59 protein-coding genes and 1 other RNA gene (2 of these 60 cut by a window edge) are annotated in these 55,056 nt (G+C 63.0%); 30 read left to right on the top strand and 30 right to left on the bottom strand.

Going from position 1 to position 55,056, the window contains the following annotated elements; all coding sequences use genetic code 11:
- Positions 1 to 1,060 carry the 5' portion of a sensor histidine kinase gene (locus tag EPJ54_RS15355; protein ID WP_135212606.1) on the bottom strand. Its footprint begins 389 nt before the window's first position, so the window shows 1,060 of its 1,449 coding nt (coding positions 1–1,060); its start codon is at positions 1,058 to 1,060; its stop codon lies off the left edge, out of view.
- Between the two features lie 391 nt (positions 1,061 to 1,451).
- On the opposite strand from EPJ54_RS15355, the gene rpmH reads away from it, so the two are divergent.
- Genes rpmH through EPJ54_RS15315 form a run of 8 tightly spaced genes read left to right on the top strand, consistent with a single transcriptional unit; the run spans position 1,452 to position 8,320 of the window.
- Positions 1,452 to 1,592 (top strand): 50S ribosomal protein L34, encoded by a 141-nt coding sequence (rpmH, locus tag EPJ54_RS15350; RefSeq protein WP_135212605.1) that lies wholly within the window; start codon positions 1,452 to 1,454, stop codon positions 1,590 to 1,592.
- A gap of 57 nt (positions 1,593 to 1,649) precedes the next feature.
- Positions 1,650 to 2,066: a ribonuclease P protein component gene (gene rnpA, locus EPJ54_RS15345; protein WP_167755777.1), complete on the top strand. Its 417-nt coding sequence runs from the start codon at positions 1,650 to 1,652 to the stop codon at positions 2,064 to 2,066.
- Positions 2,067 to 2,072: 6 nt separating this feature from the next.
- Positions 2,073 to 3,941 carry a membrane protein insertase YidC gene (gene yidC, locus EPJ54_RS15340; protein ID WP_135212604.1) on the top strand — a complete coding sequence of 623 codons (1,869 nt, stop codon included), beginning with the start codon at positions 2,073 to 2,075 and terminating at the stop codon, positions 3,939 to 3,941.
- Positions 3,938 to 4,570, top strand: a complete 633-nt coding sequence (gene yihA / locus EPJ54_RS15335) for a ribosome biogenesis GTP-binding protein YihA/YsxC (protein WP_135212603.1) — start codon at positions 3,938 to 3,940, stop codon at positions 4,568 to 4,570. The genes yidC and yihA overlap by 4 nt, the downstream gene beginning before the upstream one ends.
- Positions 4,571 to 4,607: 37 nt before the next feature.
- Positions 4,608 to 5,534, top strand: coding sequence for an acetylglutamate kinase (argB, locus tag EPJ54_RS15330; protein ID WP_135212715.1), 927 nt, complete (start codon positions 4,608 to 4,610; stop codon positions 5,532 to 5,534).
- Positions 5,503 to 6,678: a DUF1036 domain-containing protein gene (locus tag EPJ54_RS15325; RefSeq protein ID WP_135212602.1), complete on the top strand. Its 1,176-nt coding sequence runs from the start codon at positions 5,503 to 5,505 to the stop codon at positions 6,676 to 6,678. The genes argB and EPJ54_RS15325 overlap by 32 nt, the downstream gene beginning before the upstream one ends.
- Positions 6,678 to 7,322 carry a pyrimidine 5'-nucleotidase gene (locus tag EPJ54_RS15320; protein ID WP_135212601.1) on the top strand — a complete coding sequence of 215 codons (645 nt, stop codon included), beginning with the start codon at positions 6,678 to 6,680 and terminating at the stop codon, positions 7,320 to 7,322. The genes EPJ54_RS15325 and EPJ54_RS15320 overlap by 1 nt, the downstream gene beginning before the upstream one ends.
- Positions 7,323 to 7,378: 56 nt before the next feature.
- On the top strand, positions 7,379 to 8,320 hold the full coding sequence (locus EPJ54_RS15315) for a CPBP family intramembrane glutamic endopeptidase (protein WP_135212600.1): 942 nt from the start codon (positions 7,379 to 7,381) through the stop codon (positions 8,318 to 8,320).
- Here EPJ54_RS15315 and EPJ54_RS15310 read toward each other — a convergent pair.
- Positions 8,317 to 9,102: an SDR family oxidoreductase gene (locus tag EPJ54_RS15310; RefSeq protein ID WP_135212599.1), complete on the bottom strand. Its 786-nt coding sequence runs from the start codon at positions 9,100 to 9,102 to the stop codon at positions 8,317 to 8,319. The genes EPJ54_RS15315 and EPJ54_RS15310 overlap by 4 nt on opposite strands.
- An 88-nt stretch (positions 9,103 to 9,190) precedes the next feature.
- Between EPJ54_RS15310 and dapD the strand changes: the two genes are divergently transcribed.
- On the top strand, positions 9,191 to 10,036 hold the full coding sequence (gene dapD / locus EPJ54_RS15305; protein WP_135212598.1) for a 2,3,4,5-tetrahydropyridine-2,6-dicarboxylate N-succinyltransferase: 846 nt from the start codon (positions 9,191 to 9,193) through the stop codon (positions 10,034 to 10,036).
- A 78-nt stretch (positions 10,037 to 10,114) separates the two neighbouring features.
- Here dapD and EPJ54_RS15300 read toward each other — a convergent pair whose 3' ends face one another.
- Together EPJ54_RS15300 and EPJ54_RS15295 are read right to left on the bottom strand one after the other, a co-directional pair.
- Positions 10,115 to 10,477 (bottom strand): hypothetical protein, encoded by a 363-nt coding sequence (locus EPJ54_RS15300; protein WP_135212597.1) that lies wholly within the window; start codon positions 10,475 to 10,477, stop codon positions 10,115 to 10,117.
- A 19-nt stretch (positions 10,478 to 10,496) separates the two neighbouring features.
- The gene (locus EPJ54_RS15295; RefSeq protein ID WP_135212596.1) at positions 10,497 to 11,711 is read right to left on the bottom strand and encodes a DUF418 domain-containing protein; all 1,215 of its coding nucleotides are present in this window, start codon (positions 11,709 to 11,711) and stop codon (positions 10,497 to 10,499) included.
- A 55-nt stretch (positions 11,712 to 11,766) separates the two neighbouring features.
- Between EPJ54_RS15295 and dapE the strand changes: the two genes are divergently transcribed.
- Positions 11,767 to 12,912: a succinyl-diaminopimelate desuccinylase gene (gene dapE / locus EPJ54_RS15290; protein WP_135212595.1), complete on the top strand. Its 1,146-nt coding sequence runs from the start codon at positions 11,767 to 11,769 to the stop codon at positions 12,910 to 12,912.
- Positions 12,909 to 13,298 (top strand): VOC family protein, encoded by a 390-nt coding sequence (locus EPJ54_RS15285; protein WP_135212594.1) that lies wholly within the window; start codon positions 12,909 to 12,911, stop codon positions 13,296 to 13,298. Before dapE ends, EPJ54_RS15285 begins: the two co-directional genes overlap by 4 nt.
- On the opposite strand, the gene truA is transcribed toward EPJ54_RS15285, so the two are convergent.
- The 4 genes from truA to def are packed head-to-tail and all read right to left on the bottom strand — an operon-like array spanning position 13,292 to position 16,181.
- Positions 13,292 to 14,026, bottom strand: coding sequence for a tRNA pseudouridine(38-40) synthase TruA (truA, locus tag EPJ54_RS15280; protein WP_135212593.1), 735 nt, complete (start codon positions 14,024 to 14,026; stop codon positions 13,292 to 13,294). The two genes, EPJ54_RS15285 and truA, sit on opposite strands and share 7 nt — an antisense overlap.
- A 60-nt stretch (positions 14,027 to 14,086) precedes the next feature.
- Positions 14,087 to 14,659 (bottom strand): hypothetical protein, encoded by a 573-nt coding sequence (locus tag EPJ54_RS15275; RefSeq protein ID WP_135212592.1) that lies wholly within the window; start codon positions 14,657 to 14,659, stop codon positions 14,087 to 14,089.
- A 58-nt stretch (positions 14,660 to 14,717) separates the two neighbouring features.
- Complete coding sequence (gene fmt / locus EPJ54_RS15270; protein ID WP_135212591.1) at positions 14,718 to 15,638, bottom strand: methionyl-tRNA formyltransferase; 921 nt, start codon at positions 15,636 to 15,638, stop codon at positions 14,718 to 14,720.
- Between the two features lie 30 nt (positions 15,639 to 15,668).
- Positions 15,669 to 16,181 (bottom strand): peptide deformylase, encoded by a 513-nt coding sequence (def, locus tag EPJ54_RS15265; protein WP_135212714.1) that lies wholly within the window; start codon positions 16,179 to 16,181, stop codon positions 15,669 to 15,671.
- A 179-nt stretch (positions 16,182 to 16,360) separates the two neighbouring features.
- Between def and EPJ54_RS15260 the strand changes: the two genes are divergently transcribed.
- The gene (locus tag EPJ54_RS15260) at positions 16,361 to 16,864 is read left to right on the top strand and encodes a hypothetical protein (protein WP_135212590.1); all 504 of its coding nucleotides are present in this window, start codon (positions 16,361 to 16,363) and stop codon (positions 16,862 to 16,864) included.
- On the opposite strand, the gene EPJ54_RS15255 is transcribed toward EPJ54_RS15260, so the two are convergent.
- Positions 16,861 to 17,184, bottom strand: coding sequence for a hypothetical protein (locus EPJ54_RS15255; protein ID WP_135212589.1), 324 nt, complete (start codon positions 17,182 to 17,184; stop codon positions 16,861 to 16,863). The genes EPJ54_RS15260 and EPJ54_RS15255 overlap by 4 nt on opposite strands.
- A 116-nt stretch (positions 17,185 to 17,300) precedes the next feature.
- Here EPJ54_RS15255 and ffs point away from each other — a divergent pair.
- An RNA gene (gene ffs / locus EPJ54_RS15250) (signal recognition particle sRNA small type) lies at positions 17,301 to 17,398 on the top strand.
- A gap of 136 nt (positions 17,399 to 17,534) precedes the next feature.
- Entirely contained in the window at positions 17,535 to 18,623 is a 1,089-nt protein-coding gene (locus tag EPJ54_RS15245; protein ID WP_135212588.1) for an acyltransferase family protein, read from the top strand.
- Here EPJ54_RS15245 and EPJ54_RS15240 read toward each other — a convergent pair.
- Positions 18,620 to 19,453 carry an alpha/beta fold hydrolase gene (locus tag EPJ54_RS15240; RefSeq protein WP_135212587.1) on the bottom strand — a complete coding sequence of 278 codons (834 nt, stop codon included), beginning with the start codon at positions 19,451 to 19,453 and terminating at the stop codon, positions 18,620 to 18,622. The genes EPJ54_RS15245 and EPJ54_RS15240 overlap by 4 nt on opposite strands.
- A 79-nt stretch (positions 19,454 to 19,532) precedes the next feature.
- Entirely contained in the window at positions 19,533 to 20,870 is a 1,338-nt protein-coding gene (locus tag EPJ54_RS15235; protein ID WP_135212586.1) for a tetratricopeptide repeat protein, read from the bottom strand.
- 408 nt (positions 20,871 to 21,278) lie between these two features.
- Here EPJ54_RS15235 and EPJ54_RS15230 point away from each other — a divergent pair, with 408 nt between their 5' ends.
- Positions 21,279 to 21,899 (top strand): TetR/AcrR family transcriptional regulator, encoded by a 621-nt coding sequence (locus EPJ54_RS15230; RefSeq protein ID WP_135212713.1) that lies wholly within the window; start codon positions 21,279 to 21,281, stop codon positions 21,897 to 21,899.
- A 19-nt stretch (positions 21,900 to 21,918) separates the two neighbouring features.
- On the top strand, positions 21,919 to 22,527 hold the full coding sequence (locus tag EPJ54_RS15225; RefSeq protein WP_135212712.1) for a TetR/AcrR family transcriptional regulator: 609 nt from the start codon (positions 21,919 to 21,921) through the stop codon (positions 22,525 to 22,527).
- Here EPJ54_RS15225 and EPJ54_RS15220 read toward each other — a convergent pair.
- A complete protein-coding gene (locus EPJ54_RS15220) occupies positions 22,524 to 23,933 on the bottom strand; it encodes a sensor histidine kinase (protein ID WP_135212585.1) in 1,410 nt (469 codons plus the stop codon). The genes EPJ54_RS15225 and EPJ54_RS15220 overlap by 4 nt on opposite strands.
- A 139-nt stretch (positions 23,934 to 24,072) precedes the next feature.
- On the opposite strand from EPJ54_RS15220, the gene EPJ54_RS15215 reads away from it, so the two are divergent.
- A complete protein-coding gene (locus EPJ54_RS15215; RefSeq protein ID WP_135212584.1) occupies positions 24,073 to 25,818 on the top strand; it encodes a DNA polymerase III subunit gamma/tau in 1,746 nt (581 codons plus the stop codon).
- Positions 25,815 to 26,138 (top strand): YbaB/EbfC family nucleoid-associated protein, encoded by a 324-nt coding sequence (locus EPJ54_RS15210; protein WP_135212583.1) that lies wholly within the window; start codon positions 25,815 to 25,817, stop codon positions 26,136 to 26,138. Before EPJ54_RS15215 ends, EPJ54_RS15210 begins: the two co-directional genes overlap by 4 nt.
- Positions 26,139 to 26,177: 39 nt before the next feature.
- Here the strand turns inward: EPJ54_RS15210 and EPJ54_RS15205 are convergent, their stop codons facing one another.
- Positions 26,178 to 27,083, bottom strand: a complete 906-nt coding sequence (locus tag EPJ54_RS15205) for a ferritin family protein (protein WP_135212582.1) — start codon at positions 27,081 to 27,083, stop codon at positions 26,178 to 26,180.
- Positions 27,084 to 27,197: 114 nt separating this feature from the next.
- On the opposite strand from EPJ54_RS15205, the gene EPJ54_RS15200 reads away from it, so the two are divergent.
- The 3 genes from EPJ54_RS15200 to EPJ54_RS15190 are packed head-to-tail and all read left to right on the top strand — an operon-like array spanning position 27,198 to position 29,352.
- Positions 27,198 to 28,220 carry a GlxA family transcriptional regulator gene (locus EPJ54_RS15200; protein WP_135212581.1) on the top strand — a complete coding sequence of 341 codons (1,023 nt, stop codon included), beginning with the start codon at positions 27,198 to 27,200 and terminating at the stop codon, positions 28,218 to 28,220.
- 59 nt (positions 28,221 to 28,279) lie between these two features.
- Complete coding sequence (recR, locus tag EPJ54_RS15195) at positions 28,280 to 28,894, top strand: recombination mediator RecR (protein WP_135212580.1); 615 nt, start codon at positions 28,280 to 28,282, stop codon at positions 28,892 to 28,894.
- Positions 28,895 to 28,953: 59 nt separating this feature from the next.
- Positions 28,954 to 29,352, top strand: coding sequence for a DoxX family protein (locus tag EPJ54_RS15190; protein WP_135212579.1), 399 nt, complete (start codon positions 28,954 to 28,956; stop codon positions 29,350 to 29,352).
- 1 nt (position 29,353) lies between these two features.
- Here EPJ54_RS15190 and EPJ54_RS15185 read toward each other — a convergent pair whose 3' ends face one another.
- From EPJ54_RS15185 to EPJ54_RS15170, 4 genes are all read right to left on the bottom strand, one after another.
- A complete protein-coding gene (locus EPJ54_RS15185) occupies positions 29,354 to 29,626 on the bottom strand; it encodes a hypothetical protein (RefSeq protein ID WP_135212578.1) in 273 nt (90 codons plus the stop codon).
- Between the two features lie 94 nt (positions 29,627 to 29,720).
- On the bottom strand, positions 29,721 to 30,155 hold the full coding sequence (locus tag EPJ54_RS15180; RefSeq protein WP_135212577.1) for an META domain-containing protein: 435 nt from the start codon (positions 30,153 to 30,155) through the stop codon (positions 29,721 to 29,723).
- Positions 30,152 to 30,475, bottom strand: coding sequence for a hypothetical protein (locus EPJ54_RS15175; RefSeq protein ID WP_135212576.1), 324 nt, complete (start codon positions 30,473 to 30,475; stop codon positions 30,152 to 30,154). The genes EPJ54_RS15180 and EPJ54_RS15175 overlap by 4 nt, the downstream gene beginning before the upstream one ends.
- 25 nt (positions 30,476 to 30,500) lie before the next feature.
- Complete coding sequence (locus EPJ54_RS15170) at positions 30,501 to 32,120, bottom strand: acyl-CoA dehydrogenase family protein (protein WP_135212575.1); 1,620 nt, start codon at positions 32,118 to 32,120, stop codon at positions 30,501 to 30,503.
- Positions 32,121 to 32,220: 100 nt separating this feature from the next.
- On the opposite strand from EPJ54_RS15170, the gene EPJ54_RS15165 reads away from it, so the two are divergent.
- Complete coding sequence (locus EPJ54_RS15165; RefSeq protein ID WP_135212574.1) at positions 32,221 to 33,957, top strand: cation:proton antiporter domain-containing protein; 1,737 nt, start codon at positions 32,221 to 32,223, stop codon at positions 33,955 to 33,957.
- A gap of 12 nt (positions 33,958 to 33,969) precedes the next feature.
- On the opposite strand, the gene EPJ54_RS15160 is transcribed toward EPJ54_RS15165, so the two are convergent.
- A complete protein-coding gene (locus tag EPJ54_RS15160) occupies positions 33,970 to 35,199 on the bottom strand; it encodes a hypothetical protein (protein ID WP_167755762.1) in 1,230 nt (409 codons plus the stop codon).
- A gap of 211 nt (positions 35,200 to 35,410) precedes the next feature.
- Between EPJ54_RS15160 and EPJ54_RS15155 the strand changes: the two genes are divergently transcribed.
- Positions 35,411 to 37,237, top strand: coding sequence for a methyl-accepting chemotaxis protein (locus EPJ54_RS15155; protein ID WP_167755761.1), 1,827 nt, complete (start codon positions 35,411 to 35,413; stop codon positions 37,235 to 37,237).
- A gap of 55 nt (positions 37,238 to 37,292) precedes the next feature.
- On the opposite strand, the gene EPJ54_RS15150 is transcribed toward EPJ54_RS15155, so the two are convergent.
- Entirely contained in the window at positions 37,293 to 37,991 is a 699-nt protein-coding gene (locus tag EPJ54_RS15150) for a VIT1/CCC1 transporter family protein (protein ID WP_135212571.1), read from the bottom strand.
- Between the two features lie 70 nt (positions 37,992 to 38,061).
- On the opposite strand from EPJ54_RS15150, the gene EPJ54_RS15145 reads away from it, so the two are divergent.
- Positions 38,062 to 38,490, top strand: coding sequence for a Gmad2 immunoglobulin-like domain-containing protein (locus tag EPJ54_RS15145; RefSeq protein WP_167755760.1), 429 nt, complete (start codon positions 38,062 to 38,064; stop codon positions 38,488 to 38,490).
- Here the strand turns inward: EPJ54_RS15145 and EPJ54_RS15140 are convergent, their stop codons facing one another.
- From EPJ54_RS15140 to ccrA, 8 genes are all read right to left on the bottom strand, one after another.
- Complete coding sequence (locus tag EPJ54_RS15140) at positions 38,491 to 39,549, bottom strand: Rieske 2Fe-2S domain-containing protein (protein WP_135212569.1); 1,059 nt, start codon at positions 39,547 to 39,549, stop codon at positions 38,491 to 38,493. It abuts the gene before it with no gap.
- Positions 39,546 to 39,770: a hypothetical protein gene (locus tag EPJ54_RS15135; protein WP_135212568.1), complete on the bottom strand. Its 225-nt coding sequence runs from the start codon at positions 39,768 to 39,770 to the stop codon at positions 39,546 to 39,548. The genes EPJ54_RS15140 and EPJ54_RS15135 overlap by 4 nt, the downstream gene beginning before the upstream one ends.
- Positions 39,771 to 39,785: 15 nt before the next feature.
- Positions 39,786 to 40,235, bottom strand: coding sequence for a protease inhibitor I42 family protein (locus tag EPJ54_RS15130; RefSeq protein ID WP_135212567.1), 450 nt, complete (start codon positions 40,233 to 40,235; stop codon positions 39,786 to 39,788).
- The gene (locus EPJ54_RS15125) at positions 40,232 to 41,710 is read right to left on the bottom strand and encodes a M20 family peptidase (RefSeq protein ID WP_135212566.1); all 1,479 of its coding nucleotides are present in this window, start codon (positions 41,708 to 41,710) and stop codon (positions 40,232 to 40,234) included. Before EPJ54_RS15125 ends, EPJ54_RS15130 begins: the two co-directional genes overlap by 4 nt.
- A 72-nt stretch (positions 41,711 to 41,782) precedes the next feature.
- Positions 41,783 to 42,403 carry a glutathione S-transferase family protein gene (locus EPJ54_RS15120; RefSeq protein WP_135212565.1) on the bottom strand — a complete coding sequence of 207 codons (621 nt, stop codon included), beginning with the start codon at positions 42,401 to 42,403 and terminating at the stop codon, positions 41,783 to 41,785.
- A gap of 82 nt (positions 42,404 to 42,485) precedes the next feature.
- The gene (locus tag EPJ54_RS15115) at positions 42,486 to 43,415 is read right to left on the bottom strand and encodes a hypothetical protein (RefSeq protein ID WP_135212564.1); all 930 of its coding nucleotides are present in this window, start codon (positions 43,413 to 43,415) and stop codon (positions 42,486 to 42,488) included.
- 163 nt (positions 43,416 to 43,578) lie between these two features.
- Positions 43,579 to 44,034, bottom strand: coding sequence for a pyridoxamine 5'-phosphate oxidase family protein (locus EPJ54_RS15110; protein ID WP_135212563.1), 456 nt, complete (start codon positions 44,032 to 44,034; stop codon positions 43,579 to 43,581).
- Positions 44,035 to 44,094: 60 nt separating this feature from the next.
- Positions 44,095 to 45,366 (bottom strand): crotonyl-CoA carboxylase/reductase, encoded by a 1,272-nt coding sequence (ccrA, locus tag EPJ54_RS15105; protein ID WP_135212562.1) that lies wholly within the window; start codon positions 45,364 to 45,366, stop codon positions 44,095 to 44,097.
- Between the two features lie 184 nt (positions 45,367 to 45,550).
- On the opposite strand from ccrA, the gene EPJ54_RS15100 reads away from it, so the two are divergent.
- From EPJ54_RS15100 to EPJ54_RS15085, 4 genes are read left to right on the top strand one after another with little or no spacing between them, the layout of a single operon-like run.
- A complete protein-coding gene (locus tag EPJ54_RS15100; protein WP_135212561.1) occupies positions 45,551 to 46,924 on the top strand; it encodes an L-serine ammonia-lyase in 1,374 nt (457 codons plus the stop codon).
- The gene (locus EPJ54_RS15095; RefSeq protein WP_135212560.1) at positions 46,924 to 47,595 is read left to right on the top strand and encodes an STM3941 family protein; all 672 of its coding nucleotides are present in this window, start codon (positions 46,924 to 46,926) and stop codon (positions 47,593 to 47,595) included. The genes EPJ54_RS15100 and EPJ54_RS15095 overlap by 1 nt, the downstream gene beginning before the upstream one ends.
- Before the next feature lie 41 nt (positions 47,596 to 47,636).
- Entirely contained in the window at positions 47,637 to 49,610 is a 1,974-nt protein-coding gene (locus EPJ54_RS15090) for a protein meaA (protein ID WP_135212559.1), read from the top strand.
- Positions 49,603 to 50,145 carry a class I SAM-dependent methyltransferase gene (locus EPJ54_RS15085; protein WP_135212558.1) on the top strand — a complete coding sequence of 181 codons (543 nt, stop codon included), beginning with the start codon at positions 49,603 to 49,605 and terminating at the stop codon, positions 50,143 to 50,145. Before EPJ54_RS15090 ends, EPJ54_RS15085 begins: the two co-directional genes overlap by 8 nt.
- On the opposite strand, the gene EPJ54_RS15080 is transcribed toward EPJ54_RS15085, so the two are convergent.
- Positions 50,142 to 50,789 (bottom strand): EI24 domain-containing protein, encoded by a 648-nt coding sequence (locus EPJ54_RS15080; RefSeq protein WP_167755759.1) that lies wholly within the window; start codon positions 50,787 to 50,789, stop codon positions 50,142 to 50,144. The genes EPJ54_RS15085 and EPJ54_RS15080 overlap by 4 nt on opposite strands.
- Positions 50,790 to 50,865: 76 nt before the next feature.
- On the opposite strand from EPJ54_RS15080, the gene lepB reads away from it, so the two are divergent.
- Positions 50,866 to 51,594, top strand: coding sequence for a signal peptidase I (lepB, locus tag EPJ54_RS15075; RefSeq protein ID WP_167755758.1), 729 nt, complete (start codon positions 50,866 to 50,868; stop codon positions 51,592 to 51,594).
- On the opposite strand, the gene EPJ54_RS15070 is transcribed toward lepB, so the two are convergent.
- Positions 51,588 to 52,472 carry a DMT family transporter gene (locus EPJ54_RS15070; RefSeq protein WP_275574760.1) on the bottom strand — a complete coding sequence of 295 codons (885 nt, stop codon included), beginning with the start codon at positions 52,470 to 52,472 and terminating at the stop codon, positions 51,588 to 51,590. The genes lepB and EPJ54_RS15070 overlap by 7 nt on opposite strands.
- A 320-nt stretch (positions 52,473 to 52,792) precedes the next feature.
- Here EPJ54_RS15070 and EPJ54_RS15065 point away from each other — a divergent pair, with 320 nt between their 5' ends.
- Entirely contained in the window at positions 52,793 to 54,631 is a 1,839-nt protein-coding gene (locus EPJ54_RS15065; protein WP_135212554.1) for a ribonucleoside-diphosphate reductase subunit alpha, read from the top strand.
- 248 nt (positions 54,632 to 54,879) lie between these two features.
- Here the strand turns inward: EPJ54_RS15065 and EPJ54_RS15060 are convergent, their stop codons facing one another.
- Positions 54,880 to 55,056, bottom strand: the 3' end of a protein-coding gene (locus EPJ54_RS15060) for a helix-turn-helix domain-containing protein (RefSeq protein WP_135212553.1). The gene runs 609 nt beyond the window's last position; the window shows 177 of its 786 coding nt (coding positions 610–786); its start codon lies off the right edge, out of view — the gene reads right to left on this strand; the stop codon is at positions 54,880 to 54,882.

The following is a 55,056-nucleotide window of genomic DNA, read 5'->3' as shown; positions in this document are numbered from 1 at the left end:
CGCCAAAACCGATCAGCGCGTCCGCCGCCGCTTCTTCGGCCGCATCGGCAACGATAACCCGCGTCAGCACCGGCGGATCCTCATCGGCGCGACCATATTTGAGCGTGCTCGCCGCCAAGCCAGCCGCGCGATCGATCGTGCGCTCCAAGCGCGGCGCCAGTTGGCGCACTGCAGGATCTTCCGATTGCGCTAGGCGATCGGCGACCAATTGCGCGGTGGAGAGCATGTTGCGCAGATCATGGCCAATGCGCGCGACGGCTGCGCCCAGTGCTGCAAGCCGCTCATTCTGCCGCAACGCATTGCGCACCTGTTCAGCCATGTCCGCCGCGGCGCGCTGCGCGCGACCGATTTCATCCGTGCGCTGACTGCGCGGAAACGCGATCGAGACGTCTTCCGGCTTATCGCGGAAACGCTCAATGGCGAGCGTGAGATCAAGCATCGGCCGCACGAATGCGGCGGTGAGCGCCACATAGATCAGCGCCCCCGCCGCCATGAGAATGAGCGTGGAGATGCGGGCAAAGCTTTGTGCGAAACGCTCCATCGCGCGCTTCAACGGCGCTTCATCAAGTACGATCTCAATGAATTCACCGCTCTCGAAGCGCGGCCGCGACAGCACGCGAAGCGCCCGGCCCGGCGGCGCAAAGAATGTTTCCACCGACCAACGAAAGCGCTGAAACCCCGTCGCCTGCGTGTAGTCGTACACAACCACATGCGTCGCTGGCCGCAGCGGCTCGCGCTCCAGCAATAGCACACGCTCGCCATCGCGTTGCATCGCCACGCGCTGCACGCCGGCATTGGTCAGCAATTCGTATTCGAGCGAATCCGCGATCTCGTATTCAGGCGTCACCTCGAGCGCGAGCGCTGCGATCTGCGCCAAGCTCACACGCTCGCGCAGCCAGCTTTCATGAAAGCCCGCCAAAGCCGGCGCGAACACGAAAATCTCGCCGGCGATCACCGCCATGACCGTCAGCGCCAGCAATCGCCCGGCCAGGCTGTCGATGAACGCGCGCACACGCTGGAACGGTCCGGCAGGCCGGGCGGGGGGCGAGGGCAGCGTCATGCGTTACGGACTAAGGCCTTAGCTTAGCGGCGGTATTCTGTCCCGGTTCCAGTTCCGGGAACGCGCCACTCTGGATTGCAACGGAAAATTCACTCGGGCCCGCCGGCTTATGGCCGTAGGCTGTGAATATTGTCGGCCCAAGGAACTTCCAGGCAGCCGGCGACTGAGAGTAGCGCCACGCTCCCGCCTCCCCCTTATCGGAGCGACGACCATGCCCCATGAAACGAAAGCGCGCCGGCGGCGCGCGACCTGGATTTTTGGTGCGGTATGGTTTGCCGCCGTCGCGATTATCGCGATCCGTGCATTCCTTCCCGTCTGAGCCTTGACGCTCGAAAAGGGGTGGGCTAATTCCCGCCCCTTCGTTTTACACCCTTAAAGATCGAGACGTGTCGTGAGCACCAAGCGGACCTACCAACCGAGCCGGCTCGTTCGTAAGCGCCGCCATGGTTTCCGCGCCCGTATGGCCACCGCAGGCGGCCAAAAGGTGCTGGCCCGTCGTCGCGCCAAGGGCCGTAAGAAGCTTTCCGCTTAATCAGCGGGCTTGCGCCGCCGGCGCCACGCCGGCATCCCGGCCTCTAGGCCGGTTCAAATGACCTCAAAATCAGCCATCGAGCGCCTGCGGAAACGGGCAGAATTCCTGTTTGTGCGCCAAGGCGCGCGGGCGGGACGCGGCTGCGTGCTGATCGAAGCGCGCCTGCGGCTCGAAAACGGCCCCATCCGGGTGGGCTTCACCGCCAGCAAGAAGGTCGGCAACGCGGTCGCCCGCAACCGGGCCAAACGGCGGCTGCGTGAGGCCGCCCGCCAACTCCTGCCCCAGCACGGTCTGCCCGGCGTGGATTACGTGCTGGTGGCGCGTCAAAGCACCCCAGACGCCCCCTGGGACGCCTTGCTTGACGATGTTGGAAACGCACTGATAAGGCTCCGCGCCGACTTGGAAACCGGGCATCGGCGCACCCCTCAAAATCGCGCGAGCAAACCGCCCAAAACCCCTACCGAGAGCGACTAAAGCAACATGCAGACTTCCGGCGGCGGCCCAGGCCCTGGCGAGACCCGAAACGTCATTATCGCCATCGCGCTTTCGGCGGCGATCCTGTTCGGCTTCGAATTCTTCTACAACGCGCCGCAACGCGCGCGCCTGCAGGCCGAAGAGCAAGCCCGCATCGAGGCCACGCAACCTGCGGCCGAAGCCGGCGGCACGGAAACGCCAGCGCCAAGCGGCCCTGTCGCGCGTGAGCAAGTGCTGGCGCAATCCGCTGGCGCACGTATCGTCATCGATACACCGGAAGTGGACGGCTCTATCTCGCTCGAAGGCGCACGCATCGACGATCTGAATCTGCGCGACTATCGCCGCACCAGCGATCCGACGAGCGGTGAGGTGACCGTCCTTGCACCGCGCGCCGCCGAGTTCGCGCATGACGCCTTCTTCGGTTGGGAAGCCCGCGCCGGCGAAAACACCGCTACCTTGGCCGACGCCAATAGCGGCTGGACGGTCGCCGAAGGCGCGCGCCTGACGCCGGAAACGCCGGTCACCCTGACGCTCGTCGCCGCCGAAGGGGTCACCATCCAGCGCACGATCTCGATCGACCAGAATTACATGTTCACGATCACGGACGTCGTGCGTAACGCGTCCGGCGCGCCAGTGAGCGCGCGCCCGTTCGGCACGGTGCGCCGCATGGGCCTGCCGCAGGACTATGTGCGCAATCAAATCGTGCACCAGGGCCTCATCGGGGCGTTCGGTGAGAACAACAATCTGCGCCAAGTCACCTATGAGAACGCCAACAAGCACATCCGCGATCGCGGTCGTGGCCGCGTCGGCGCCGATGAGCGCATCGAGGAGATGCAAGGCCAAGGCGGTTGGTTTGGCATCACCGATCACTATTGGCTCGCCGCCATCATCCCCGCCCAGAACGAGCGCGTCTCCACCTATTTCGACGCGCGCTCGGAAGGCGCGACCAACGATTATCGCGCCGCCTATCGTGGCGATTGGCGCGAAATCGCGCCGGGCGCCGAGGTCACCTACACGCAGCACCTCTTCGCCGGCGCAAAACGCTACGAACTCCTGCGCGACTATCAGGCCGATTTGTCGATCCCGCGCTTTGACGACGCGATCGACTGGGGCAATTTCTGGTTCCTGACGCGTCCGTTCTTCCAATGGCTGCTGCACCCGCTGGCGCAAATCTTCGCCGACTGGGGGGTGGTCTTCAATTTCGGCCTCGCGATCTTGGCCTCCACGATCGTGATCAAGCTGTTGCTGTTCCCGCTCGTCTATCAATCCTTCAAGTCGATGGCGAAGATGCGCGCGCTCGCGCCGAAGATGAAGGAAGTGCAGGAGCGCTACGCCGCCGACAAGCAACGCCAACAGCAGGAAATCCTGAAGCTCTATCAGACCGAGAAGATCAATCCGGTCGCGGGCTGCGTGCCGATCCTGCTGCAAATCCCGGTCTTCTACGCGCTCTACAAAACCTTGAGCGTGACGATCGAGATGCGGCACGCGCCGTTCGTGGGCTGGATCCACGATCTCTCGGCGCGCGACCCGACGTCGATCTTCAATCTGTTTGGTTTGCTGCCATTTGACGTGCCGGCGTTCCTGCTGATTGGCGCCTGGCCGATCCTCTATGGCGTGTCGATGTGGGCGCTGCAGGCGCTGTCGCCGCCGCCGACGGATCCAGTGCAAGCGCAGATCTTCCGCTTCTTGCCGTTGCTGTTCACGGTCATGTTCGCCGCCTTCCCGGCTGGCCTCGTGATCTATTGGACCTGGTCGAACACGCTCTCGATCCTGCAGCAATACGTGATCATGCGACGTCAGGGGGTCGAGACGCAGCTCGATACGTTCTTGGCGAAGAGATTTGGCAAGGCCAGTGAAGCCGGCGGAGTGAAGTGACGCCTGACGAACACGCCGATTGGATCGAGAGAGGCCGGCTGCTGTTTGCAGGACCGATCGATTTCGAACGCGGCGTGCCGAGCATGGATTTTCTGCCGGATTCGTCGCTGCCGGAGGTCGCCTTCGCGGGGCGCTCGAATGTCGGCAAGTCGTCGCTGATCAACGCCGTCACCGGCCGCAACAAGCTGGCGCGCGCGTCGACCGAACCCGGCCGTACACGCGAGCTCAATTTCTTCCGCGTGGGCGATCGCCTGCGGCTCGTGGACATGCCCGGCTACGGCTACGCCAAGGCCGGCAAATCCGAGATCAACCGCTGGACGACGTTGATCCGCGATTATCTGCGCGGCCGGCCGACGCTGCATCGCGTCATCTTGCTGATCGACGCGCGCCACGGCCTCAAGCCGCATGACAAAGAAGTCATGGACACGCTCGACACCACGGCGGTGATTTATCAGATCGTGCTGACCAAGGCCGACAAGATTAAACCGACCGAGCTTGCCGAGACGCTCGAAGGCGTACGCGCCGCCATTAACAAGCGCCCCGCCGCGCATCCTGAAATTATCGCAACCTCTTCCGAGACCGGCCAAGGCATCGATATTCTGCGTGCTGAAATCGCGGCCTTGGCCTGATCCTGCGAACCGCTTAGGAACCGCATCCGTGAACAAGATGTCCAAAGATCACGCCGCCAAGCTGGCGGAAGGCCTCGCCTCGGCAAAGACGCTCGCCGAAGCGCTGCCGTACATCCAAATCTACGATCGCGAGACGATCGTCGTGAAATATGGCGGCCACGCCATGGGCGATACCGAAACCGCCCGCAAATTCGCCGCAGACATCGTTCTTCTGAAGCTCGTGGGCATGCACCCGGTCGTGGTGCATGGCGGCGGTCCGCAGATCAGCCGTATGCTGCAAAAAGCGGGAGTGAAATCCGAGTTCGTGGATGGTTTGCGCGTAACCGATTCCGACACGATGGAAGTGGCGGAGATGGTGCTGTCCGGCAGCGTCAATAAAGAGCTCGCGCACCTTATCACGTCAGAGGGCCGCGAAGCGGACGTGCGCGGCGTCGGCCTCTCCGGCAAGGACGCGCGCCTGATCACGGTCGAGAAAGCGGTGCGCACGCGCAAAGATCCCGACAGCATGATCGAGCAAGCGATCGATCTGGGTTACGTCGGCGAGCCGACGGAAGTCGATCCGACCTTGATCCAAGCGCTCATCAATGCGCCCGAAGATTATATCCCGGTGATTGCGCCGATCGGCGTCGCCGAAGACGGCCGCACCTACAACATCAACGCCGACACCGCCGCCGGCGCCATCGCGAAAGCGCTGAGCGCCAAGCGCTTCCTTCTACTCTCCGACATTCCCGGCGTGCTGGACAAAGACGGCGAACTCATTCGCGAAATGTCCGCCGAAGATGCGCGTAAGGCGATCAAGGACGGCGTCGCCACGGGCGGCATGATTCCGAAACTCGAAACCTGCATCACCGCCGTCGATCACGGCGTGGAAGCAGCTGTCATCCTCGACGGGCGCTCGCCGCACGTCCTGCTCATGGAATTGTTCACCGATTATGGCGCAGGCACGCTCATCAAGGCTGATTAAGCTCGGCGCTTTCGCCGGCTTTATGTGCGTCGCGCTTGCGGCGTTCTTTGTGTTCGCGCACCGCGCCGACGCGCAGCAGCGCGATCGCGCCAATGGTTGGCAAGTCTGCAACGAGACGAGCTTCGTGTTGGAGGCAGCCACCGGCCGCCCAGACAATCGCTCCATCATCGTGCAAGGCTGGACGCGCCTGCGCCCCGGCGAATGCCGCACGGCGATCGCAGCACCGCTCGCGCGCGGCACGCACTATCTCTACGCACGCACCTCCTCCGCGCACCGTGGCGGCCGGCGCCAATGGGCCGGCGACGGCATTCTCTGCGTCGATCCGGGCAGCTCGTTCTCGATCGAGAACCCGCCGCAATGCACGCCGCAAGGCCTGGAGGAGCGCCGCTTCCGCCGCGTGCAGATCAACAAGCGCGACAGCTGGCGCACCTCGTTCTCCGAAGCGCAGCAATACACGCTCGCGCGCGCCCGCCAGCGCGGCCTACAGCGCTTGCTGGATGACGCCGGCTACAGCGTGCCGGAAGGCCGTCGGGGGGTGGACCCCCGCGCCATCGCCCAGGCCATCGCGCAATTCCGCTCGGTCGCTCGGCTCTCGCCCAACGCCAGCGAAGATCAATTGATCGATGCGCTCGAAACCGCCGCGCGTCGCCGCGCCGGCCAAGTGGGCCTCACGCTCTGCAACCGCACCAATGCGCGCGTGTGGACCGCAGTCGGACGACGTCGTGGCGAAGGTTGGGAAAGCCGCGGCTGGTGGCCGCTCAACGCCGACACGTGCGTGCGCGTGATCGACGAAGTGCTGATGCAGGAGCGCTATTTCGTGTACGCCGCGATGGATACGCCGGAAGGCCCGCGTTACCTCGCCGCTGGAGAACCGTTCTGCACCAGCCCTTCGCGCTTCGCGATCCTCGGCCGCACCGATTGTGAGAGCCGCTATTATCGCACTGAGCCGTTCGCGGCGATCAATGCGCGCGGTCGCGAAGGTCTCGTCGTCGAGTTCGAAACGCGCGACTTCCTCGAAGTGGGCGTCCCCCCGCGCATGGCCGCAGCCACGGCGGACGGCACCGAAGCGCCGGCGCGCGAGACGCAAAGACGTGGCTTCGCGCCGCCGTCCGCGCCGACGCAAGATCGAGGCACGGGCGATTGATGCTGCCTGCGGGAATTCGCGACTGGGTGTTCGATCTCGACAACACGCTCTACCCAGCGCCCACGCTTTACGACGCCATCGGCGAGCGCATGACCGCCTACATCGCGCGCCACGCATGCGTGGACGACGCGCGCGCCCTTGAACTGCGCGAGCATTATTTCCACGAATACGGCGCAACCGTCGTTGGCCTCAGCCGTCACCACGACATCGACGCCGACGATTTCATGCTCGACGTGCACGACGTCGACTATTCCGTACTCGGCGAAGATCACGATTTGGCGGCGCTGATCGCAAAACTGCCGGGCCGCAAGATCATCTTCACCAATGGCGGCGGCGGCCACGCCGAACGCACATTGAAGGCGCTCGGCCTCGCCGCGCATTTCGAGCACGTTTTCGATCTCGGCGACGCCGGTTACGCCCCAAAGCCGCAGCGCGACGCCTACACGCGCCTCTGCGCCGCGTTCGACATCGATCCAACGCGCGCGATCCTCGTCGAGGACACGCTGCGCAATCTCGAACCCGCGCACGACATGGGCTTCGCCACAGCGCTCGTCGGCCCCGTCCACCCCGACCCGCGCCCCGCTTACGTCCAGCACTACGCGCACGACGTACACACGCTGCTGCGCGGTTGGGTTGACGCTTAACTCGCGCAGGCGTTGCACAAGTTCCGCACGCCGCTTAGCCTGCGTTTGGGGGCATCATGAACATCACCGGATTTCCGCTCATTGATGGCGACGCCCGCCGCGGCATTGCGCCAGCAGTCCCGCGGCATTGGGGCGTCTGCACCATCTACGTGCTCATCGCGCAGACAGTACTCGGCGTGATGTGGAGCATCGTCGACGCGCTCGCGTTTACGACCGGCGCCGGCGGCGCTCAATACGCCGCACTCGCATCCATTGGCTGGCTCATCATTCCATTCGGCGCGCTTGCGCTCACCACGACTTGGCTCTCCGAAGAGACCGACAATCGTGGCTGGGCGGCGCTTGGCGTTTCGCGGCAAACGCTGCCTGGAGCGGCGCCATGGGTGCTTGCGGGCTTAGTCGCAGCGTCGCCCGTTCTCTTGGATATCGCCGCGCTCGCACCCAGTTGGATCGCGACCGCAGCGTCGGCGCTTCTGGCGCTTTTGCCTGCCACACTGATCCAATCGGGCGCGGAGGAAGTGTTCTTTCGCGGCGCATTGCTCGCGATGCTCATCGCTCAATACGGTCCAAAGAACGGTGTGATTATCTCTGCTCTACTGTTTGGATTCTGGCATGTCGGTGTCGGACAAAGCCCACTCGACCTCACCATCAATGTCTCCATGACATTTGTGTTCGGCATCACGTCCGCGATCTTGGTCCTGCACCAAGGTCACATAGGCGGCGCAATTGCTCTCCACTTCGTCTGGAATTTTGTTGGCAATGTCGACGCCGGCTTGACGAACTTTGCCGGCCAAGAAGATTGGTCGGTCGACGATTTCTGGATGTCGTTCGATGCGAGCTTCGACACCTCATGGACGGAGGAGGAATTCCTCGATCCGGACACGCGCAACACTCTTCTTATGCCGCTTTTGCTTGAGACATTGCTTATCGTCGGCATTTGCCGCGACACGATTTTCCGCGTCTTCGCACCTGCCCGCAGCGAACCCGACGTCAGCGCTTAAGCCCGCTCAAACGGGCTGCGTGCGTCGCCCAATTGTGAGCCGCCTTCGCAATCCAAAATCGTGCCTGTGATGTAGGCGGCTGAATCACTGCACAGGAACACAGCGCTTTCCGCGATCTCGCCGATCTCGCCGAAACGGCGCAGCGGGATGCGCCCGGTCAGCGCTTTGGTAACTTCAGGATTGGGCGCGAGTCGCGCCATGCCTTCAGTGCCGGCGATGGGCCCCGGCGATATGCCGTTCACGCGCACGCCCTCCGGGCCCCATTCCATCGCCATCACGCGAATGACTTGATTGACGCCCGCCTTCGCCGCGCAGGCGTGGATCTGCATCATCATCGGATTGACGGCTTGGCCCGCCGTGATCGCGATCAGCGAGGCGCCCGGTTTCGTGATGAGATCATAGCAGCCGCGAAACACGTTGAACGTGCCAAGCAGATCGATATCGACCACCGTCTTGAAGCCGTTCGCCGACAGGCCCGCCGCCGGCGAAAGGAAATTCCCCGCCGCGCCCGACACGACGATATCCATCGGGCCCCAGGCGCTGTGGATTTGCTCCATCACCGCGCGCGTCGCTGCGTAATCGCGCACGTCCATGGAATACCCAACGGCGCCATGCCCAATGCCCGCCGCGGCGCGCTGCGCCTTTTCCGGATCACGACCCGCCACGGCGACTTTTGCGCCCAGCTCAGCCATGCGCGTGGCGATGCCCAGATTAATGCCGCTCGTACCGCCCGCGATGAACGCCACTTTGCCGTTCAGCAGCCCGTCCTTGAATGCGCTCATTGTTTCGCTCCCTGTAGCGGCACTATCGAACCGGCGCGCGGCTCTGTCGATCCTTGCCACAACGGCAAGCGGCGGCTAACTCCGGCGCATGAGCAATTCCGATCTATCCACCGCCATCGAAGCCGCCTGGGCTCGGCGTACTGAACTCACGCCCGCGAGCAAAGGCGCCGACGTGGAGGCAGTCGAGGCTGCGCTCGACCTATTGGATTCCGGCCAAGCACGTGTCGCCGAACGCGCCGCCGATGGCGCTTGGATCACGCACCAATGGCTCAAGAAGGCCGTGCTGCTGTCCTTCCGCACAACCGCCAACCAACTCATCGGCGCGGCCGGCGGCAACGGCGATCCGTCGCCTGGACCTTACTGGGACAAAGTGCATTCCAAATTTTTGGGCTGGGGCGCGACCTCGTTCGAGAAGGCCGGCTTCCGCGCGGTGCCTGGCGCGGTCGCGCGTCGCGGCAGCTTCATCGGTAAGAATGTCGTGCTGATGCCGAGCTTCGTGAACATCGGCGCCTATGTCGATGAAGGCACGATGGTCGACACCTGGGCCACCGTCGGCTCATGCGCGCAGATTGGCAAAAACGTCCATTTAAGTGGCGGCGCCGGCATTGGCGGCGTGCTTGAGCCGCTGCAAGCCAACCCCACCATCATCGAAGACGGTTGCTTCATCGGCGCGCGTTCGGAAGTGGCCGAGGGCGTCATCGTGCGCGAAGGCGCGGTGTTGGCGATGGGCACGTTCATCAGCCAAAGCACCAAGATCGTGGACCGCGCGACAGGCGAGATCACGCGCGGCGAAGTGCCCGCCTATTCTGTCGTCGTGCCCGGCTCACTGCCCGATCCGAACGGCGGGCCGAGCCTCGCCTGTGTCGTGATCGTGAAACGCGTCGACGCGCAAACGCGCGCAAAGACCGGCGTGAACGAGCTGCTGCGTGATTAGGGCATTAAGGGCGTAGGGCAATAGGGCAGTATGTTTGAAGCGCTTCTGCCTTACTGCCCTACTCACCTACTGCCGTAATCAGTGCGCGTGGCCGCCGCGGCCGGCTTCCAGCGTCACATTGATGGTCGAGCCATCGGTGGCGGTTTGCGTCCAGGTGTCGCCGACATTCTTGTCGCCCACATACGCCGCGCACGCGCGCTCGCCGCCGGCTGGCGTCAGGCACAATTGGCCGTTGGCGAGTTCGTATGTGCCGTGCACATGGCTGCCGTCCGGCGCGTGGATGCCGAAGCTGTTGTCGGCGTTGAAATGGTAACGCGCCTGCGCACCGTTCGGATACGTCACGACAACGGTGTTGCCGAACGCATTGGCCATCGTGTCGGCGAACGCCGCGCCCGTTGAAAGCGCCAAGCCAAACGCGACCATCGCTGCAAATTTCTTCATGTCGTTTCCTTCCCTGTTGTCATGTTCTCGCCATCGCCACAGACCGCCCATACGAGAGCCTGCGCCAAACCCATTCGAACGGCCCCATCTGGAACCGCGCCAGCCAAAGCGGCGACCAGATCAATTGCAGCACCCAAACGGCGACGACAATAGCCATCAAGGTCGGGCGATCGACTTCGCCATAGAGCCCAAACCCGCGCCCGCCCCAGAAGATTGTCGTCATGATCAAAGATTGCGTCAGATAATTCGTGAACGCCATGCGGCCCACGGCGGCGAGCGGCTCGGTGATGAGTTTCGCGCCCGCCTTCACCAACAGGATCAGTAGACTCGCGTAACCAAGCGAGCCAAAGATGGCCAGCGCCGTGTTCGCGAAGCCGCCACCCGCCATCATGTGGCGAAACGTGAAGCCGCCCTCCGCGTTCAGCCACGCTTGATAGCCAATGACGCCAAGCGCGGCAGCGCCGAGCACCACGAAGAGCCAATACACCCACGCGCGCGCATTACCGGAGAGAAAGCCGAGTTTATAGAGCGCAAGACCAATCATCATCACGCCCGCCGTGCGCACGATCAGCACGACGAGCGAATTGGCCAAGAACTCCAGCCAAGTCGAAACGTTCTCTTGCACCGCGCTAAGCAACCCGCCTTGATACGCTGCAATCGTCGCCGCGATGGCTTCCGGCGAGGGCGTGTAAATCTGCGCCTCGATCTCCGCGAGCTTTGGCGACGGAATGAAATCCATGAACAGCGCAAACATGCTCTGCATGCCGATCGATACGACCAGCAATAGGCCGCCCACCATGAACAAGGTGCGCGGCGACCATGAGCGCGCCAGCATGACGAAAAAACCCGTCAGCGCATAGGTCACGAGAATGTCGCCGTTCCAGATCAAGGTCGCGTGGATGAGGCCGAAGATCAGCAGCCAGAAAAGGCGTGACCGCAGCAGCGCGCCTCGCGCCTTATCCCCGCGCTCACCGCCAACCAGATAGATGCTCACCCCGAACAAGAGCGAGAACAGCGTGATGCACTTGAACTCGAAGAACACGTGCATGATGAACCAGGACCAGAGCGTCTCCTCGGTCACGGCCAGCGGCGGCAGCGAGGGGTTGAGCCCAGTCTGCCAGGGCGCTGCGAAATAGGCGGCGTTGACAATCAGGATGCCCAGCACGGCGAAGCCGCGCATGACGTCGAGGCTCTTGATCCGACTTTGCTCCTGAACGGGCGCAACATCGCTCATGTTTTTCCCCCCGCAAGCGCTTCAACCCGAAGCGCGAACACTCTAAAGCATTCACATGGACGCCCGCACTCTTACCGATCCGATCCCGCTCGCCCAAGCCCTAATGCGTTGCGCTTCCGTGACGCCGATCGAGGCGGGCGCGATGGATGTGGCGGAACAGGCGCTCGCGAAGCTTGGCTTTCGCACACGCCGCATGCAATTCGGCGCCGTCGACAATCTCTATGCGCGTCTAGGCACTGCGCAGCCGAACTTCTGCTTCGCCGGCCACCTCGATGTCGTGCCGCCCGGCGAAGGCTGGGCGAGCGATCCATTCGCCGCCGAAATTCGCAACGGCAATCTTTACGGCCGCGGCGCCACCGACATGAAAACCGCGATCGCCGCCATGATCGCCGCCACCGAAACTTATCTGAACAGGAATGGCGCGCCGAAGGGCTCGATCTCCTTCCTGCTCACCTGCGACGAAGAAGGCCCCGCCGTCGATGGCACTAAGGCCGTGCTCGAAGCGCTCGCCGCCGAAGGCGAGAAGCTTGATCATTGCGTCGTTGGCGAACCCACGAGCGAAGAGCGCGTCGGCGACGTCATCAAGAACGGCCGACGCGGCAGCCTCAATGTCGTGATCACGATCGAAGGCAAGCAGGGGCACGTCGCCTATCCGCAGCGCGCCGTGAACCCCGTGACGGCTTTGATTGAGGCCTGCGCTGCGTTGAAGGCGCGCCGCTTGGACGAAGGCGCCCCCGGTTTCGATCCGTCGAACCTAGAAGTCACCAGCATTGATGTCGGCAATGCGGCGCACAATGTGATCCCGCAGCGCGCCAGCGCCAAGCTCAATATCCGCTTCAACACCAATCACACAGGCGAAGCCCTGTTCGCCTGGATCAAGGAAACGGTCGACGCGGCAGCCGCCCGCATTGGCGCGAAGGCCAGCTTCGTCATCGCCTCGCAAAGCGTGCCCTTCTATACCGACCCCGGTGATTTCACCACGATGCTAGTTGATTCCGTACGCGAGAGCTTCGCCATCGTGCCTGCGCTCACGACGACGGGCGGCACCTCGGACGCGCGCTATATCCGCAATTACGCGCAAGTTGCCGAGCTCGGTCTGCGCAACGCCACCGCGCATATGGTCGATGAGCATTGCGCTGTCGAAGACGTGCGCACTTTGGCGCGTTGCTATGAGGCGGTGCTGCGCCGGTACTTCGCATGAGCGCTTCGCTTGGCATGCTGAGCTTGCTCGTCCGCGACTACGACGAGGCGATCGCTTACTACACGCAAAAGCTCGGCTTCACGCTCATTGAAGACACACGCATGAGCGAGACCAAGCGCTGGGTTATCGTAGCGCCCTCCGAAAATGATGGCGCGCGCCTGCTTCTGGCGAAAGCCGGCAACGATACGCAGCAAGCCTTTATCGGCAATCAAACCGGCGGCCGCGTGTTTCTGTTTCTCTACGTCTTGGATTTCGACGCTACGTATGCGCGCTATCGCGGCGCCGGCGTGCACTTCATTGAGACGCCGCGCCAAGAGCAATACGGCAAAGTCATCGTGTTCGAAGATCTCTACGGCAATCGCTGGGATATGATCGAACGTCAGTAATCGACGCGCGCCAGATACAGCCCATCCGGCGGCGCCACCGGCCCGCATTGCGCCCGATCCGCCGCCGCCAGCACGCGCGCCACATCGTCGGCGCTCATTCTGCCGACGCCGACCTCGATCAACGTGCCGACCATTGAGCGCACTTGGCGATGCAGGAAGCTCTGCGCCTCGAACCAGAAATCCACCTCTTCGCCGTCGCGCGTCACTTCCGCGACGTCGAGTGTTTTCACCGGTGACTTGGCCTGGCACTGGGTATCGCGAAACGTCGTAAAATCGTGCCGCCCAATCAGCCGTTCAGCAGCGGCCTGCATGGCGTCCACATCCAACGCACGCGGCACACGCCAGGATTGGCCGCGTTCAAACGTCAGCGGCGCGCGGCGATTGGTGACGCGATAGCGATAGGCGCGCAGCTTCGCATCGAAGCGCGCATGAAAATCCGGCGCCGCCTCTTCCGCTTCAAGAATTGAAATCGGATGCGGACGCAGATGCGCATTCAACGCGTCCGGCAAACGCCCCGCCTCAAATGGCTTCTCGATATCGACGTGCGCGACTTGCGCATACGCGTGCACGCCAGCGTCGGTGCGCCCTGCGCCAATCACGTCGGCGCGCGCGCCGGTCAGGCTCTCAACCGCATCCTCAAGCGCACCCTGCACGCTCGGCCCATCCGCCAAACGCTGCCAGCCCTGAAATGGGCCGCCGTCATATTCGATGGTCAGCTTGAAACGCATGTTTGAGGCAATGGGCAGTGGGACTTGGGCAGTGGGATTCCAATCCCTACCGCCTAGCGCCTACTGCCTTCCGTATTCTAACATCGGACACGCGCGCGCGCCTTCGGCGCCCGGCGCGCCGCCCGTCAGCCCGAGCACTTTCATGGCGCCGTCGCCGGGGCCCGAGGGCTCCCACACGATCACGAAAGCCGGCGCGTCAGCGCCGCACACGCCCTGGCCGCTCGACGGCTTGGTCTCTTGCGTCACGCGATAGACGAGCACTTGCGGCTCTTCGACGGGAATGTTCAGCAGCGCGCGCAGCGTCTGACCGCCGACCTGCGTCGCCGGCGAAACGGCGCCGTTAATTTCGGCTTCGAGCACCAGATCGTTTGCGCCGCGCAGCGTCAGAATTTCGCGCGGCTCGGCATTTTCTTGCGCAGCGTCGGGCATGCGCATCGCGAGCGAGACGGTCAGTTCACCGGTCGCGCTCCGCGCTGCATCGTTCGATGCGCCAAACACGCGCGACGGCTCGCTTTCCGGCGCCGGCGCGTCGAGCGACGGCGCGTCAGAACCACCAGCTTCACCCGTCGCCGCCTGTTGGTCACACCCAGCCAACACCAGCGCCAAAGCCACAAGAGCGATGCGAACACGCATGAATTACCCTCCGCTGCGCGGAAACTTAGCCGGCAGCCTGCATTGCTTCAATGCAGCTTTATGACAGCTTGGAACCGACAGGAACGGGTTGTCCCCGCAAAAACGCCTCAGTTTCGAGCGGCGCCCGGCCTTCGCGCTGCACCTTGAGCAAACGCACCGCACCGTCGCCACACGCAATCAGGAGCGTGTCGTCCAAAGCTTCACCTGGCGCGCCCTTTCCTATTCCGAGACGCGAATGCAGCACCTTCATGCGCGCGCCCTTCAGTTCGAACCAGGCGCCAGGCGTCGGTGAGAGGCCGCGGATCATGCAATCGATCTCGCGCGCGGGCCTCGTCCAATCGATGCGCGTCTCGGCGGGTGTGATCTTGTGCGCGTACGTGACGCCACTCTCGGTTTGTGGCCTTTCTACAGCTTCTCCACGCTCCACCTTCTCGAGCGTGTCGACCAAAAGTCGCGCGCCAAGTCCCGCCAATCTATCGTGCAAAGTCGAGGTATTGTCCTCGAATTCTATCGGCGTTTCGGCGGTCGCCAGAACGGGTCCGGTGTCGAGCCCTTCTTCCATGCGCATAACCTGAACGCCTGTCACACGATCGCCCGCCATGATCGCGCGCTGGATGGGCGCCGCACCGCGCCAACGTGGCAGCAACGAGCCGTGCAAATTGAACGCGCCCACGCGCGGCGAATCGAGGATCGCCTTCGGCAAAATTAGCCCATACGCGACGACGATCGCGGCATCGAGCTTCAACGCGGCGAACGCTTCTTGCTCTTCCGCACGCTTCAGACTCTTCGGCGTACGCACCTCAAGCCCGCGCTCCGCCGCGAACGCATGCACCGGTGTCGGTCGCTCCTGCTTGCCGCGGCCTGCAGGGCGCGGCGGCTGCGAGTAAACGCACGCGATCTCATGCCCAGCCTCGATCAAGGCGGCCAAGGCCGGCAGCGCAAAAGCGGGCGAACCCATGAAGGCGAGGCGAAGCGTCATGCGTTCCTCATGCACGACGACGGGGCGGGATTAAAGCGCGCGGCGCTGCTTCTTCAATTTGTTAAGCGCCTTCTCGCGCTTCAGGCGCGAGAGGTGGTCGATAAAGAGCACACCTTCGAGGTGATCCATCTCGTGCTGGATGCACACCGCGTAGAGGCCTTCGGCGTCTTCTTCGATCTGCTTGCCGTTATAATCCATGTAACGGATCTTCACGTGACGCGGACGCTCCACATCATCGTAATAGTCCGGCACCGAGAGGCAGCCTTCCTCATAAGGCACGACCTCTTCCGACGCCCACAGGATTTCCGGGTTCACGAAATAGCGCGGCGCTTTCGGCTCGTCCTCGCGCGCGAGGTCCATCACAATAATACGCAGCGGCTCGCCGATCTGGATCGCGGCCAGACCAATGCCCGGCGCATCGTACATCGTCTCCAGCATGTCATCCATGAGGCGGCGATGCGCATCCGTCACCGGCCCTTCCACCGGAACGGATTTCTGCTTCAGGCGCGGGTCGGGCGCGACGAGAATGGGGCGAATGGCCATGCCTTGCAGGTATGAAGAGCCGAGCGCGACGTCAAGCAAACGCTCCGTCACGGGACAGGAACTGGCAGCCAATACCGGCCTGGATTGGCTCTGATTTCCCCCAGAGAGCCCCGGGCCAGCCATTTTCCCCCATTTTGCAAACGGTTGCGCGCCCCTTCGGCCGGCTTCACCGTTCGCGCATGAATTCTGACCAACTTTATCGCCTCTCTGGCGTGGCCGCCGTCACGGGCGGTGCGCTGCGCATTGTCTCCGCCTTCCCGATCGTGACCGACCCGATCCAACAGCAATGGCTGTGGGCGGCGATCGACATCTTCCTCACGCTCGGCCTCGTCGGCATTTACGTGTCGCGCGCTAACAACCTCGGCTTCCTCGGGCTAGCAAGCTTTGTCATCGCCATGGCAGCGCTCTCGTTTATCGGCGGGCCAGATGCCGACCCCTTCGGTTTCAGCACCTATGAGCAAGGCGCGGCAACGCTCGTCATCGCGCTGCTGGGCCTTAGTCTGGCGTGGCTGCGCGCGCGGGAGAAGCCGATCGCCGCGCCGGCATGTTGGTTTGGTACGGCCTTAGCCGCAGGCGTGCTCGGCATGTTGCCAGCACCGCTTCCGAACTACGCGTTCCTGGTCGCGGGTGTTCTCTTCGGCGCAGGCTTCGTGTTCGCGGGACTGCCGCTGCTGAAGCGTTAGTTGGTGCGCAAGTCGCGCCTGCTCGCCAGCACGCGCTCGCGCGCCAGAATCTGCCGATCCGGCGCGATCAAGCGGCGATCGTTCTCCGCCGCCAGATCGGATGCGGCCGGCGCGTCACCGGGCTCGAGACCGGGGATATCCACCGAAACGATGTTGCCCCGCGCGTCGCGCTCCACATTGGCGACGCGGCCCAAAACGGCGCCGTCATGGCCGCGCACTTCCATGCCAAGCGGCGAATCCGGGAACTGCTCGCGCATTTGCTGCGCACCAGCCAAGGACGGCAGGGTCAGGGCGAGGGCAAAGGCAAGGGTTCGCAGCATTGGCGTGTCCGCGCCTGAAGCGCGGCCTCTCCGTTGTGGTTGGACGGAGAGAAAACGCCGCACACCTAGGTCAGTTCCGGCCTTGCGCCGGTTCCTCCGAGCAGCGATATGAGCCCCGCAGGCAGGCGGCGGACGGCCGCCCCGCCAACCCGGTCAGGTCCGGAAGGAAGCAGCCGTAACGGGTTGCGTACGGGTCGTCGTCCTGTCTGCACTTTCCCCTAAACGACAAATGACCGCCACACGCTGACGAATGGCGCACGTTGCGGCGAGCCGCGTGAACGCCGCGACGAGCGCTCGCGACGTAAAGCGCAACCGCGCGCAAGCTTCACGCTCCATCAGGGGAGGCGGCGATGGGCTTGATACGCGTGGCGTTGGCGATGGCGGTGGTGCTTTCGCACTTGCCGCTGGTGAGTACGAAATTTCTGAGCGGCGGCTTGGCGGTGCAAGCCTTTTTCATCGTCTCGGGCTTCTACATGGCGCTCGTGCTCGACGGAAAATACAAGGACGTCGGCCTCTTCTATTCCAATCGGTTGCTGCGCCTCTTGCCGAGCTATTTCATTATCGTGGCGCTGACCATGATCGCGGTGTTCGGCTTCAATGCGAGCGCCACACTCTCCCCCGATCTGTTGGAAACGATGTTCAAGAATCCGATCACTGCCTTTGTGATGGTCGTTGAGAACATCGTGATGGTCGGCCAGGAAATGCTGTTCTGGTTCTCGATCGATCCGAACGGCGCGATGGTGTGGGACAGGCGCGGACCGCTTCCGGACGATACCACGATCGTCGCCTGGCAAGGGCTTTTCGTGCCGCAAGCATGGAGCCTCTCGATGGAGCTCATGTTCTACGCGCTGGCGCCGTTCCTTGCCCGCGCCGGATGGAAATGGATCGCCGCGATATGCGCCGCCAGCATTGGGTTGCGCCTCGCTGGCGCCTACATCGACGTCGAATATCTGCTCTGGCAGGGCCGATTCTTTCCGACCGCGCTCTTCCTCTTCTTGCTCGGCATGCTGGCGCATAAAGCGCTGCCGCTCGCCGCGAGACTGCCCAAAGCCGTGGGCTGGGTCACTGCCGCAGCCGTGCTTGCCTTCATCGTGCTCTTCCCACTCCTGGGCTGGACGCACGTGACATGGCGCTGGGCGGTTTATGCGATCTTCGCCATCACGACGCCCTTCGTATTCAACGCATTCAAGGATGTCGCGTGGGATCGCTGGATCGGCGACCTTTCCTATCCGATCTATATGACGCAGCTCCTCGTCATCGGTTGGGTGCTGACGAAGGAGCCGCCATTCGGCGCATGGATCGCCATTGGCGGAACGATCGCGCTTTCCGTGTTGTTGCTGCTGCTTGTGGATCACCCGATCGATTGCTGGCGTCAGAGGCGTGCGCAGAAACGCAACGAGAGGAGCGCCGCCGAAGCAGCGCTCCCCGATGCGGCTTAGGACGCCGTCCGCGCGTAGAGCCGCGGCTCGTCGATATCGGTGACGAAGGCGCGCAGGCACGCGGCGGTGTCGGCGGTGCGCTCCCAATGCGGGGCGTGGCCGGCGCCGCTGAGCGTGATGAGGCGCGAGCCGCGCAGCGCGCGCCGCAACGCATGTTGATCCGCGCGCGGGACAAACGCATCTTTATCGCCCCAAATCAGCATCGACGGCGCACCGACCCAGCCCGCATCCGCCAATGGATCGTGCGCCGCCATCGCCCGCGCCGCGCCTTTCCAGGCGCGCACCGGGCAGCGCATGCTTTCGTTGCTGACAAACTCGATGAAGCCTTGCGACATAGGCGCTGCCATCGTGCTGGCTTGGAAACTGCGCACGAATATGGGGTCGATCTGATCGCCAAAGCCTTCCACTAGGTCGAAAAGCTCAACCGCACCTGGATTGGCGCTGAAGCTGGCGAAGCCGCTCAGCAACGCTAAGCCCGCCACTCGATCCGGGCGATCCGCCGCCACACGCAGCGCGACGGCCGCGCCCATCGAATGGCCGACGAGCACGGCGCGCTCGATCTCTAACGCGTCCAGCAACGCCGTCACATCGCCGGCGAAATCATCCATCGCGTAGTCGCTCTGCGGCTTGTCCGAATGGCCATGCCCTCGTTGGGTCACGGCGATCACGCGCCAGGCGCGGGGCAAAAGCGGCCGCACCAGGTCGAACGAGCGGTGCGTGTCGGAATAGCCGTGCAGCATCACCACAGCGATGCCGTCACGGGAGCCCTGCTCGACATAGGCCAAGCGCAAACCATTGTTCAGGCGCACGAAGGCGCAATCCGAAATCATCGGATCAATCTCCAGATCAAAATGAAGAACCGGCGGCAAGCGTGGGGCAGGAATTAAGGGCGCCCGCCGCCGGTTCGGATCAAGCTGCGCGCTCTTTTGCGCTCAGCTGCCGGGCTTGGCGCGCAAGGCGCCCGGCCCAAGGACTTTGCGGCTTGTGCGCCAGGCGCTCCGCCGCGATGGCTTCCGCCGTCGAAGCAAACCCGCCGCGCAGCGCCGCGTGCAGCGCCGTGAGCGTCAGCACGTCGCGCTGCGCGTGGCTGCCGCCGAAGCGTTGGGCGATGCCGCGCGTGGCCATGATCTTGTCCACGCACTCGCCGTAACGACCGGCTTCGAACGCGATGAACGCCTCCGCCAACGGCAGACCGACTTTGCGCGTCATGTACGCATTGTCGCCTCCGTCAGCCGCGGCCGCGCGCATGGCTTTCAATGTCCGCTCCGCGTCGATGGCGCGGCCGGCGCCGAGGAAGGCCATGATCGCGTGCAAATCGTTGAAGGCGTAGATCGTGTCCTCGCCCGCGCGCTGCCAACACGCCGCGAGCTTGTCGAAACGATCGCCGACATCGACGCCTTCGAGATGCAGCCGCCAAAGCATGGCCGAGGCGTCGATCCATTCAAGGATCACTTGAGCTTCGGTGTCGGGACGGACCTTCTCATCGAAAAGCTTCAGCACTTTGGCAATGTCGCCCTGGTCGAGATAGAGTAGGCCGAGATGCCACCAATTGTGATAGGCAAAGCCGCTCTCCGGCGCCCAATGCTGCGCATTGTCGGCGAGCCACGGAATGCCAGCTTCGAGATCGCCGCGCATTTCGTTGACGTGCGCCACGGCGTGCACGGCCCAACCATCACGCGGATCAGCCGCTACAGCTTGGCGGCCATAGATGTCGGCGCGCGCGTAGTCGCCGCATTCTTCAAGGCCAAAGGCGGCCATGCCCAATAGGTAGGAATAGCCATCCTCGCCGCTGGTGAAGGCGCGCATCGCCTGCAACGGCCAATCGCGCAGTTCACTTTGCATGCCCAGGAAGAAGCAGCCGACATGCGCGTATTGCAGCGCCAGCAAATCGCGCGGATTTTCTTGGGCGATGCGGGCCAGGCGCATCGTGCCGTCATTGTAACGGCCTTCCGCCCAATCCTGCGCCGCCTTCAGATGCAGCCGTTCGCGATCGTTGAGATTGGCCGCCGCACCGGCACGGATGCTCTTGGCCGCCTCTTCGGCGTAGGCCTTATCCGTCTGCTGCACGAGCAGCCCAGCGCGGGCGGCCCAGGCGCCGCCGAAATCGGGGTCGGCGGCGATGGCGTCATCCAGCGCCGCGATCGGGTCGCCGCGATAGAGGCGGATGAGATCGAGCGCCTCGTTATACTTGGCCATCGCGGCCTCTGACTTGGTCGAAGCAGAATTGCCGTAGCGATCTTTCAACATGGGTTTTCTCCAATTCGGTGTGGCCGCGCCGGGGGGGCGTTTGGCGAAGACGTTCAGGTCAAGCGAAGGATTGGGTGAGGCCGATCAGGTCTTGGCCAAGCAGCGCAAACGCCGCGTGCCAGAACACAACGATCGAAACCAAAAGCGTGAAGCCGCGTGACATTGTCCCTTTCCTTCGTTTCATGCCCAAACACTTGGCGTTGGGATGACGAGAGGTGTATCTGCGCGCCGCCGTGCTCGATAGAAAACTCGTGGTGCGGCGCCTGCACTTTCTAAAAAACGCTGAAAAATAGCGACGTTACGCGCGTCACAGGCTTTGCAGCGGCGGTTTCGCTAATGACGAACGCGTGAGAAGTGCACCGCTGGTACAGTACTTATGGTACGGTTTTGAATATGGGCGTGAAGGTTTTGAGCAAAGGCGAGGCGACGCGGGAGCGGCTGCTGGATCTGGCGGAGGCGGCCGTCCTGCAGAAGGGCTTCGCCGCGACCACGATTGAGGAATTGATCGCCGCCGCCGGCATGACCAAGAGTGGCTTCTTCTATCATTTCCGCGACAAGAACGAACTCGCTCAGGCGCTGCTACGTCGCTACATCCAGCGCCACAATGACATCATCGACGACATGTTTGTGCGCTCGGCCGAACTCACAGACGATCCCCTGCATGGCTTCCTCATCGGCCTCAAATTCTTTGCCGATATGTTGGCCGATCTGCCCAACACGCATCCAGGCTGCATCGTGGCGTCGTTCTGCTATCAGGATCAGCAATTCAATCGCGACATTCGCGACCTGAACGCAGACGGCATTCGCGCGTGGCGTGCACGCATCCTGTCGCGCCTGCAAGACGTCGCCAAGCGTTACCCGCCGCGAGCGGGCGTCGAAATTGAAGCGCTGGCCGATATGTGTACGGCGATCGTTGAGGGCGGCATCATCCTCAGTCGCACGCTCGACGAGAAAGCAATGCTCGCACGCCAAGTCATGGCGTATCGCAATTATGTGAAACTCGCGTTCGAAGCGCGGGTGGAGGCTTGAGATGGTTCAGGTTCAAGCACTGAGCAAAGGCGAACAAACCCGCGAACGTCTGCTCGACATCGCGCAGGACGCGGTGCTGCACAAAGGGTTCGCGGGCACCTCGCTCGATGAAATCATTTGCGAAGCCGGCATCACCAAGAGCGGCTTCTTCTATCACTTCCGCGACAAGAACGATCTCGCGAAGGCGTTGTTGCAGCGTTATCTCGACAACGAATGGCGCGTCTTTGACGACCTCTTCCGCCAAGCCGAAGAGCTCAGCGACGATCCGCTGCACAGCTTCCTCATCTTCTTGAAGCTGTTCGCCGACCTGATGAGCGACATCCCCAACGGTCATCCCGGCTGCTTGGTCGCCTCCTACGTCTATCAGGACTATCTGTTCAGCCAGGAAGTCCGCCGCATGACGACGGAGGGGCATCGCATCTGGCGCACGCGCTTCCGCGAGCGGCTGGACCGCATCGCCGCGCGCTATCCGCCAAAGATCGAAGTCGACCTCAACGACATGGCTGACATGCTCTCGGCAGTGGCGGACGGCGGCATCATTCTGGGCAAATCGCTCGCAGAGCCTGCCGTGCTCTCACGCCAGATCATGCAATATCGCGCGTACGTGAAACTGGTGTTCGGCGGTTAAGCCGCTTGCTGTGCCGTCATGGGCGTTGAGCGCAGATAGAGCGTGAAGGTGGAGCCTTTGCCGGGCTCGCTCTCGGCGACCACATTGCCGCCCATCGCCCGGGCCAAGCGGCGCGTGATGACAAGGCCGAGGCCCGCGCCGTCATGGTTGCGGGTCTTAGTGTTGTCGACCTGAACGAACGGTTGGAACAGGCGCTTCAAATCATCGGGCGCGATGCCTTTGCCCGTGTCGCGCACATGGATCGCCACGCCCGGCGCGCCATCGATACGACACGGCCTCGCCTCGACGCTGATTTCGCCATCATGCGTGAACTTCGCTGCGTTCGACATCAGGTTCAGCACGCATTGGCGCACGCGCGTTTGATCGGCATGGATGGTGGTTACGGCTGGCGCGAGCTTTACGCTGATGCGCGTGTTTTGCTTCTCGGCCGTGAGCCGTACATCGTCTGCAGCGGCGTTGAGCAGCGCGGCGAGGTCGAAATCTTCCGGCGAAAGCTCCATCTTGCCCGCTTCGATGCGCGAGAAATCAAGCACCTCGGTGATCATGGCCAGCAAATGGTTCGCCGCGTTGCGAATACGTGCAAGGTCGGCGGCGCTGCGCTCGGTTTCACCGCTCTCCAAATCCTCTTGCACGATCTCCGCATAACCGATCACGGCGTTGAGCGGCGTGCGCAGCTCGTGGCTCATATTGGCGAGGAATACTGACTTGGCGCGATTGGCGGCTTGGGCGCGCCGTGTCGCCACGGCCAACTGCGCCGTGCGCTCCTCGACGCGCAGCTCCAATTCTTCGGCGGCCTGCTCAATCCTGAATTGCGCCGCCATCAAATCGCGGAAGCTGCCAGCATTGGCGCGCGCCATGACGAGCGCATTGCCGCCAAGCAACGCCGCAAGCGCGGCGCCCAAGAGCGCTTGCTCGCCGCCCAAGGCGTACCCGTTCGCCACCAGCGCCAGAATGACCGGCGGCGAGGTGAAAAAGATCATGCGTGGCGTCATCACGTGCAGCGAGGTGCAGATCATCAACGCCCCGGCCGAGAACATGAGTCCGATCAGCGGCGCAGGCTGCGGCGCGAAAGCGAGCACAGCGTAGGGTGTCACGTAAGCCGCCGTTATCAACGCAAGCACAAAGGTGTGGCCGGCGAAGACGCCGCGCAGCGCCTTGTCGTCCAAACTCTCCAGCCGCGCCGAAAGGCGCGTGAACGCACGCTGCGCGAAATGATCGGCTGTCAAACCGACGACGCCGCCGATCGCGCACGGAACCCACCAAAGGCCGGGCACCATGAGCCCAACAAGCAGCGGCACCACGGCCACGGACGCATAGCGCGTGAGCCCATGCCCGGCCCACGCCAGCTCAACGAAGCGGCGGATCGTCATGACCCAGATGCGTCGATTTTCGCTTGTCGCGCCCAAGCTTTCCTCCGGGTCTTTGCGCCCTTAGGGCAACCCGGAAGGCGCTTCGCTAAACAAAAGGTGTAGATTTACCGTAGCCGCGCCTTCGCTTAGGCCGGGGCGGGGTCGCATTTCTGGCGAAACCCCCTAGGTTTCGAGCGTGAGCGAATCCCAATCCCCCGGCCTTTTCGGCGACGATACGAGCGGCGCTGGCTATGTCGTTCTGGCCCGAAAATATCGGCCGAAGACCTTCGAAGACCTGATCGGTCAGGAGGCGATGGTGCGCACCATCGCCAATTCGTTCGCGCTTGGCCGCATTCCGCACGCGACGATGCTGACCGGCGTGCGCGGCGTCGGCAAAACCACGACAGCCCGCCTGCTAGCGCGCGCGCTGAATTACAAGCGCGGCGACATTGATCACCCCAGCGTCGAACTCGATCCGCCGGGCGAGCATTGCCAGGCCATCATGGAGAGCCGCCATCCCGACGTGTTCGAGATGGACGCCGCCTCCCGCACCGGCATCAACGACATTCGCGAAATTCTGGACAGCGTTCGCTACGCGCCCGTCATGGCGCGCTACAAGATCTACATCATCGACGAAGTGCACATGCTCTCAACGGCCGCGTTCAACGGCCTTTTGAAGACATTGGAAGAACCGCCGCCGCACGTGAAATTCATGTTCGCGACGACGGAAATCCGCAAAGTGCCCGTCACCGTGCTCTCGCGTTGCCAACGCTTTGATCTGAAGCGCATCGATAGCGAGCGGCTGGCCACCCACCTCGGCAAGATCTGCGCCAAGGAAGGCGTGAAGGTCGATTCGGACGGCATCGCGCTGATCGCCCGCGCCGCCGAAGGCTCCGCCCGAGATGGCCTTTCGCTCCTGGACCAAGCGTTGGTGCAAAAGCCGGGTGAAACAGTCAGCGCGGCGGACGTGCGCGACATGCTCGGCCTCGCCGATCGCGCTCGCGTGCTCGATCTTTTCGACGCCATCTCCAAGGGCGACGCTAAAACCGCAATCACTGAAGCGCGCAGCCAATACGACAGCGGCGCTGATCCAACGCTCATCCTGCGCGATCTGCTCGACATCGGCCACGAGGCCGCCCGCGCCCAAGCGCTCGGCGCTGACGCGCGCATCATTGGCGGCGCTGATTGGGTCGGGCGCGTGCGCGGCCTCGCCGAAAAGCTGTCGCCCGCGCAGCTTTCGCGCATATGGCAGATGCTGCTGAAGGCGCTCGAAGAAGCCAGCAAAGCGCCCGATCCGATCGCCGCCGTCGAAATGGCGATGGTCCGCATTTGCGCCGCGCAATCGCTGCCGCCGCCTGAAGAAGCCGCGCGCTTACTCAGAGACGGACCGACGGCTTCCAGCCGGCCTTCGGCGCCGCCTTCCCGCGAACCGCTGCACGACACACCGACCGTCAACAAGGCGCCACCGCCGCCGTCTGCGCCAACACATCGCCTCCAAACCTTCGAAGATTTGCTCCGCGCCGTTTCCGATGCGCGCATGATCGAGCTCGAAATCCAACTCGACCGCATGAAAGTGGTCCAATATTCGCCCACAGGCGACCTCGTGTTCGTGTCGGCGCCCGACCAGCCACGCGACCTCATCCGCCAGATCAAAGATTTTCTCGAAGAGATCACCGAAATCGAATGGCGCGTGCGCGGAGTGGAAAGCACCAACGCGTCCGTCGAAAGCCTTGCCGAACGCCGCCTGCGCGAACGCCAACGCGCGATGGAAGAATTGAAGCGCCAGCCCTTCATCGCCGAGGCATTGAAGCATTTCCCCGGTGCTGAAATCACCGCCGTGCGCCAACCGCAGGAAGAAACCAGCGGTGGCGACGTCGTGCAGATGCCGTCTCAGAACAAGACCGCGCCCTCCCCGGCGCGCAAGAAGGAAGCCGACCGATGAAAGACATCTCGCAGATCATGCGCCAAGCGCAGCAGATGCAGGCCAAGATCAACGAGGCGCAGAAGAAGCTTGAGGCCATGGAAGTCGAAGGCACAGCCGGCGGCGGCATGGTGAAACTGCGCATCTCCGGCAAGAACGCCCTGCTCGGCATCGCGATCGATCCTTCGCTCATGGTCGCCGACGAACGCGAAATCCTCGAAGACCTGATCAAAGCCGCCCACGACGACGCGCGCCGGAAGCTCGAGACAGCGCAGAATGATGAGATGAAGGGCCTAAGCGGCGGCCTGGGAATTCTGCCCGGCTTTAAGATGCCGTTCTGAGACTGACGGCGCCGAAACGCCGCCAGCCCACAAGACAAATCAGCAGAACATCGCCGACGCCTCTTCGACACGCGCCCGCGCGGAGCCGCCGAGCTCACCCAACGCAGCTAGAAAGTTCTTGTTGCGCATGGCGGAGCCGAGGAACGTCCAGCGCAACGCTTGATGCTGGACGCTCAGAAACTCCGCCTTTTGATCGGCGTTGAGCGCACGCCCCGTCGCGCGTTCGAAGCTCGCCAGATCAAGCTCCGCCAAGCTGCGCAGACCGCCATCGAGAAACCCGCCGATCTCAAAATATTCGTCGATCGCGCGTTCGATCTGCGCTGCCGTCGCGTTGCGCGCCAATTCCTTCAACAGCAACGCATCGAGCCGCGCGTGCTGCGATTCCTCCTGCCAATGATGCTTCAGCAGGCTTTTGAATTGCGGATCGAGATCGCCGTCGTCGCGCACGCTCTCGACGTAATGCGCTTGCGACATCCACTCGATGCCAAGCGTCGCGATCGCCACCGACATTTCGCTATGCGCCAAAACCGCGTCGCGGATAGCTTCCGGCGGACCGAGAAAACTGCTTTCGGTGCCGAAGCCGTCCCGGAATTCAATCAAGAAGCGCCGAAATAATTCCATGTGCTTCACTTCTTCGCTCGCGAATTGCTGCAAGGCCGGCGCGCGATACGGCGTGCCGTCATCATGCGCGATCGCTGTGTTCACGAATGGCAGAATGAAGCCTTCGACCAGCGCGAACATGGCCAGATAGCCGTGCGCGCGAATGTGATTAAGCGTCAGCCGCTCGCGATCCGAGAGAAACGACAGCGCTTGCGTGCGCGCGAACGCCTCCGGCAAAAACGGCTTGCTGAAATCGAGCCTTTTGTCGCCGCCGATAATGTCGTCAATCCGCCAATTCACGCGCTTCGAGACGTCGAGCAGCGTTTGATAATTATGGTGTTGCACCTAAGCGCCTCCTTGCGTCCAACCCGCGACAGAGACATGCGCCGCCCAGAGAACAATCTGGAGTGGCGGAACACCCTTGATAGAGGCAAAATGGACAAGAGTGGAGATTGATTGGTGCAGCGGCCGATCCAAATCGCGATCCTGGCGACGCCGGAGGTCGAGCCCTGGGTGGCGCTCGGCATCCATGATGCGTTCTGGGCGGTGGGCGTGCTGTGGAACCGCGTCATGGGCGAGCCGGAAGCGCCAGCGTTCGCGCCACAAATCGTCTCCACCGATGGCGCAATGATGCAGACCAGCACCGGCGTGAACATCAACCCACAGGGCACGCTCGCCTCACTGCCGCGCCCAGACATCATCTTCGTGCCGTCGATCCTGATTGCCTCCGGCGCCGAGTTCGGCCGCAACAATCCCGAAGTGCTGCGCTGGTTGCGCGATGCGCACGCGAACGGCTCGCGCGTGGTCTCCTCTTGCACCGGCTCATTCGCGCTCGCCGCAGCCGGGCTGCTCGATGGACGCGAAGCGACAACGCATTGGGCGTTCGTTGATCCGATGCGGAAGGAATATCCGCAAATCAAGGTGCGCGGCGATCGCATCATCGTCACCGCCGACGACGACGGCAGCATTGTCTCCGCTGGCGGCGCGACGTCGTGGACGGATCTCGTACTCTATCTCGTCGGGCGTTTTGTAAGCCAAGAAGAAGCGCGACGACTAGCGAAGATGTCGCTCTTCGATTGGCATCACCAGGGGCAGAACCCGTACGCGCGGCTCGTCACCAAACCCCAGCGCGACGACGCCGCGATCCATGCCGTGCAAGAATGGGCGGCGCAGAATTACGCTGAGCCCGACATCGTCTCCGCAATGACAGCCCGCGCGCAGCTCACGGAGAAAACCTTCGCCCGCCGCTTCAGGGCCGCCACAGGCTTTGCCCCACTGGAATACGTGCAGCGCCTGCGCATCGAGGAGAGCAAGCAAATGCTCGAAACCAGCGACAGCCCGATCGAGGCGATCGGCGAGCAGGTCGGCTACATGGACGCCGCTTCGTTCCGGCGCTTGTTCAAGCGCTATGTCGGCGAATCACCTGCCGAGTATCGCCGCCGCTGCGCGGTGCCGGATCATGTCCGAAAACTGCCGACTTAGCTGAAGATGCGGCCTGGAAGCCCCTCGCGCCAACGCGTCGGGATCGTTATTTGTGAGCGATGCGTTCCAGCAAATCCACCACCGCCGCCCCTGAGATTGAGGCGCTGATCGCGTTGCTGGCGAAGGTGCCCGGCCTCGGCCCCCGCTCGGCGCGACGTGCGGCGTTGCAGCTTCTGAAGAAGAAGGACGCGCTGATGGTGCCGCTGGCCTCCGCGCTATCGGAGGCGGCGGAGAAAGTGCGCGCCTGCTCCACGTGCGGTTCGCTCGATACGCAAGACCCGTGCGCGCTTTGCAGCAAGCCCGAGCGCGATGACGGCCTGATCTGCGTCGTTGCTGAAGTCGGCGACGTCTGGGCGTTGGAGCGCGCGGGCGCGTTCAAAGGTCGCTACCATGTGCTGGGCGGTTTGCTCTCTGCACTCGATGGTGTGCGGCCCGACGATCTGCGCATCGCCAAATTGATCGAACGCGCCAGCGCACCGGGCGTGCGCGAAGTGATCCTGGCGCTCTCGGCCACCGTCGATGGCCAAACCACTGGGCATTATCTCGCCGAGCGCCTGCAGCCCATTGGCATCACGGTCAGCCGCCTCTCACACGGCGTACCCGTCGGCGGCGAACTCGACCTTCTGGACGACGGGACGCTCTTTGCTGCACTGCAAAGCCGTCGCCCGTCATAAGAATCTTCTCGCCAAAATCCGCGACGCACCCTTAGCTCCCCCGATCGGAGGGATCGAACATGGGTTTTCTCAGCAAATATTCCGGCGCGTTGCTCAGCATTTTACGCATCATGTCGGCGCTGCTTTTCATGGCGCATGGCACGGCGAAGCTGCTTGGCTTCCCTGCCACCGAAATGTTCGCGCAACCGCCTGAACCAATGACGCTCATCTGGTTTGCCGGCGTGCTCGAATTGGTCGGCGGCGCATTGCTCGCCATTGGCCTCTTCACGCGTCCTGTCGCGTTCGTGCTCTCGGGCATGATGGCCGTCGCCTATTGGATGGCGCACGCGCCGCAAGCGTTTTACCCGATCCAGAACCAAGGCGAGCTCGCCATCATGTTCTGCTTCACGTTCCTCTACATGGCCGCCGCAGGCGGCGGGTCGTGGAGCGTGGACAATATGATCGGCAGAAAGGGCTGATCTATTCGCGGTGCCGTTCGAGGCATTGCGTGCGCGCGCGCGTCACGCGTGGGTCCATCAGGCCCTCTTCGCGGAAACGCGCGAGCGCTGCTTCATATTCTTCGTATGTGAGCGTGCGCGTGAGGTTGTCCCACGTGCACGAGCACACGGCGCTATCCGGCGGGCAAGACGATTCAAAATGCGTCCGCGCTTCGGCGGGATAGGGATTGGGCTCAGCCGCACCGCACGCAGCGAGCGCCAAAGCCGCCATAAGAGACAGAACGCGCGCACGCATCGTCGCGACCTCCAGGCCGGCAATTATTGCCGGTCGTTAGCCACGATTATGCGCGCGGACGGTTAAAAGAGCCGCACCCGAACGCGGTTAAAAGCTATTGAGCCGGTCGAAAAACGAGCACATCTCCGCTCGCGGAGGCCAAAATCAGCGTTTCGCCTTCGCGGCGATACGTGCGCGCGTCGCCCAAAGCCGTGTGAAACGCCGCCTCTTGCGCCATCACCACTGGCTCGCACGCCATCTCCGTTGCGCCCACGTCAGCCACGCTGATTTGCGCGCCTATGATTTGGTACGTCCCGAAATAGCGATTGCAGCCGCCCGTGCCGCTAATGCGGTCGGCGGCGAATTCGATGGTGGGCGTGCGATAGGCGACGGGCGCGCCCTCGATGGTTTGCGCCTGCCAGCGTGTGCCGGAGAGCGGCGCAGAAGGTGCGCTCGACGCGCACGCGGCCGCCACGAGCGCACTCGCCAGCGCGAGGCCAGACAACGTGGTTCGATTGAGCACAACGCGCATAACGCCCGACAACGTCATGGAACGGTCTCCGGTTCCACACCAGGATTGACGGCCGGTTGCGGCAAGTTTGCGGCGCACTCGACCGCATAACCTTGGATCTGCGCATTCAGCGGGTGCACTTCGCGCTCTGCCGGCGTCATCCGCTCAAGCGCGTCGAAATCGGCGCGTGAGACGTTCGTTTCAATCTTGCCCCAGATGCAGGTGCACAATTCGTGCGACCCGCTGCGCGCGGTGCAGCTTTGCGTAAACCCGAACGAATATTCAGGTGTGTAGCCCGGTTGGGCTTGCGGCCCGCACGCCGCGAGGGTCAAGAAAGCAAAAGCCAACAAGGCGCGCATGGAGACTCCTTCGCGCTTTGATGCCCTAATTGGCGCCCTCTTCCAAGAGCCGGCGCGCGATCACCATGGCTTGGATTTCGCCAGCGCCTTCGAAGATGTTGAGGATGCGCGCATCAGCCAACACACGGCTGATCGGGTATTCCACCGCAAAACCGTTGCCGCCGTGGATCTGCAGCGCGTTATCAGCCGCCGCCCACGCCACACGCGCCGCCAAGAGCTTCGCCATGCCCGCTTCGAGATCGCAGCGTTTGCCGCTGTCCTTCCGGCGCGCCGAGAAATACGTCAGCTGGCGCACCGCCATAACTTCCGCGGCGATCATCACAAGCTTGTTCGACACACGCGGGAACTCGAAAATCTCCTGACCGAATTGCTTGCGGTCGATCGCGTACTTCAGCCCGAGTTCAAGCGCGCTCTGCGCCACACCGACAGCGCGGGCTGCGGTTTGAATTCGCGCGCTTTCAAACGTCGCCATCAACTGCTTGAAGCCTTGGCCTTCAACGCCGCCGAGGAGATTACCCGCCGGCACTTTGAAACCGTCGAAGCCGATCTCGTATTCCTTCATGCCGCGATAGCCGATCACCTCGATCTCGCCGCCGCTCATACCCGGCGTCGGGAACGGGGTCGCGTCATCGCCGCGCTGCTTGGGCGCGAGCAGCATGGAAAGGCCGTTGAAGCCATTGGTGTTCGGATCGGTGCGCACCAGCAGCGTCATGACATCGGCGCGGGCGGCATGCGTGATCCAGGTCTTGTTGCCGGTGACGACGTAGTGCTCGCCATCCTTCACCGCGCGTGTGCGAAGTGAGCCCAAATCAGAGCCAGTGTTCGGCTCAGTGAACACCGCCGTCGGTAGAATTTCTGCGCTCGCGATCTTCGGCAGCCATTCGGCTTTTTGTTCGGCCGTGCCGCCGATCAGAATTAGCTCGGCCGCGATCTCGCTGCGCGTACCGAGCGAGCCCGCGCCAATCCAAGCGCGCGAAAGTTCCTCGGAGACAACGCACATCGCCGTCTTGCCCAAACCTGAGCCGCCGTATTCTTCCGGAATGGTGAGGCCGAACACGCCGAGTTCGCCCATCTCATTCAGAATTTCGAGTGGGATCAGTTCGTCGTTGCAGTGCCAGCCGTGCGCATACGGCATGATCTTGTCGTCAGCGAATTTGCGGAATTGATCGCGGATCATCTCGAAATCAGAATCGAGGTTGGTGTTCTCCACCGTGGCGCGGCCTTGTGACTCATGCAGCAGCGCCGCGAGCCGGCTCTTCTCCGCTTGCGTGATCGTGAGCGCCACAGCAGGCGCGACTACGCCAAAATGATCCGGGCGGATGATCTCGACTTGCGTCATCGGCACGCCGCCGGCGAGTTGGGCGCTATACTCAGCAACCAGCAATTTCGCCAACAGCTGCTCGGTCTCGCCGAACGCGCCCTTCGCGCCCAACGCGCGCGCCCAATCGCGGACTTCGCGCAGCGTCTCAGCATAGGTGGCGACCCAGGCCAGGCCGTGCACGACATGCTGTTCGCGATGGAGAGCCACGCGGTCGATCTTGCCGCCCTTCGACACGAGCGGCTTTACCGCGTCGCGCGCCGCTTCGGCGTACTTGGCGGCGTTGTTGGCGGCTTGATCGAGCCCAGCCAGCAATTCAGCGGACATGCTATCTCCTCCCGAGTCAGGGCACTAAAGCCGGTCTTTCGCAGTTGCGAAAGACCCCGCCTGGGGGCCCGAGCGCGGCGCTGCGCCACAGGAGAGCGAAATGGAGCACGGAGCCACCGGTGGCGCGGTCCTGACCCAGGCGCTGGTCTTCCTCGGCGCCACCTGCCTCGTCATCCCAGCCTTACGCAGGGCCAAGCTCAGCGCCGTGATGGGGTTTCTCCTGATTGGCGTCGGCATGGGCCCGCATGTGCTCGGGCAAATGGCCGACGCTTGGCCCTGGCTCAACGCGTTTGAGCTGCGCGAAGAACGCCCCACGGCGTTGCTGGCCGAATTGGGCGTCGTCTTCCTGCTCTTCATCATCGGACTTGAGGTTTCGTTTGAGCGCCTCTGGGCGCTGAAGCGCTACGTGTTCGGCCTAGGGCTGGCGCAAGTCGTGTTGAGCACGATCGCCATCGCCGGCGTGGCGCTTGCCTTCGGTAATAGCTTCGCAGCGGCTTCAGTATTGGGCCTGGCCTTCGCGCTTTCCTCCACAGCGCTTGTGCTCCAGCTACTGCGCGAAGGCCACCAGATCGCAACGCCCGTCGGACGCATCTCGTTCTCCGTGCTGCTGATGCAGGACCTGATGGTCGTGCCGATCTTGTTTCTCGTCGCAGCACTTGGGACGGATGCATCCAGTTTCAGCGGTCACAACGTGCTCTTCGCACTCTTCAGCGCGTTGGTTTCGCTCACGCTGATCTTCACATTCGGCCGCGTACTCTTGCGTCCGCTCTTTCGCTGGGTTGCATCGATCGACAGCCGCGAGGTCTTCATCGCCGCCGCCATTCTCGCCGCCATCGGCATGGCGACCGCCGCGCAGTCAGCAGGCCTCTCGATGGGCCTTGGCGCGTTTCTCGCCGGCTTACTCCTCGCGGAAACAGAATTCCGCCACCAGATCGAAACCGACCTTGAGCCCTTCAAGGACCTGCTGCTCGGACTCTTCTTCGTCACCGTCGGCATGCAGATCGATATCGCTCTTCTCCTTGCCGATCCCGTGATGATCCTCATCGGCGTCGTCGGACTATTTGTCATCAAGATCGCGATCATCGCACCCCTTGCGCGCGTGTTCGGCATCCCTTGGCCGCGGGCAATCGGCGTCGCTTTCCTGCTCGGACAAGCGGGCGAGTTCGCTTTCGTCGTGATCGCCGTCGCGCGCGGCAATGGCGCAATCCCGGAGGCGACAGCCGATTACATGCTGCTCGTCACCGCGCTCTCGATCTTCGTCACGCCCTTCGTTGCAGCCCTCGGCGGCCGCATCGCGCGCGAGCTCGCGAACAAGGACACCACCATCGAGTCTGACCTCGCGCAGGAAGGCGGACATGTCGTCATCGCCGGCTTCGGTCGCGTCGGCCAAACGCTGGCCGACATTCTGGACAAACAGGAAATCTCCTACATTGCGCTGGATTCCGACGCCGCAGCCGTCGCAGTCGCCCGCAATCGCGGCAGCCCGGTGCATTTCGGCGATTCAAGCCGGCGCGACGTGCTGGCCTCCATCGGCGCCGCCAACGCCGCCGCCATCGTCGTCACGATCAACAATCCAGCCGCCGTCGATCTCATCGTCACGCAAGCCAAGCAAGCCTGGCCGCATGTGCCGGTCTATGCGCGCGCCCGCGACGGCGAGCACGCACGCCGCTTGCACCAATTGGGCGCAGCGCTCGCCAGCCCAGACACAATGGAAGCAGCGCTTCAATTAGGTGAAGCGCTGCTCAATGGGATTGGCGTTCCAGACGAAGCCGCGCGGCGCATCATTGACGAGCGCCGCGAAGCCGAGATCGTCAAGGCGCTCTATCAAGCGCCCTGACGCTTCCCGTCGTTAGAGTTTGTACTGCAACACGAGGCGCGTGCGCGTGCGGCTGGCAGGAGAGCCAACGCCTTCGCCCGAGTCGTAATCACCGTGCTCGATCGAGAAATCGAGATTGTCAGTCAGGTCCGCACCGACCGCCAGATCCCATTCTTCGCCGAAGTCAGCGCCGGTGCGCTCGGCTTCGAAATCGTAATAGCGCGCCATGAAGGTGAGGCCGCCGAGATAATCGGGCGCCCATTCCGGCGCATACGACACCATGATGTTGCGATCGACGACGCCGTCCGCGGGTTTCGTCGAGAACGCGCCCGCCCAACCTTGGAAGCTGTTCGACGAGCCGATCGGCACAAAAAAGCCGCGCGCGCCGTTGCCTTCAAGCGATTCATACCAGAGCTGCACGGCCCATTCGCCATATTCGGCGCTGATCGAGGCCTGCGTGTAGTCAAGATCGAAGTCGACCGTCGAGCTTCCGTAATCTTCTTGATTGGCGTAGCTGACCGCGTATGCCCATTCGCCGCCAAACGCTTCGATTTCCTTGCCGGTGGCGCGCACGCCGAGGAAGCGCGACGATTGGTTGATCGCGACCGGCGTGTCGAAATCGAACATGTAGGCGAAGCCGGTCAGCTTGAAGGCATCCGAGAACGTCTGGGAGACGTTCAACAGATGGCTTTCGCTTTCCCAATCATTGTATTCGGCCGTCGTGTTGTTGACGTGATCGACGAACGCATACGTCGCCTTCAGGCCGCCAAATGTAACGTCGGCGCGCAGCGCGTCGAGCGTACGTGCGTCCTGGCGGCTGTTCGACGCGTCGAGGAAGCGGCTGTCGTCGAACGAGATGGTTTGACGGCCCAAAGTCGTCGTCAGGTGCTGATTGACCTGCCAGCGCAATTGCAGGCGGTTCAGTTCCGTGCCGGGCGGGTCGGGGATTGAAGCGTACGGCTCGGCCGGCGGGATGCCGTCATTGTAGTCGCCCGCAAGGTCGCGCACGTCTTCGAACTCGACCAGCGCAGTCAGGCCATTCCACGTACCCGTCTGCCAGCCGAGGCGCGAGCGCAGCGTCAGTGCATCGGCGTCGTTTTGGCCAACCTGCTCAAAGGTCTCGTAACGCAGGCGCGCTTCGGCGATCAGTTCGCCTTCCGAGATCGCTTCACTGATGCTGCCCGCTTCTTCCGCGTTTGCGACGCCTGCAAGCGACGCAGCGCCTGCAACCGCGCCCAGCGCACGTACTAGAACCTTCCGCATATGCCTCATTCCCCTAGGCTTTTTGCCAATCCATGACGCGCCAATGGCTGACGCAATCTGGTTAATCAGACCTTGCTCTTTCTGTAATCAAACGCGCGCACTGCATTTTCTCGCAAAGATTCTCGCAAGTGCAGCGCTAGTCAGAAATGCTTAATGGCTCACGCGGCATGAGCTTATGCGAAGAGTCGCAACGCCACGGGGACGCGCTACGATGTTGAATCTCAACAACCTCAAGATTTCGCGGAAGCTCCTACTGGGTTTCTCTGCTGTCGTTGCCGTAATCGGCGCTACCGGCGGCGTCTCATTGCTGAACATCAACACAATGAACGAGGCGCGCTCGGAAAGCACACGCGGCAACGCAACGATGCAGGCCGTGTTCGACGCGCAGTTCCGGTTGGCGCGCCAGGAAAACTCGGTGCGCGGCTGGATTATCAGCCAGGACGAATATTACCTGGAGCGCGTTGAATCGCACCGCGCCAAGTTCAAAGACGCGCTGAACCACATCCGCGAATTGGCCGCGAGCGAACCTGAACAACTCGCCCTCGTAGATGAAGTCGAACGTGCTGCGGACCTTTGGTACGACGGCGTTGTGCCGACCGCCACGAGTCTCGTGCGCGATCCGGCCACGCGCGCCCAAGCCGGCGCGCTCGTCGGCAATAACGGCCCGGCGGACCAACTCATTGCGCCCGCCGAAGAAGGCATCGACGCGCTGCTGGCGGCCGAGCAGACTCAACTCGACCAATTGAACGCCGAATCCGAAGCCGCGGCCAATATGGTAGCGCTGATCCTGGTCGGCGGCCTCTTGTTCTCGGCGTTGCTCTCCGCCGCGATCGGCATGCTCCTGACGCGTATGATCGCACGCCCCGTCAATCAGATGACGGACGCGATGCGCCGCCTTGCCGATGGCGACAAGACCATCGTCGTGCCGGCCGTTGGCCAAAAGGACGAAGTCGGCGAAATGGCCGAGGCCGTCCAAGTGTTCAAGGACGCCGCCATCGCGCTCGACAAAGCCGCCGCCGAAAAAGTCCGCATGGAAAAGGTGGCCGCCGAAGAGCGCGCGCGCAACGACGCCATCCGCGCGGCAAATGAGAAAGAGCAAACCGAAGTGGTCGATGCGCTTGCCGGCGCACTGGAGCGCGTCGCTCGCGGCGATCTCACCTGCCAAGTCACGAACGACTTCGCTGGCCGCTATCTCAAGCTGCGCGACGACTTTAACGCCGCCATCCGCCAATTGCACGAGGCGATGGCGCTGGTGTCGAACTCGACGCTCTCGATCACCAGCGGCACCAACGAAATCAGCCGCGCCGCAGACGACCTCTCGCGCCGCACCGAAACGCAAGCCGCTTCGCTTGAAGAAACCGCCGCTGCGCTCGATGAAATCACGGCCGCCGTCTCCAAGACGGCCGCCGGCGCTTCGCACGCCAACGCCACGGTCGAAGAAGCGCGCTCGGAAGCCGAACGCACCGGCGAAATCGTCGGCGACGCCGTTCGCGCCATGACCGAGATCGAACAGAGCTCGCGTCAGATCAGCCAGATCATCGGCGTGATCGACGAGATCGCGTTCCAGACCAACCTCCTCGCCCTTAACGCCGGCGTCGAAGCCGCACGTGCAGGCGAAGCGGGCCGCGGCTTCGCGGTGGTCGCTTCGGAAGTGCGGGCGCTCGCGCAACGCTCCGCCGATGCCGCCAAAGAGATCAAAGGCCTCATCTCGACCAGCAGCGAGCAAGTCGAGACCGGCGTCGAACGCATCAACAATGCGGGCCAAGCCATCTCTTCGATTGTGTCGAAGGTCACCGAGATCAACGGTCTCGTGTCGGAGATCGCCGCCTCGGCGCGCGAGCAATCGCTCGGCCTCGGCGAAGTGAACACCGCCATCAACCAGATGGACCAAGTCACGCAGCAAAACGCAGCGATGGTGGAAGAAACCACCGCCGCCAGCCGCTCGCTCGCCGACGACGCCAACGACCTCTCCCGCTTGGTCGGTCAGTTCAAGGTCAACACGGCAGCGCCCGCGCGCGGCAAACGCAACGCGGCGTAAGCCGCGACACGACACACAAGTCCAACGGGCGCGTCGCAAGGCGCGCCCGTTTTGCTTAGACGCTCGTGCCGAATAGCGAGCCGATCAGAGCCGTCGCCGCCATCGCGACCGCGCCCCAAAACACGACGCGCGACACCGCACGCAACACATGCGCGCCGCCCGCCTTCGCACTCCACACACCAAGCGCGGCCAAGAACAGGAGCGACGCGATCGAGACGATCCAGCCGAGTTGCGCGAGCGGCGCCAGCCACGCGATCGCCAACGGCATCGCCGCACCGATACCGAACGACGCCGCGGACGCTGCCGCTGCTTGCACAGGCCGCGCCTGTGTCGCCAGCGAGATGCCCAATTCATCGCGCGCGTGCGCCCCGAGCGCATCCTTCGCCGTCATCTGCTGCGCCACCTGTCGCGCCAACGCCGGCTCCACACCGCGGCTCACATAAATCTGTGTGAGCTCCTCAAGTTCAAATTCAGGATCGGTCGCCAATTCGCGGCGCTCGCGCGCCAGATCCGCCTTCTCGGTGTCGGCTTGCGAACTTACGGACACGAACTCGCCCGCCGCCATCGACATCGCGCCAGCCACCAACCCCGCCACGCCCGCAATCAGGATGGGCTCGCGCGTCGCGGAGGCGGCCGCCACGCCCACGATCAAGCTCGCTGTTGAGACGATGCCGTCATTCGCGCCCAGCACCGCGGCGCGCAACCAGCCCACGCGGTCGAGCAAGTGACGTTCAGTATGCAAAATGGGCGGCATGAAGGGCTCCTATCGACGCCTTGTTGCCGCCATCGCACGCGGCGATAAACAAGAATCTTGGAGAATGAGTATGCGTCGCACTGCGTTGATCTTGGCCCTCGCGCTTGTCGCCTGCTCACCGCCCGCGCCGCCGCCGCCCGCGCCTGAACCCGCCTCGCCTGCTGCGGTCGCAGAGGAGCCTGCCATCAACGTCACGGCGCCGCTCGCAGACGCGCGCGTGACGAGCCCGCTCATCGTTGAAGGCACAGCGCCCGGTGACTGGTATTTCGAAGCGCAGTTTCCGCTTCAATTGCGCGCTGCGGACGGTACGATCCTCGCCGAAGCGCCTGCGCGCGCGCAAAGCGATTGGATGACCGAAGCGCCCGTGCCGTTTCGTGGCGAATTGAGGTTCCGCGTCAGCCAAGGCACGCCCGCCACCCTCGTTCTGCAAGAAGACATGCCCGGCGAAGGTGCAATCCCGCGCGAAGTTGCTATCCCGGTTGTGCTGGCGCCGCGCTGATCAGCTCATCCATCTCAGCGTCGTCGGCTCGATCGGATTGACGAACTCGCGGCCCTCTTCGCGGCTCTTAGTCCATTCGCGCTTGAGCTTCAGATACCATTTCGCCTGCACGTCGATGTCGTCGATCCAGAGCATCGCGGGCGAATATGCGAGGCCCGTGTTCTGCAGATCGACCATGCGGCCGTCTTGATCCAGGAATTCGCGGCCTGCTGGCACGAGGATCGGTTTCAGCACATCCAAGAGCGGTGCGTTCTTCCAGTACGTCACTTGCGTGATGCGCGTGGAGTTTTCGTTCTCGGGCGTAAGGCAGGTGAGCGTGAAGAGACGCGACGTTGGATTGTCCACCACCTCCCAGCGGAAGCCGGGCAGCATGAACGAAATCTCGGTCGTCACTTCGCCGCCGAACAGCATGCGATAGGCGAGCGAATTGCCGCTCGGCGCGTGCCGCTCGATCGCCCAACCACGTTCACGCGGCACGAAGCGCTTTTGCTTGAGCTTGCGGCCCGCGCTCGGCGGGCGCCACCACCATTGATTATGCACGTACGGCACGTGCGCGGGGTCCATCAGACCAACAACGGCGTTGTCCATCGTCGCCGCGAAGATGCGCTCGATGACGAATTTCGGTTCGACCAAATCGCCCAAACCAAAATCCGGCGCTGGCGGCGGCTCACCGCTGAAGCGCGCATCGCTGGAGACGAACACGAGCACGATGCCGTTGGCTTCGTGCGCCGGGAAATTGCGCACACGAATGCGGTTCGCCTCGTAAGGCTGACCATCGACCAGCGACGGGATCTGCTTGCACACGCCATCCTGGGTGCCGAAGCGCCAGCCGTGATACGGACACTCCACGGTCTGCACGCCATTGGTCGCTTCGATCTTGCCGGACGAGAGCGGCACGGCGCGGTGCGGGCAAATATCGCGCAACGCGAACGCGCGCCCCTCTTCGTCGCGCCCGAGCACGATCGGCTCGCCCAGAATTTCGCGACGAAACATCTTGCCGCGCTTCAACTCTTTCGAGGTCGCGGCGAAGTACCAGAGGTCGCGGAGAAGATCGCTCATAGCTGGGCGAAATACACGATCGCGGCGAGGCCGACAAAGCCCAGGGTCGCCGATGCGACGATCCCGCACACACAAAGCGCAGCATAGACGCCCCGCCGCACCCTGTATTCGCGCGGCCGCGCCCGGTTGAGCGCCCCGCCCGCAAAGAAGATCGCGCCAAGCGAGCCGGCGACGACGCCGGCGATGGCGAGCAGATAGAGCAGCAATTGGATCAGGAACATCGCGCGGCTTATGGCCTAGCGGGCGACGATCGTCACCCGGAAGACGTTGTTCGCCGGCTCATCGGTTTCCCACGGGCGGCGTTGCTCCATCACGATCTCACCCGTGCCCGGCGCGTTGGCGACGAACATGGAGACTTCCCAATGGTTGCCGCCGACAAACCCCGGTTGGCTCTGCGCTTGGGTGGTGTTTCCGCTGGCTTCGCCCGCCGTCGTGACAAACGCCGGCATCTGCGCTGGCGCCCACACATAGCCAGCTGTCGGCACGCCCACGAGTTCGATGGCGAAGCGCTGGTTCACGCCGACTTCGACCGTCTGCCCCGCTTGTGCGGCCGTAATGCGCACAGCGACGTCGCTCGGTGTCGGTGCGGGCACGGCTTGATTGCTCACCGGCGCTGTCTCCTGCTTCGCTTCTTGCGCGGGCGTGCACGCTGCCAAAGCCGCCGCCATCAGCATCACGCGGATCATTGCATCGCTCCTGCTTCCATGAGCCCGATGTAAAACCGGATGGTACGCTCGAGATTGACCAAAGTCAGGCGCTCGTTCGTGCCGTGAATGCCTTCAAGGTCTTCAGTCGAGAACATCATCGGCTGGAAGCGATAGACGTTCTCAGCCACCTCCGAATAATGCCGCGAGTCCGTGCCCGCGAGCACGAGACCCGGCGCCACCGGCGCATCCGGCAGAATATCGCGCGAGAGCGCGGCGAGCAGCGCGTAGCTGGTGCTGGTCGTGCTGGACATCGTGGTCGCGTCGCGCGGCGGCTCGACCCAATCGACGTCGACGCCTTCCATGCCAGCCACTTCAGCGCGCGCCCGCTGCAGAATGTCAGCGGCGGGATCGCGTGGGTGGAAGCGGAAATTGATCATCGCCGTAGCTTCCGCAGGCAACACGTTCGCCCGCACGCCGCCGTTGATCATCGTCGGCGCTTGCGTCGTGCCCATCAGAGCGCGCGCCGTCGGGTTCGCCGCCATACGCTGACGAAGTAATGGCCCAAACAACCATTCGTTCGACACCGCCATGCGATTGGTGAGCGAAAGCTCTGGCGCCAGGGCCCGCATCATCTCCAGCGCCGGCCCGCCTTCGAGGCGCTGCTCGATCGGCATGTCGTGAATGCGGACGACAGCTTCTGAGACGAGCGACACCGCCGTCTCCGGCGGCGGCATGGATGAATGCCCAGGCTGGCCGACGGCATGCACACGCAACGTGCCAAAGCCACGCTCGGCGATGCCGATCATCGAGGCCGGCCCACCTGTCAGCGGGTGATTGTCGATCGCGGCCATGCCTTCATCGAGCACGAACCAAGCGCGTACGCCCCGCGCCTTCAGCGCATCCGCCATCGCAATCGCGCCATCGTCGCCGCCAATCTCTTCGTCGTGGCCGAATGCGAAGATGATCGTGCGCACCGGCTGACGCCCTTGGCGCGCAAGAAACTCTGCTGCCTCCATCAAGGTGACGAGCGAGCCCTTGTCGTCGATCGAGCCACGACCCCAAATCGCATCGTCCTGGATCACGCCGCCGAACGGATCGACGCGCCACGCCGCGCGCGTGTCATCCGGTACGGGCACCACATCCTGGTGCGCCAGCAGCACGATGGGCGGCTGCGCCGGATCGCTGCCTTCCCACGTGTAGAGCAACGACAATTCGTTGATCACTTCGCGGCGCGCAACGGCGTGAAACGCTGGGTAGGTTTGCTGCAGCCATGCATGCAGATTGAGAAACGGCGTGCGATCCTCTTCGACGCTGACGAGCGACACGGTCGGAAACTGGATCGCTTGCGAGAGGTGCTGCGCGGCGGCGCTCACATCGATCTGATATTCGCCCGTGGCTGGGATAGCCGTCTCCGCCGGCGGCGGCGGCGCTACAAACGACATCGTCCGATAGCCGACGAACCCGGCCACCGCCAAAAGCACGACGGCTAAGCCCGCCAAAATCAACCGCACCATGAAGCGTCCCCCGCCATCTTTCAGGCATTTAGCGCCCCGGCCGGCGCCCGCGTCAACGCTGGAGGGCGCCGATTACGGTGTCGCGGCGTCAAAGTGCGGCAGAGCCGCAGGCCGCGACCGCACGCGTTCGTAATAGGCGCTCACGTGCGGCAAGTCCGGGCGCGCGAAATCGCCGCCGAACCAGCGGTGCACGGAGAGGCCGAGCGCGATGTCCGCCAGCGAGAAATCAGCGCCGGCCACATAGGCGCCTGTCTGACCAAGCTGCGCTTCAAGCAGGCGCATCTTCACGGTCCATTCTTGCAGAGATTCAGCGATCCGCGCTTCGTCCTCATAGCCGGCAAGCTTGCGCACGCGCGCGGCCACCGCGTAGCGCCAGGCAATGTTGAGATCGCTCGCCTGCCAGCCCAACCATTGCTCGACGCGCGCCCGCGCTTGCGCGTCAGACGGCAAAAGCGGCGAGGCCTCACGCTCGGCCCAATAGCGCAAAATCGCGTGGCTCTCCCAGAGCACGAAATCGCCGTCGATGATGACGGGCACTTGGGCGTTGGGATTGAGCGCACGAAACTCCGGCGTGTTCGGATCGCGGAGCGGCAAGCCCCAATCTTCGCGCGTATAGGTCAAGCCTAGTTCATCCGCCGCCCACAACACTTTGCGGACATTGATCGAGGTGACGCGGCCGAGAATACGCAACATGGGCGCGCTTATGCCCGGCGCACGCGCAAACGAAAAGCGGCCCTGTTTCCAGGGCCGCTTCGTGGGTCTTCACTCCCAGGGCTTAGTTCGACTTTTCGCCGTAGAAGATGCGGCGCGGGCGACGCGGGCGCGGCGCAGGCGCCGGCTCTTCGACAACGACCGGGGCCGGAGCGGCTTCCGGAGCAGCAGCGACCACGACCGGAGCCGGAACCACAGCGGCGACCGGTTGCGAGCCACCCGTCGGGCACGGCGTGCCGGCTTGTTGCATCGCGTTGCGGACGTCTTCGTCCACGCACATCAGAGCGGTCGCGGCGCTGTGATAGCCGAGGGCGACGAGTTGACGCGAGTTCTTCAGGCGTTGGCAGTTCTGGTCGCGCCACGTGGTGCCGACTGAAAGACCGAAGGTCACGGCTTGGGCGCCGAACGAGCTCGAACCCATGCAGGTGTCTTCGCCTGCGGTGAGGCCAGCGGCGTAGGCCGTGTTCACCGGATCGCGCGGCGTGTTGTTGTTGACGTTGACCGTCTGGCTCGAATTGTTCGAGTTCGAATTGTCAGCGCTGTTCGTGTTGCTGTTCGACGCCGTCGCCGAGCCGCCATTGGCGGTCACGGTGTTCGAGTTCGACGCGTTGTTCGTGTTCGAGTTCGACGCATGCGCCGAGTTCGCGTTCACGTTCGCGTTGTTGTTCGTGTTGGCGTTGTTGTTGGTATTGGTGTTGCGGTTTTCGTTCTGGTTCCAGTTTTCGTTACGATTGTCGTTCCAGTTCTGGTTCTCGTTGTTGTTCCAGTTCTGGTTCTGATTTTCGTTCTGGTTCCAATTGTCGTTGCGAACCGAATTGTTGTTCGTCGCATTGCCGCCTTGCGCGTAAGCGTTGGCTTCGGCGTTAGCGCCGCCATTGCCGCCGCTGCAATTGTAGCCGCAGCCACCATGCGTGCCGCCGGCGGACGCCGCCGGGGCAAAAGCGACGACGCTGAGCACAGCGGCGGTCGCCAAAATCTTCTTCGCGAGACCCACGTTCTTCTCCTGGCTTTTCAGTAAGCTCGGAGGGCGCTTTGCAGGTGCGGCGCCGCACTACGCGCCTCAAAACGGAACAAAAGCCGCGCCACACGCGAGTTGCGCCGATGCCCCAAAACGCAAACAGGAGCAAATGTATCGTTTAGGCGCTTTAACCAGCCACCTAGACCGTCAGCAGCTCCACGTGGCCGAAGCCCTTCGTGTAATCGAGCAGCGAGATCAACTCGGCGTCGATGCGGAAGATCGCCATATCCATCTCCGCCCCGAACGCCACGAACTTCGCGATCTGCGGAAACTTCTTCATCATGAGCGCACCGACCTTGGCCAGTTCGTCCGCGTCGGTCACCCGCCGCGCACGGCCGCCGATGGAGAGACCACGGATCGTGTCCCAATCATCATCATAAGGACAGGTCAGGGCGACGGAGACCCGATCATCCCGCGCGATGTTCTCAGCCTTCTGGCTTTTGGCGTTGCCGCCAAAGTAAAGCGCCAGCCCATCGCTGGCGAAGCTCACGACATTCGCCTGCGGCCAGCCGTCGGCGCGCAGCGTCGCAATCGTCAGATCGGGCGCTTCCTCGATAATCGAGATAATAAGGTCGCGCTGCGCCTCGCTAAGCATGGGAGCCTCCTTGTGGTTAAGGAGCGCTCCTCACGCCTGCCCGGCATTGACCTCGCGCAATCAGCTGCGCGCGTTGCTGAGCTCAAGCGCGTCTTCCCACGTGCGCAGGCCCGAGCGTTGCGCATTCACCAACACGGCCATGTTGCCCGGCGCGTGCTTGTTATCGAGCATCTTCTCGTGCGCGTCGGGGATCTTATCCCAGGCGAACACTTCCGACATCGCCGGATCGATCCGGCGATCGATCACCAGCTGGTTGGCTTGGGATGCGTGATAGAGGTGTGCGAAGTGCGAACCTTGGACGCGCTTTTGGTGCATCCAGAGGTAACGCGCATCCATGGTCAGATTGTAGCCTGTGGTGCCGGCGCAGATCACGACCATGCCGCCGCGCTTCACGATGCGGACCGAGACCGGGAAGGTCTGTTCGCCCGGATGCTCGAACACGATGTCTGGATCTTTGCCGCCGGTGATGGCGCGCACGGCTTTGCCGAACTTCGCCACCTCTTTCATATAGTCTTGGAAGCCCTCGCCGTTCACCTTCGGCAACTGGCCCCAGCAATTGAAATCTTTACGGTTAAGCACGGCCTTCGCGCCCATCGAGAGCACGTAGTCCTTCTTGCTCTCATCGGAGACGACGCCGATCGCGTGCGCGCCGCTGACCGCGCAAAGCTGCGTCGCGAACACGCCGAGGCCGCCCGAGGCGCCCCACACCAGCACGTTTTGGCCCGGACGCAGCACGTTCGGACGCCAGCCGAACAGCATGCGATACGCCGTCGCCAGCGTCAGCGTGTAGCAAGCCGCCTCTTCCCATGTGAGATGCTGCGGGCGGTGCATCAGCTGGCGCGCCTGCACTTTGCAGAATTGCGCGAATGAACCGTCGGAGGTCTCGTAACCCCAAATCTTTTGCGTCGGCGAGAACATCGGGTCGCCGCCATTACATTCCTCGTCGTCGCCATCGTCCTGGTTACAATGGATGACGACTTCGTCGCCCGGCTTCCAGCGCTTCACCTTGGCGCCCACGGCCCAGACGATGCCCGACGCGTCAGAGCCCGCCACGTGGTAGGGCTGCTTGTGCCCATCGAGCGGCGAAAGCGGCTCACCAAGCGCCGCCCACACGCCGTTGTAATTCACGCCCGCCGCCATCACGAGCACGAGCACCTCGTCCTCGCCGATCGTCGGCACTGGGACTTGCTCAAGCTGCATCGCGGTCGCCGGGCGGCCGTGCCGCTCCTTGCGGATCGCCCACGCCCACATGGTCTTGGGGACGTGGAATTGCGGCGGGATTTCCCCGATCTCGTACAAATCCTTGACGGCTTTCAGGTTCGGCTGGGCCATGACGCGCTCTCAAAGTTATGCTGCAGCGCACAATGGGACATCTTTTAGGCAGGTCGTCAATGCCCTGGCGCGCCAAGCGGCGCCGCGACAGCGGTTTCCTAGCGTAAAGCGAGATGGCGGTTGCCAACGCGCGCGTGTAAGCACCGCCAGCGCCGACCGCGCGTTCGGGAAATAACCAAAACACATGCTTTCCGTTCTGGACCTTTTTCGCATCGGCATCGGCCCATCGAGTTCGCACACCATCGGCCCGATCCGCATCGCCAAGCGCTTCGTCGATAATCTCGAACGCGCGCGTGCGCTCGCCGCAACGCACCGCATCGTCGTTGAGCTCCAAGGCTCGCTCGCGCTTACCGGCGCAGGCCACGCGACGCCCAAGGCCGTGATCCTCGGTCTTGCCGGCTTAGAGCCAGAGACGCTCGATCCCGCACACGCCGATCACATCGTCGCGCACGTGCACGCCGAGAAGCACATTCATATGCCCACCGGCCGCGTGATCGCCTTCGATCCCGCGCAAGACATCGTCTTCGCGTACGACCTGATGCCGAAGCTCCACCCCAACGGCATGAAGCTCACCGCTTACTCTGGCGACGGCGCCGTGCTCGCGAGCGAGGAATATTATTCGACGGGCGGCGGCTTCATCGCCACACGCCGCCAACTCGAAACGCCCCTCGACGGCGACATCATCCCCTCGCGCATCATCGTGCCGCATCCGTTCGGCTCCGCCGCCGAATTGCTCGAAGCTTGCGAGCGCGGAAACGTCAGCGTCGCCGACATTATCCTCGCCAATGAAGATGCGATGCGCCCGCGCAGCGAGACGGAAGCCAAGCTTGATCGCACCGGCGACGTCATGCGCGCGTGTATCGAACGCGGCCTGCAGCGCACCGGCGAACTCCCCGGCGGCCTGAAAGTGCAACGCCGCGCACCTGAACTTTGGCGCAAAATGAGCGGCGCGGGCGCGGCCAATGAGCCGGAACGTCTGTTCGATTGGCTCAACGTCTATGCGATGGCCGTGAACGAAGAAAACGCCGCTGGCGGCCAGGTCGTCACCGCCCCCACCAATGGCGCGGCCGGCATTATCCCTGCGGTGCTGCGCCATTATTGCAGCGAAGGCGACGTTGCCTCGAAGACGCGCGCGTTTCTGCTCACGGCCGGCGGCGTCGGCCTGCTCTACAAACAGCGCGCCTCTATCTCCGGCGCAGAGATGGGTTGCCAAGGCGAAGTCGGCGTTGCGTGCTCCATGGCGGCGGCCGGCCTCGCCGCTGTATGGGGCGGCACGCCACAACAAGTCGCCAACGCCGCCGAGATCGGCATGGAGCACAATCTTGGCCTCACCTGCGATCCCGTCGGCGGCCTCGTGCAAATCCCCTGCATCGAGCGCAACGCCATCGGCGCCGTGAAGGCCGTCAACGCCGCGCGCCTCGCGCTCCACACCACCGGCGCCACCAAAGTGTCGCTTGACCAAGTCATCGAAACCATGCGCCAAACCGGCCTCGATATGTCGTCGAAGTACAAAGAAACCAGCCAAGGCGGCTTGGCCGTGAATGTGGTGGAGTGCTGATGGCGAAGGGCAAGGATATTGGGCTGACGCTTATCAGTCTCGCCTTCGTCGCCATCGGCGTCTTCTTGTTGATCGAAGGCGATCCAGAAGATCGGGTGATGGCCCTAGGCGCCACCATTTTCTTCGGCGCCTGCGCGCTTGTCGGCCTGATGCAATTCGTGCCGCATCAGCGCGCGGCGCTGGACAGCGAAGGCGGCCTGACAATCCAGCCCGATCGCATTCAACTGACCGGCATGGCCATCGCGGCCATCGGCATGGCGGCCGGCTGCGCGCTCTTGGCCCCGCTTGCCGCAGCGGACAATCGCCCTGTGGTTTCGATCGCAGGCTATTTGGGCGTCGTATTCTTTGGTTTCGGCGGCCTCTTCATCCTGTGGCGCGTGATCACCGACAAACCGCTCGCGCGCATCGACCAGGAGGGCGTGCGCACATTTGGCGCGCGCGCCTGGTCGCTCGCTTGGCGCGACATCGGCGGCGTCAGCAGCGGCACGATTGCTGGTCAGCCCTTTATCGCCTTCGACGTGGATCTCTCGCGCGCGCCACGGGCTGCCCAATCGCGCTACACCATCGGCGTGCATGGCTCGCGGCTGAGGTTTGAAGATTTGCAGAGCGCGACGTTCGAGCTCTGGCAGCGCCACCGCGACGCTTCGGCGCCTGCTGCACTGCAACATTAAGCTTGCCGCCTTGGCGCGGCGCATGCTTCCTTGCCCGCGTCATGACAGCGTTCCAGCACGCCCCCGACAGCCCTTGGATTTTCCGCACCTATGCGGGCCATTCCACACCGGCTGAATCCAACAAGCTCTACCGCGCCAATTTGGCGAAAGGCCAAACTGGCCTCTCGGTCGCCTTCGATCTGCCGACGCAGACCGGTTACGACAGCGACCACATCTTGGCGCGCGGCGAAGTCGGCAAGGTTGGCGTGCCGATCGGGCATCTCGGCGACATGCGCGCGCTGTTCGATCAGATTCCGCTCGACCAGATGAACACGTCGATGACAATCAACGCGCCGGCCGCGTGGCTGCTTGCGCTTTATGTGTCGCTCGCGGAAGAGCAAGGCGCCGATCCGAAGAAGCTCACCGGCACGACGCAGAACGACATTCTGAAAGAATATCTCTCGCGCGGCACGTACATCTTCCCGCCCGCGCCAAGCCTAAAGCTCACCGCCGACACCATCGCATGGAGCCTCGACACGATTCCAAAATGGAATCCGATGAACGTGTGCTCGTACCATTTGCAGGAAGCAGGCGCCACGCCCGAACAAGAACTCGCCTTCGCGCTCGCCGCCGCCATCGCCATTCTCGATGAGGTTAAGGCACGCGGCGAGATCGCGCCGGAGCGTTTTGCAGACGTATTCAGCCGCATCTCGTTCTTCGTGAATGCCGGCATGCGCTTCGTCACCGAGCTCTGCAAAATGCGCGCCTTCACAGCGCTCTGGGAAGAGATCGGCCGCGAACGCTATGGCGTCACAGATGAGAAGGCGCTGCGCTTCCGCTATGGCGTGCAAGTGAATTCGCTCGGCCTCACCGAACAGCAAGCCGAAAACAACGTCTATCGTATCTTGCTCGAAACGCTCGCCGTGACGCTCTCCAAGAACGCCCGCGCCCGCGCTGTGCAATTGCCGGCCTGGAACGAAGCGCTCGGCCTTCCCCGTCCGTGGGATCAGCAATGGTCGCTGCGCATGCAGCAAGTGCTCGCCTACGAAACGGACTTGCTCGAGTTCGAAGACTTGTTCGACGGCTCCAAGGTCGTCGATGCCAAAGTCGCGCAGCTCATCGAAGGTGCGCGGGCTGAATTGGCCAAGCTCGAAGCAAGCGGCGGCGCGGTCGCCAATGTCGATTACATGAAAGGCGCACTGGTCGAGTCCAATCGCCGCCGCATCGAGCAAATCGAAGCCGGCAAACAAAAAGTCGTCGGCGTCAACGCCTTCACCAGCGGCGAGCCCTCACCGCTCGAAGCCGGCGAGAAGAGCATCCAAACCGTGGACCTCGCCGTCGAAGGCGAACAGATCGCGCGTCTCAAAGCTTGGCGCGCGCAGCGCAATGCCAGCGCCGTCGAACAAGCCATCGCGACTCTTGAAGCCGACGCTCGCGCCGAGAAGAATATCATGCCAGCGTCCATCGCCGCCGCGAAGGCTGGCGTCACCACCGGAGAATGGGCGGCGACGCTGCGCCGCGTCTTTGGCGAATATCGCGGCCCCACCGGCGTCGCCGTCGTCATCGATTCCAGCGGCGAAGATATCGACGCCGTGAAGCAAGACGTGGCCGCACTCAGCGAAAAGCTCGGCCGCACGCTCACCTTCCTCGTTGGAAAGCCCGGCCTCGACGGCCATTCCAACGGCGCTGAGCAGATCGCCGCGCGCGCCCGCGCCGTCGGCATGGACGCGATTTACGAAGGCATCCGCCTGACGCCCGCCGAAATCGTGAACGCCGCGAAGGAAAAGAAGGCGCACGCCGTCGGCCTCTCCATCCTCTCCGGTTCGCACCTCGACCTCGTGCAAGAGGTCGTGCGGCTCATGCGCGCAGAGGGGCTCGACAATGTTCCACTTATCGTTGGCGGCATTATTCCGCCTGCCGACGCGCTGGCGCTCCGACAAATGGGCGTTGCCGGCGTTTACACGCCCAAGGATTTCCGTATCACCCAAATCATGGGCGATGTCGTGAAACTGGTGGCTGCGAAAACGAGTGCGTAAAATCCAAGCGATCGCGCCGGCGCGGATCAAATGGGCGATTGAGCTCATGGAGATCGAGCCGAAGCACAACATTTTCGAAATCGGTTGCGGCAGCGGCATCGCCGCACAACGCATTTGCCCTGTGCTCGGGCGTGGCTCTTTCGTGGGCGTCGACAAATCGCCGGCCGCGATCAAAGCCGCCATCGCGCGCAATGCAGCATACACCAAGGCTGGCCGTTCAATCTTCATTGAGGCGCCGCTCAACGTGCTCGATCGCGAGCCCGCGCTCTTCGACCGCGTGTTCGCCGTGAACGTGAACCTGTTCTGGACCGACACTTACGACATCAAGACAGATATCCGCCGCATCGTCTCCAAGCGCAGCATTTTCGTGCAGGTATACGAACCACCAAACGCCAGCCAACGCCGCAGTATCGCGCGCGCCGCAGCAAAGAACGCGAACGAACTCTTCGAAAATGTCACGACCAAAATGACAACCCGCGGCGGCGCAGGTCTCGTCGCCATCATCGCAAGCGTCCCGAAAAAGCGCGTAGTTTAGCGCGACGTATTGATAAAGCGCGTCATCGCGCTTGCGCCCACGAGTGGGGCGAAGAACGGCACGAATGAGCACGCGAGCCCGATCAGAAACACCGACAAGCCCTTACGCTTGCGCAGCGCGATTGCGTCCGAAAACGCCATCCGTCGCACCGCTGTCTGCGTGAGATATTCGCGGCCCATCAGAAAGCCGTTGAGGCCGTAGAACACGAGCGCATTGACGACCGGGATCAGATAGAGCGGCAGCACGATCAGATTCACGATCAAAGCCGGAATACCGATGCGCAATCCGTTCAGCAGGCCCTGGTGTAGCGGCACACCCTGCGCGCCGGTGATGCCGAGCTTCTTCTCAACCCGCTCCGCCGCCACATCGAACAGCACGCCGCCGACGATCATTGAAATCGCCGGCGAGAGCGCGATCGCCAGCACGGCAATGGCGATACTCGCCGCCACCTCGCCCGCGGTGGAGAGATAGCCGAGCCAACCCGCGCCATCGGGGATCATCGGGATGACGAAGCGGATGATCGCGGTCGCTGTCCCGATCGTTAGCGTCAGCGCCACGACAAGGTTGAGCAGCGCCAGCCATGTCAGCCGGCCGAAGATCACGTCCTTCAAACCGCCCAGAATCGCGGCGAATGCATTCGTCATCAAATGCCCCTCGGCTCGCCGTTCGGCGCTTGACGGATACATACCGAGTTCGCAGCCTCAATCCAGGGGAAGAACAATGTCACCCGATGATCAAAGCCTGCGGGCTCAAGTCTGGGATTGGGCGAAGACCATCGGCACGGCGTTCCTCGCCTATACCGCGTTCACGACCGTTGCTTTCGCGAACTACCGCATCCCTTCGGAAAGTATGGTGCCGCATATCGAGGTCGGCGATCGCGTCGCAGTTTCGAAATATGCCTACGGCTACAGTCGCTATTCACTGCCCTTCAACGCGGCCGCATTGCTGCCCAAGAGCACGCAGCGCTTGTTCGGCCATCTACCACGCCGCGGCGACGTCGTGGTGTTCATCCATCCGATGACGGGCGAAACCATGATCAAACGCGCCATCGGCTTGCCGGGCGATGTCATCCAAGTGCGCGACGGCGATCTTATCATCAATGGCGTAGCGGTGGAGACGTCACCGCGCGAACTCGTTACCCGCACGGCGTTCGAGCGTGGCGCGGAAACAGCGCAACGTTACGACGAGCAATTGCCGGACGGTGTGCGCCACGCCACGCACAATCTCAGCAATCACGCACCGCTCGACAATTTCGGGCCTTACACGGTGCCCGAAGGCTATCTCTTCTTCATGGGCGACAATCGCGACAATTCACTCGACAGCCGTTGGGACGGCATGGGCGCTGTGCCGGTCGAAAATCTGATTGGACGCGCCGAAATCGTGTACGCCACGCATATGGGCGACGATCCGAGCGCGATCCCGCGCTGGATGCGCCCGCTGCATCACTGACGCGCGCGCTGCACCAGAAACACGCCAAACAGAATGAGCCCCGCGCCAAAGAGCGCGAGCGGACCCAATGCTTCGCCGAAGAACACCCACGACAACACCGCGGCGGAGAGCGGCTGCATCCACAACAGGATCGTCGACACCACGATCGGCAAACGCCCAACGCCGTACGCGATCAAGCCCTGCGCCGCGGCCTGCACGATCAGCCCCAAGCCGATCAGCGGCAGCCAAGCTTGCCAGGTTGAGGGCCAAAGGCTCTCCCGCATCACAAAGCTCGCGCCGAGCGCGAACACACACGCCGCGCTCGTCGCCCACAGCATCACCGCGCCCGTGGATACGCGCGTCGCGAGTGAGCGAACGATCAGCAGGTACGCGGCGTAACCGACGGCGGAGACCAGTCCCAAAGTATCGCCGAACCAGCCCAGCTCCGGCGTAGGCCCGGCTCCGGCGCGGGCGCGGGCGATCGAAAGGGTGAGCGCCCCCAGCAGCGCCAGTGCGCCGCCCCACCAAATTCCAGCCTGCAGCCGCTCCTTAAACAGCACCCAGCCAAACGCCGCCGCAAAGATCGGTGTCATATTCGAGAACAGCGTCGCGTTGGTGACGGTGGTAAAATCCAGCGCCGCCGCCCAGAGGCCAACTTCGGCCCCGAAAAGGAGCCCCGCCAGCAAGAGCCAACTGATCTCGCGACTCGTTCCTGCGCGGTCGCGCCCAGATATTGTGGCCCACACCGCCAGAATCGGCAGCGCCAGGGCGAATCTCCAGAAGTTCGTGGCCTGCGGCCCCAATTCGGAGAGCCGCACGAAGATCGGCGACAGCCCCAAGAGGGCCGCCCCTCCGGCAGCAGCCAATACCGCTTTCGTACCCCCGCTCGCATCGCTCATGAGCGGGCAAAAACGCCGGAAATTACTGGCGCGCAAGGGTGCAAAGACGGGCTGCAGACCCCCTGGAATCGGGGCTTTATGGTTAAGAGCCATTCACCGTGTCCGGCCCAATCTTCACAGATTCGACACGCAAAAATTGGCTGTCGGCGGGCTTCCCCATTGACCCTGCATTAACCGATGGCATCACTATATATAGCGGTACGGTTCGCCTCGGCACCCAACCACATGTGGTTTTGGCCAAGAGCGAGTCGGGTTAACACCGAGTTGAAACTGGGGGCTGACGTATGCAGGCAAGAGCGGAAAAAGCGGGGGTCCACCGCATGGGCGAGGTCCATCGCGGCAAACCTAAGCCCCTCCTTCCGCTGAAGGTGGTCGAGAAGGTCGTTACGGATCCGAGCCGCGATGCGCTGTTGACGGAATTCGGCAAGACCACGCTCACCGATCGCTACCTGCTGCCCGGCGAGTCTTATCAAGACATGTTCGCGCGCGTCGCGACCGCGTTCGCCGACGACATCGGTCACGCGCAACGCATCTATGATTATATCTCGAAACTCTGGTTCATGCCCGCGACGCCCGTTCTCTCGAACGGCGGCGCGGAGCGTGGCTTGCCGATCTCGTGCTTCTTGAATGCTGTCGGCGATTCACTCGACGGCATTATGGACACGTGGAACGAGAACGTGTGGCTCGCCTCGAACGGCGGCGGCATCGGCACGTATTGGGGCGGCGTTCGTTCCATCGGCGAAAAGGTCGGTCAGAACGGCCAGACGTCCGGCATCATTCCGTTCGTGCGCGTGATGGATTCACTCACGCTCGCGATCAGCCAAGGTTCGCTGCGCCGTGGTTCGGCGGCTGTGTATCTCGACGTGCACCATCCTGAGATCGAGGAATTCCTCGAAATCCGGAAGCCGGCCGGCGATTTCAACCGCAAGAGCCTCAATCTTCACCACGGCCTCAACATCACCGACGAATTCATGATCGCGGTGCGTGACGATCTCCCGTTCGGTCTGCGTAGCCCGAAGAACGGCGAAATCCTGAAGCACGTGAACGCCCGCAAGCTCTGGCAGAAGATTCTTGAGCTCCGCCTGCAAACGGGCGAGCCCTACATCGTCTTCTCCGACACCGTGAACAAGGCGATGCCGAGCCACCAAAAGAAGCTCGGTCTCAAGGTGCGCCAATCAAATCTCTGCTCCGAGATCATGCTGCACACCGGCATGGATCATAACGGCCGCGAGCGCACCGCCGTTTGCTGCCTCTCGTCTTTGAACGCCGAGACCTTCCTCGAATGGGAGAAAGAAGAAGGCTTCATGGAAGACGTCTTTCGCTTCCTCGACAACGTACTCGAAGACTTTATCCAGCGTGCGCCGCCGGAAATGGAACGCGCCATCTACGCCGCCATGCGTGAGCGTTCGGTGGGCTTGGGCCTCATGGGCTTCCACTCGTTCCTGCAAAAGCAGCACGTGTCGATGGAATCGGCGATGGCGAAGGTCTGGAACAACAAGATCTTCCGCCACATCCGTCGCGGTGCGGACGCAGCCTCGGTCAAGCTCGCGCAAGAGCGCGGCCCTTGCCCGGATGCGGCCGAGGCCGGCGTGATGGCGCGCTTCAGCCACAAGCTCGCAATCGCGCCGACGGCGTCGATCTCGATCATCTGCGGCGGCACGTCCGCCGGCATCGAACCGATCCCAGCCAACATCTACACGCACAAGACGCTCTCGGGCTCGTTTGCGGTGAAGAACCCCTACCTCGAGCAATTGCTCGAAGAGAAGGGCAAAAACACCGAGGCCGTGTGGTCGTCGATCCTCAAGAACGAAGGCTCAGTGCAGCACCTCGATTGCTTGACCGAAGACGAAAAGAGCATCTTCAAGACCGCGTTCGAAATCGATCAACGCTGGATCATCGAACTTGCCGCCGATCGCACGCCGCTGATCTGCCAAGCGCAATCGCTCAACATCTTCATCCCGGGCGATGTCGATAAGTGGGATCTGCACATGCTGCACTGGATGGCGTGGGAGCGTGGCGTGAAGTCGCTCTATTATTGCCGCTCCAAGTCCGTGCAACGCGCAGGCTTCGCCGGCGAAGACGCCAAGGCCGATTCCGCCGAAGCGCCGACCATGTCATCCGTGCGCACCGATTACGAGGAATGCCTCGCCTGCCAATAGGCGGCTAGTTTGGAATTTGGGTTGGAAGTTCTGGCGCGGAGGGCACCCTCCGCGCCTTTTCTTTTGCCCTGGAAAAAAGGCTGGAAAGTCGCGCGGGATACCCCCTCGACTTCACCTCGACTTTTCCTGGAGAAGCACGGGAATCTCGTGCTGGAGACACGAAGAGAAAAATCGCGACGACTGCTACTTCATACACCCCATTCCCGGACTGCGCTTCGCGCATCCAGGAATAGGTGCTGGCGCCCAACCTAGCGAGTGATCGCCGCCAAGATTTCCGCACTTGCCGGATCGGCTGGAAAAAACGTCTCGATCGCGAGCTCGTCGAGGGTCACGTCCTGGGGCATGCCGAACAGGGTCGTCACGCCAAACATCGAGAGCACGCCGGCATCGGTCTTCAGCTTCAGCGGCGTGATGACGGGCGCGGC

This window comes from Vitreimonas flagellata, from assembly GCF_004634425.1.
GTDB lineage: Bacteria > Pseudomonadota > Alphaproteobacteria > Caulobacterales > Aquidulcibacteraceae > Vitreimonas > Vitreimonas flagellata.
This window is presented reverse-complemented; position numbering and strand designations above follow the sequence as displayed.

Coding starts and splice junctions, on each gene's coding strand:
- rnpA (WP_167755777.1), top strand. CDS start 1,650: ATGACCTCAAAATCAGCCATCGAGCGCCTGCGGAAACGGGCAGAATTC.
- yidC (WP_135212604.1), top strand. CDS start 2,073: ATGCAGACTTCCGGCGGCGGCCCAGGCCCTGGCGAGACCCGAAACGTC.
- argB (WP_135212715.1), top strand. CDS start 4,608: ATGTCCAAAGATCACGCCGCCAAGCTGGCGGAAGGCCTCGCCTCGGCA.
- EPJ54_RS15325 (WP_135212602.1), top strand. CDS start 5,503: ATGGCGCAGGCACGCTCATCAAGGCTGATTAAGCTCGGCGCTTTCGCC.
- EPJ54_RS15320 (WP_135212601.1), top strand. CDS start 6,678: ATGCTGCCTGCGGGAATTCGCGACTGGGTGTTCGATCTCGACAACACG.
- EPJ54_RS15315 (WP_135212600.1), top strand. CDS start 7,379: ATGAACATCACCGGATTTCCGCTCATTGATGGCGACGCCCGCCGCGGC.
- EPJ54_RS15310 (WP_135212599.1), bottom strand. CDS start 9,102: ATGAGCGCATTCAAGGACGGGCTGCTGAACGGCAAAGTGGCGTTCATC.
- dapD (WP_135212598.1), top strand. CDS start 9,191: ATGAGCAATTCCGATCTATCCACCGCCATCGAAGCCGCCTGGGCTCGG.
- EPJ54_RS15300 (WP_135212597.1), bottom strand. CDS start 10,477: ATGAAGAAATTTGCAGCGATGGTCGCGTTTGGCTTGGCGCTTTCAACG.
- EPJ54_RS15295 (WP_135212596.1), bottom strand. CDS start 11,711: ATGAGCGATGTTGCGCCCGTTCAGGAGCAAAGTCGGATCAAGAGCCTC.
- dapE (WP_135212595.1), top strand. CDS start 11,767: ATGGACGCCCGCACTCTTACCGATCCGATCCCGCTCGCCCAAGCCCTA.
- EPJ54_RS15285 (WP_135212594.1), top strand. CDS start 12,909: ATGAGCGCTTCGCTTGGCATGCTGAGCTTGCTCGTCCGCGACTACGAC.
- truA (WP_135212593.1), bottom strand. CDS start 14,026: ATGCGTTTCAAGCTGACCATCGAATATGACGGCGGCCCATTTCAGGGC.
- EPJ54_RS15275 (WP_135212592.1), bottom strand. CDS start 14,659: ATGCGTGTTCGCATCGCTCTTGTGGCTTTGGCGCTGGTGTTGGCTGGG.
- fmt (WP_135212591.1), bottom strand. CDS start 15,638: ATGACGCTTCGCCTCGCCTTCATGGGTTCGCCCGCTTTTGCGCTGCCG.
- def (WP_135212714.1), bottom strand. CDS start 16,181: ATGGCCATTCGCCCCATTCTCGTCGCGCCCGACCCGCGCCTGAAGCAG.
- EPJ54_RS15260 (WP_135212590.1), top strand. CDS start 16,361: ATGAATTCTGACCAACTTTATCGCCTCTCTGGCGTGGCCGCCGTCACG.
- EPJ54_RS15255 (WP_135212589.1), bottom strand. CDS start 17,184: ATGCTGCGAACCCTTGCCTTTGCCCTCGCCCTGACCCTGCCGTCCTTG.
- EPJ54_RS15245 (WP_135212588.1), top strand. CDS start 17,535: ATGGGCTTGATACGCGTGGCGTTGGCGATGGCGGTGGTGCTTTCGCAC.
- EPJ54_RS15240 (WP_135212587.1), bottom strand. CDS start 19,453: ATGATTTCGGATTGCGCCTTCGTGCGCCTGAACAATGGTTTGCGCTTG.
- EPJ54_RS15235 (WP_135212586.1), bottom strand. CDS start 20,870: ATGTTGAAAGATCGCTACGGCAATTCTGCTTCGACCAAGTCAGAGGCC.
- EPJ54_RS15210 (WP_135212583.1), top strand. CDS start 25,815: ATGAAAGACATCTCGCAGATCATGCGCCAAGCGCAGCAGATGCAGGCC.
- recR (WP_135212580.1), top strand. CDS start 28,280: ATGCGTTCCAGCAAATCCACCACCGCCGCCCCTGAGATTGAGGCGCTG.
- EPJ54_RS15190 (WP_135212579.1), top strand. CDS start 28,954: ATGGGTTTTCTCAGCAAATATTCCGGCGCGTTGCTCAGCATTTTACGC.
- EPJ54_RS15185 (WP_135212578.1), bottom strand. CDS start 29,626: ATGCGTGCGCGCGTTCTGTCTCTTATGGCGGCTTTGGCGCTCGCTGCG.
- EPJ54_RS15180 (WP_135212577.1), bottom strand. CDS start 30,155: ATGACGTTGTCGGGCGTTATGCGCGTTGTGCTCAATCGAACCACGTTG.
- EPJ54_RS15175 (WP_135212576.1), bottom strand. CDS start 30,475: ATGCGCGCCTTGTTGGCTTTTGCTTTCTTGACCCTCGCGGCGTGCGGG.
- EPJ54_RS15170 (WP_135212575.1), bottom strand. CDS start 32,120: ATGTCCGCTGAATTGCTGGCTGGGCTCGATCAAGCCGCCAACAACGCC.
- EPJ54_RS15165 (WP_135212574.1), top strand. CDS start 32,221: ATGGAGCACGGAGCCACCGGTGGCGCGGTCCTGACCCAGGCGCTGGTC.
- EPJ54_RS15160 (WP_167755762.1), bottom strand. CDS start 35,199: ATGCGGAAGGTTCTAGTACGTGCGCTGGGCGCGGTTGCAGGCGCTGCG.
- EPJ54_RS15155 (WP_167755761.1), top strand. CDS start 35,411: ATGTTGAATCTCAACAACCTCAAGATTTCGCGGAAGCTCCTACTGGGT.
- EPJ54_RS15150 (WP_135212571.1), bottom strand. CDS start 37,991: ATGCCGCCCATTTTGCATACTGAACGTCACTTGCTCGACCGCGTGGGC.
- EPJ54_RS15145 (WP_167755760.1), top strand. CDS start 38,062: ATGCGTCGCACTGCGTTGATCTTGGCCCTCGCGCTTGTCGCCTGCTCA.
- EPJ54_RS15140 (WP_135212569.1), bottom strand. CDS start 39,549: ATGAGCGATCTTCTCCGCGACCTCTGGTACTTCGCCGCGACCTCGAAA.
- EPJ54_RS15135 (WP_135212568.1), bottom strand. CDS start 39,770: ATGTTCCTGATCCAATTGCTGCTCTATCTGCTCGCCATCGCCGGCGTC.
- EPJ54_RS15130 (WP_135212567.1), bottom strand. CDS start 40,235: ATGATCCGCGTGATGCTGATGGCGGCGGCTTTGGCAGCGTGCACGCCC.
- EPJ54_RS15125 (WP_135212566.1), bottom strand. CDS start 41,710: ATGGTGCGGTTGATTTTGGCGGGCTTAGCCGTCGTGCTTTTGGCGGTG.
- EPJ54_RS15120 (WP_135212565.1), bottom strand. CDS start 42,403: ATGTTGCGTATTCTCGGCCGCGTCACCTCGATCAATGTCCGCAAAGTG.
- EPJ54_RS15110 (WP_135212563.1), bottom strand. CDS start 44,034: ATGCTTAGCGAGGCGCAGCGCGACCTTATTATCTCGATTATCGAGGAA.
- ccrA (WP_135212562.1), bottom strand. CDS start 45,366: ATGGCCCAGCCGAACCTGAAAGCCGTCAAGGATTTGTACGAGATCGGG.
- EPJ54_RS15100 (WP_135212561.1), top strand. CDS start 45,551: ATGCTTTCCGTTCTGGACCTTTTTCGCATCGGCATCGGCCCATCGAGT.
- EPJ54_RS15095 (WP_135212560.1), top strand. CDS start 46,924: ATGGCGAAGGGCAAGGATATTGGGCTGACGCTTATCAGTCTCGCCTTC.
- EPJ54_RS15090 (WP_135212559.1), top strand. CDS start 47,637: ATGACAGCGTTCCAGCACGCCCCCGACAGCCCTTGGATTTTCCGCACC.
- EPJ54_RS15080 (WP_167755759.1), bottom strand. CDS start 50,789: ATGACGAATGCATTCGCCGCGATTCTGGGCGGTTTGAAGGACGTGATC.
- lepB (WP_167755758.1), top strand. CDS start 50,866: ATGTCACCCGATGATCAAAGCCTGCGGGCTCAAGTCTGGGATTGGGCG.
- EPJ54_RS15070 (WP_275574760.1), bottom strand. CDS start 52,472: ATGAGCGATGCGAGCGGGGGTACGAAAGCGGTATTGGCTGCTGCCGGA.
- EPJ54_RS15065 (WP_135212554.1), top strand. CDS start 52,793: ATGGGCGAGGTCCATCGCGGCAAACCTAAGCCCCTCCTTCCGCTGAAG.